The organism is Hymenobacter sp. YIM 151500-1, from assembly GCF_025979885.1.
In the GTDB taxonomy this organism is placed as follows: Bacteria; Bacteroidota; Bacteroidia; order Cytophagales; family Hymenobacteraceae; genus Hymenobacter.
Genome location: NZ_CP110139.1, coordinates 2,192,554 through 2,248,529 on the forward strand (window position 1 = coordinate 2,192,554; position 55,976 = coordinate 2,248,529).

Below are 55,976 nucleotides of genomic sequence, written 5' to 3' on the forward strand. Positions count from 1 at the left end.
GCCACGGTTACGTCATCGTCGCCGGAAGCGGCGGCGGCAATCAGCCCCACCAGCAACACAAAGCCCACCAGGGCGAATAGTACGAGGCCCGTCAGCGTGGCCAGCACGTACTTGAAAAACTGTCTCATTGGGATAAGAAAAAGGTAGTCGTTTGTCCTCGTAAACAAATGTAGAGGCTTTTCGGGTGCGGCGCCGGCTATTCAACCAACCGGCATTTTGCAGGGCTGAACAGGAGGTTATGCGTGGTGAGGTGGTGAACTGGTGAGTTCTGGTGGCCGACCTCTGGCCTGTGGCGAGGCGTCTGCCCGCTGGGGAATGGGGCAAGTCTTCGGACTGACGGCCGCGCCAGCGGCCATCAGGTGCAGGGGCCATGTGGGCCAGTCGCCTGCGCTAGAAGAATGTAACGCGAAGTTTCACTTCGCGACCTACAGAACGAAATCGTACGGTGTCTTTCTGGCGCCTCGCGAAGTATAACTTCGCGTTACATCTTCCTATCAACCGGTCACGCGGCACGGTTCCGGCTGGCCGCTTTGCGGCCGCCAATCCGGAGACTTTCCCCAGCCACCGGCGGGCAGACGCCCCGCCGGTGGCCAGAAGTCGGCCGCCAGGGTATTTACCTCCTCACCTTAATACCCGTACTTCTCGCCCCAGAGCTGGCGCAGGCGTTCCTGGGCTTTGGCTTCCTGGGGGTTGTGGCCGGGGTGGTAGAACACGGTACCGCTCAGGGCTTCGGGCAGGAACTCCTGGTAGGCGAAGTTGCCCTCGTAGTCGTGGGAGTAGAGGTACTGCTGGCCGTAACCCAGCTCCTGCATGAGCTTGGTGGGGGCATTGCGCAGCGGAATGGGCACGGGCTGCACACCGTGCTGGCGCACGTAGGCGCGGGCCTCGCGGATGGCTTTGTAGCAAGCGTTGCTCTTGGGCGAGGTGGCTAGGTACACCACCGTTTGGCCCAGGATAATGTCGCCCTCGGGCATGCCAATGACCGTAACGGCCTGGAAGCAGCTCTGGGCCAGGATGAGGGCATTGGGGTTGGCTAATCCTACATCCTCACTGGCCAGAATGAGCAAGCGGCGGGCAATGAACTTGGGGTCTTCGCCGCCTTCCAGCATCACGGCTAGGTAATACAAGGCCGCATTGGGGTCGGAGCCGCGGATGCTTTTGATGAAGGCCGAAATTACGTCGTAGTGCATCTCGCCACCTTTGTCGTAGCGGGCCAGGTGCTGCTGGGCCAGCTGCTGCACCGCCTCATCGGTGATGATGATTGCGCCGGTTTCGGGACTGGGGCGGCTGGCTTCTACTACGATTTCCAGCAGGTTGAGCAGCTTGCGCGCGTCGCCGCCCGAAATGGTGAGCAGGGCGCCGTAGTCCTGCACGCGCACCCGCTTCTGCTTCAGCACCTCGTCCTCGGCCAGGGCTTTGTCAACAAGGCCGGTCAGTACGTCTTTGCCCAGGGGTTCCAGCGTGTACACCTGGGCCCGGCTGAGCACGGCCGGAATCACCTCAAACGACGGATTTTCGGTGGTGGCCCCGATGAGCGTGACAATGCCCTGCTCTACGGCGCCCAGCAAGGCATCCTGCTGGCTTTTGCTGAAGCGGTGAATTTCGTCGATAAATAAGATGGTGCCGCGCTGCTTGCGGGCCCGTTCAATCACCTCGCGCACATCCTTCACCCCGGCATTAATGGCCGACAGGGCCACAAACGGCTTGCCTAGCTCCTGGGCCAGTAGATGGGCCAGAGTAGTTTTGCCTACGCCCGGCGGCCCCCACAAGATGAGGCTGGGCAGGCGCCCGGCGGCTAGGTAGCGCCGCAGCACGCCCTCCGGCCCGATGAGGTGCTGCTGGCCGGCGTACTGCTGGAGGGTGCGGGGCCGCATCCGCTCGGCCAGGGGCGCAGTGGTGGGTGCTGAAGAAGGTGCGGGGGTAGAGTCGAATAGGGAGCCGGTAGACATCAGGCGGAAATGTGGCGTAAGCTTTAGCTTGCGCCGTGTGCAAGCTAAGATAGTACGTATAGTGTGCCTTAGCCGTCGTTTTCCTACACCTCTGCGGCCGGTGTACGGCACAAGCTAAAGCTTAGCTGCGCTTTCCTGCGGTTACGCCACATTCTTTTTCCATGAAAAATTCCCTGCGGGTCCACGCGGCCTTGTTTTTGGTGGCGCTTATCTACGCGGCCAACTACAGCATTTCCAAGGACGTGATGCCGCGCTACATGGGGCCGTTTGGGCTGGTGCTGCTGCGGGTGGTGGGCGCGGCGGTGTTCTTCGGCGTGCTCAGCCGCCTGGTGGCGCCCCACGACCGAATCACGGGCCGCGCCGACCAGCTGCGCAGCATAGCCAGCGGCATCCTGGGCATCGGGCTGAACCAGCTGCTGTTCTTCTCGGGCCTCAATCTCACCTCGCCCATCAATGCGTCGCTTATCCAAACCATTGCTCCGGTGGTAACAGTGCTGGCCTCGGCCGTGCTGCTGGGCGAGCGGCTGACGCTGCCGCGGCTGCTGGGCATCGGGTTGGCCGGGGCCGGCGCGGCCAGCATCATTCTGAGCCGGGGCCCGGTGGCAGCGGCCGGGCAGGACGGCCTGCTCGGCAACGTGTATATTCTGCTCAACGCCACGGCGTTCGGGGTGTATCTGGTGGTGGTAATGCCGCTCATGCGCAAGTACCACCCGTTTACGGTGCTGGCCCGCATTTTTCTGGTGGGCGCCTTCCTGGCCGTGCCCGCCGGCTGGCAACAAGTGCAGCAGCCCGACTACGCCAGCTTCCCGGTGGGTGTTTGGGCGGCCATTGCCTACATGGTGGTGTGCCTGACTATCCTGGCTTACCTGCTCAACAACTGGGCTCTGAAGTACGCCTCCCCGGCCCTGTTGGGAGCCTACATCTACTTGCAACCGGCCCTGGCCGTACTCATTGCCGTGGGCCTGGGCAAAGACCACCTCACCTGGAACCGGGCCTGGCAGGCGCTGCTGATTTTCGGCGGGGTGTTTCTGGTAAGCCGTAAGCCCCGGCAGCCGGAGCCGGCACCCACGCCACTGGAGCCGGTGCAGAATTAAAGACCCGATTACAGGTATTCCAGGGCTTTAGCCTTGGGGCGTTGTCGGGTTGCGGCCCCATCCGCTAGCTGGCTCAGAGTTAAAACCCTGGGGCGTCGTTGGGTTGCCTACCCGAAACCATTTTACGGCGTGTACGGCTTTAACAGTATATTTCTTCCATATTCCATACCCTCGCCATGACTTACACCGTCGAACTCAAGAACGAACACGCTCTGCGCCTGCTGGAGGAACTGGAGCAGCTCGGGGTGCTGACTATTCAAACCCACGATAGCCAATCCACTGAAGCAGATAGTCGCGCGCTTGGCACTAAAAAATTTACTGCCGTTCAGCTCGACACCCGAGGCTTTAAATTCAATCGGGACGAGGCAAATGAGCGGTAAGGTCTTTTTTGACACCAACGTTCTGCTCTATGCCTATTCTGTAACGGAGCCACAGAAACAAGCTATAGCGGCGCAGGTAATGCAGACTCCGCTAGCCCACATTTCGACGCAGGTACTAGCAGAATTTGCTAACATCTGCCGACGGAAGTATGGGTATAACTGGACAGCGGTTGAGAACCTACTGACGGAGGTCATGGCCAACTTTTTTGTTCACACCAACACGCCGGCCACGCTGCTGCGCGCCACGCAGGTGGCGCAACGGTACGGGTTTTCGTGGTTTGACTCGCTGATTGTAGCGGCGGCGCTGGAATGCGGCTGCCAGACGCTGTACTCCGAAGACCTGCAACACGGCCAGCGGCTCGACAATGGCTTGCAGGTGCTGAACCCGTTTGTGTAGACCAGGTATTGTGAGGCATGGCCGGCGCGGCCGAACTTTGCCGCCTCTGCCCTACCCCCGTGGACGCCGCCGCTGACACCCGCAAAATCATTCACCTTGACATGGACGCGTTTTACGCCTCCGTGGAGCAGCGCGACCATCCGGTTCTGCGTGGTAAGCCCGTGGCGGTGGGTGGTTCCCGGGAGCGGGGCGTAGTAGCAGCGGCTTCCTACGAGGCGCGGCAGTTCGGCGTCCGTTCGGCCATGTCGTCGGCGGTGGCGCGGCGCAAGTGCCCGGAGTTGGTGTTCGTGAAGCCCCGGTTTGAGGTGTACAAGGACGTGTCGCGGCAGATTCGGGCCATTTTCAGCGAGTATACTCCACTCATCGAGCCGCTTTCCCTCGACGAAGCCTACCTCGATGTAACCGAAAACCACAAGGGCCTCACCTCCGCTACGCAAATAGCTCAGGAAATTCGGACTGAAATTTTTCGCCAAACTCACCTCACGGCTTCGGCGGGCATTTCCTACAATAAGTTTCTGGCCAAGCTGGCCTCCGACCACCGCAAGCCCAACGGGCAGTTCGTCATTAAGCCGGGCCAGGGCGAGGCGTTTGTAGAAGGATTGGCCGTGGGGCAGTTTCACGGCATTGGGCCGGCCACGGCCGCGCGGCTGAACCGGCTGGGCATCTTCACCGGCCTCGACTTGCGCCAGCAGACCGAAGCCTTCCTGCGCCAGCACTTCGGCAAGGCCGGCGGGCACTATTATCTCATTGCCCGCGCCCAGGACCACCGCCCCGTGCGCCCCGACCGGGTGCGCAAGTCCATCGGCTCCGAAACCACCTTCGAGCAGGACTTGACCACCTACGAGGACTTAGTAGGCGGCCTGCTGCCCTGCCTGGATTCGGTGTGGGAGTTTTGCCAGCGCACTGGCACGCAGGGGCGCACGCTTACGCTTAAAGTGAAGTACACCGATTTCCAGCAAATTACCCGCAGCCGAACCACGCTGGGGTTGCTTAGCAGCCGCGAGGTGCTGGATACGCTGAGCCGGGAGCTGCTAACTGGCCTATTGCCCCTGCCCAAGGGCGTGCGGCTGCTCGGCCTTACCCTGTCCAACCTGGCCAGCGCCGCCGATTTACAAGACCAGCAACTGGCCTTTCCGTTTTAGGGCCGCAGTTCACAGAAAAAAGCCCGGCTACTTTCGCAGCCGGGCCTTTTGCGTTGTGCAGACGACGATTACTTGTCGTCGGCCTTCATTTTGGTCTTTTTCTTCTTGCTTTTCACCTTCACGTCGCCAGCGGCGGGCTGCGTGGGGGCCGAAGAAGCCGGCGACACGCTGGTGCTCGACTGGGTTTCTACCGTCGTTGTCGTGGTTGACGAGGCGGGAGTGGTGGTCGTTGTGGGGCTTACCGTGCTTTGGGCGGGCTGGGTAGTACCCGTGGTGCTCTGCGTGGGCTGCGTGGTGGTGGTTGTCGTGGTGCTGGTTTGGGCGTTGGCAGCAGAAATTCCAGCAACCAATACAGCGGCGAGGGCAATCATCTTTTTCATAGCAGATGCTTACAGAGTGAACAAATAGAGCCAGCTGCTCAGCCGACTTTCGACACGCCTTAACGAAGCTCCTCCATCCGTGTTGTGTGCCACCTCAATTTTTTTTGTTTTTCTCTTCACTCAAATTCTGCCTGTTCTCTACCAGCACCTGCCTTATTTCAGCAGCTCGTGCAGCACCGTCTGCATGGAAAACACCCGGTTAGCCGCTTCCTGAATCACCAGCGAGTTAGGCGAGTCGAGCACCGCGTCCGACACTTCCACGTTGCGGCGCACGGGCAGGCAGTGCAAGAATTTGGCGTCGTTGGTGAGGGCCAGGTGTTCGGGCGTGAGCATCCAGGCGGGGTCGTTCTGGAGCACTTGGCCGTAGTGCTGGTAGCTGCTCCAGTTTTTGGCCTGCACGAAGTCGGCGCCGGCCAGGGCCTGGCGTTGGTTGTGCTCGATGCGGGCACCTTTGGTGAAGCGCGGGTCCAGCTCGTAGCCCTCCGGGTGGGTGATGACCAGATCTACCCAGTCGACTTCCGCAAACCAGTCGCAGAAGGAGTTGGGCACGCACTGGGGCAGGGCGCGCACGTGCGGGGCCCAGGTCAGCACCACTTTCACCCGTTCCATTTTCTTGGTTTCGGCCACCGTAATCAGGTCGGCGAAACTTTGTAGTGGGTGCAGCGTGGCGCTTTCCAGGCTGATGACGGGCACGGTGGCATACTGGAGAATCTTGTTGAAGACAACCTCCTGGTAGTCCTCGTCACGGTCTTTGAGAGTAGGAAACGTGCGCACGCCCAGCACGTCGCAGTACTGGCTCATCACGGCAATGGCTTCCTTGATGTGCTCCTGGGTGCCGCTGTTCATCACCGCGCCGTCGGCCATTTCCAAGGTCCACGAATCGGCGCCGGCGTTGAGCACCCAGGCTTGCGCGCCCAAATTGTAGGCCGCCTTGATGGAGCTAAGCCGGGTGCGCAGGCTCGGGTTGAAGAAGATCAGCCCTACGGTTTTGTTGCGCCCAACGTGCTGGTAGCCATAGGGGTTGGCCTTGATTGCCAGCGCCTGTTGCAGCAGAGCCCTGTAGTCGCCCACGTCGGCGAAGGAGGTAAAGTTTTGCATGGGTGTTCTACTGTATTTCAGCACGTCATGCCGAGCTTATTGAAGTATCTCTTCTATTTCGTTGAATGCCATAGCGGTTTCGGGAACGATGCATGCAGGTTGTAGAGACGCGACCCTTCGCGGATGGAAGAAAATGATGAGCTAGAAACTATTGTTTTAGAGCTAGTTCCCCCTCTCTTTTGGAGAGGGAGCTAGGGGGTGAGGTCTGTCATAGCGCCATCAAAAACCTATCAACCTCCGCCTTAGTGATATTCAGCGGGGGCAGCAGGCGCAGCACGGTGGGGTCGGCAGCGTTACCGACGAAAATGTGGTGCTCCGCGAGCAGTTGGTCGCGCAGGTTCTTGACAGGAAAGCCGTATTTGATGCCCACCATCAGGCCCCGGCCGCGGATTTCCTCGGCGCCGGCGTGAGCTTCCAACTCTCGGCGCAGGTAGTGGCCCAGCTCGGCGGCGTGCTCCACCAGATTTTCCTGCTCCATTACCTCCAGCACGGCCAGGGCGGCGGCGCAGGCCAGGTGGTTGCCCCCAAAGGTGGTGCCCAGCAGGCCATGTGAAGCCTTCAATTCAGGCGCAATCAGAATGCCGCCAATGGGGAAGCCGTTGCCCATGCCCTTGGCTACCGAAATGATGTCGGGGCGGATGCCGGCGTGCTGGTGGGCGAAGAACCGGCCGCTGCGGCCGTAGCCGCTCTGCACTTCATCGGCTACCAACAGGGCGCCGTGCTGCCGGCACAGCCCCGCCAGTTCCCGCAGAAACTCATCCGAGGGGCTGACGATGCCGCCCACACCCTGAATGGGTTCGATGATGACGGCGCACACGTCGCCCCCGTGCAGCACCTGCTCTACGGCGGCTAGGTCGTAGTCGAGGAAACTGATGGCGTGGCCGGCGTTGAAGGGCGCCACAATTTTCGGGTTGTCGGTGGCCGCCACGGCTCCGGAGGTGCGGCCGTGAAAGGCGCCCTTGAAGGCAATGACGCGGGTTTTGCCGGTGTGGAAGGAAGCCAGCTTCAGCGCATTCTCGTTGGCCTCGGCCCCCGAGTTGCACAGGAACAGCGCGTAATCTTCGTAGCCCGACACGCGGCCCAGCTTTTCGGCCAGCTCCCGCTGAATCGGAATCTGCACCGAGTTGGAGTAGAAGCCGATGCGCTGCACCTGCTCGGTAAGGCGCTGCACGTAGTGCGGATGGCTGTGGCCAATGGAAATAACGGCGTGCCCACCGTAGAAATCCAGATACTCCCGGCCCTGGTCGTCCCAGAGCGTCGCTCCCAGCGCCCGAACCGGCGTAATGTCAACAAGCGGGTAAACGTCGAAAAGCTCCATGAGTGTCTGTGATAGGGGCGCGTTGCACGCGTCCGCTGGCGTATGGTTTCGTTTAAAAAAATGGTGTATCGGCCGGCTAGTCGTTGGGCTAACCGTTCCCATATATTGGAATGAGTAGTCGTGCTGCCGGGCGGACGCGTGCAACGCGCCCCTACCACATACCCGCTTTCAACTCCAACCCCATCGTCTCCGGCAAGCCGAAGAGTAGGTTCATGTTTTGCACGGCCTGGCCCGAGGCGCCTTTCAGCAGGTTGTCGAGGACGGCGGTGACCAGTAGCTGGCGGCCCTGCTTCTGCACGTGCAGCAGGCATTTATTGGTGTTGACTACCTGCTTCAGGTGCAGCTCCCGCTCCGCCACCGTGGTGAAGGGCGCGTCGGCGTAGAAGTCCCGGAACAGCTGCCGCGCTTCGTCCTCGGTTAGGTCCGAGGGCGTGTACACGCTGGCGAAAATGCCGCGGGTGAAGTTGCCGCGGTACGGCACAAAGTGCACGTCCACGGCCGGGTGCGGCTGGAGCTGGCGCAGGCTCTCCCCTATCTCGCTCAGGTGCTGGTGGGTGAAAGGTTTGTAGATGGACACGTTGCCGCTGCGCCACGAGAAATGCACCGTCTCCGACAAGCTCTGCCCCGCCCCCGTCGAGCCCGTAATGGCCGATACGTGCACGTCGGCGCGGAGCTGGCCCGCAGCGGCCAGGGGCAGCAGGGCCAGCTGAATGGCCGTGGCGAAGCAGCCGGGGTTGGCCACGCTCTGCGCCGCTTGGATGGCGGCCTTGTTCAGCTCCGGCAAGCCGTACACGAAGGTGCGGCCATTGAATTCCTGGTCGGCGTGCAGGCGGAAGTCGTTGCTCAGGTCAATGACGTTGGTAGCGGCAGGCAGCGGGTTTTTCTCGAGCCACGCCTTCGAGTTGCCGTGGCCCAGGCACAGAAACACCACGTCCTCATCCCCGGCCAGCTTCGAGGCAAACTGCACCTCGGTTTCACCTACCAAGTCGTCGTGCACGCTACTTACCGCGTTGCCCGCATTCGAGGTACTGACAATGGCGCTCAGCTCCGCCCGCGGGTGGTGCAGCAGAATACGCAGCAGTTCCCCGGCCGTGTAACCGGCGCCGCCGACAAGGCCAACCTTGATTTTGTGCATAAAGGCTTCACTCCCTAGCTCCCTCTCCGAGGGAGAGGGGGAGCTAGTTTGTAGTTCGTTAGAGCTAGTCTCATCTAGAGCTAGTTCCCCTTCTCTTCTGGAGAGGGAGCTAGGAGGTGAGGCCACCGGAGACGAATCGTTGCTAGGCATCGAAAGAGGCGTGAATCCGTAGCTGGTTGCTGAAAATCTTGATAAAACCCTTGGCGTCGCGGCCGTCCCAGGCGTCGTTTTCTTCGCCGTAGGTGGCCACCGTGGAGCGCATCATGTCGTACTTCGACTCGATGCCTTGCAACTCAAACTGGTAGGGCTTTAAGGTGACGAACACCGTGCCCGACACCCGCGCCTGCGACGACTCCAAAAAGGCTTCCATGTCGCGCATCACCGGGTCGAGGTACTGGGCCTCGTGCAGCAGCGTGCCGTACCAGTTGGCGATATAGTCCTTGTGCAGCAGCTGCCAGCGCGAGGAAGTGTGCTTTTCCAGCAAGTGGTGAGCCTTGATAAGAATCAGCGGGGCCGGCGCCTCTAACCCCACGCGGCCCTTGATGCCCAGAATGGTGTCGCCCACGTGGGTGTCGCGGCCAATGGCGTAGGCGCCGGCCAGTTCATTGAGGGCCTGAATCAGGGCTACGGGCGGTATAGCCTGTCCATTCAGGGCCACCGGCTCGCCCTTTTCAAAGGTGATGCTGATGCTGGCCGGCTCGGTCTGAGTAAGCGGCGTGGGGTAAGCCGACTCCGGCAGGGCTTGGTGCGAGGTCAGCGTTTCCACGCCGCCCACGCTGGTCCCCCAGATACCTTTGTTAATGGAATATTTGGCTTTCTCCCAGCTCATCTCCACCCCGTGCCGCTGCAAATACTCGATTTCGGCTTGGCGGCTCAGCTTCTGGTCGCGGATGGGCGTAATGATTTCTGTGGCCGGCGCAATTACCGAGAAGGCCACGTCGAAACGCACCTGGTCGTTGCCGGCGCCGGTGCTGCCGTGGGCAATGTAGTCGGCTTGATGAGTGCGGGCGTATTCGGCCAAGGCCAGCGACTGAAACATGCGCTCGGCGCTGACGCTTAAGGGGTACGTGTCGTTCTTCAGCACATTGCCGAAGATGAGGTAGCGCAGGCATTGCTGGTAGAACCGCTCGGTTACGTCAAGCACCTCGTGGCGGCTGGAACCCAGCTCGTAGGCTCGCTTTTCGATGGCGGCCAACTCCTCCGGCGAGAAGCCGCCCGAGTTGACTAGTACCGTGTGCACTTCCAACCCCAGCTCGCGGGTCAGATACACCACGCAATAAGACGTATCCAAGCCGCCACTATACGCGAGAACTACCTTTTTCATGGACGAAGATGTGAGAAATGAGAGGCGAGAGAGGAGGGGTGTGGGCGTTACGCAGCTTTCCGAGCATTATCTCGCAAGAGAGTATTGTCATGCTGAGCCTGTCGAAGCATCTCTCCCGCTTCGTTACGGATGCCTGCTCCGTCCTCACGAGTAGAGTTAGCCCGCGGTAGAGATGCTTCGACTTCGCCTCCGGCTGCGCGGACGCCAGATGAAGCATGACGGTTAGCCTCTAGCGTCAGCATGAGGGCTTTCAGCAGGGCGTCTACTACTTTGCTTCGCTCAGGATTTCAATGGTTTGCTGAGCGAAACGGTCGTTGAGGTTGTCGTAAACCATGCCGGTGCACAGGCACAGGCGGCGCTGGTTGTCCTGCAGAATGCCGTAGTTTTTGCAGCTGGCGCAGCCCTTCCAGAAGTCGTCGCTTTGGGTCAGTTCCGGGAAGGTCACCGGGCGGTAGCCCAGCTCATTGTTGATTTTCATCACCGCCGCGCTGGTGGTGATGCCGAAGATGTTGGCCTGCGGGTACTTGGTGCGCGACAACTCAAACACGCGGTGCTTGATGGCCCGGCCCAAGCCCTCCTGGCGCAGCTCCGTGTTGACGATGAGGCCGGAGTTCACCACGAACTTATCGTCCTCAAACGTCTCGATGTAGCAGAAGCCGGCCAGCTGCCCATTGAGGAAGGCAATGATGGCGTCGCCGCGCTCCATCTTCTTAATCAAGTAGTTGGGCTCACGCTTGGCGATGCCTACGCCGCGTTGGCGGGCCGATTCGGCGTACCAGTGGCACAGGGTTTCCGCGTGCTGCGCGTCGGCAGCATCCGCAACTCGTAGAAACATGGCAGGGAAAAGGTAGCTGCCGATATGGCGGCAGCAGGCGCTGAAAACAACTCAGGGGCAGGCAAACAGGCTTTTCCGGGCGCAGCAGATTTCAGCTAGCGGGCCGTAGCGGCCAGCGGCGAAACACAACCAGAAAAGGGCAAGGGAACGGGCCGCAGGGGCCAAAAGGCAGCGGGGCATCTACGGCAACCCGCCCGGCAAACGCACACTAGGGCCTACACTCGTGTCAGTCAGTTAGTCGTTGATTGTTCTCTTCTTCTCTCCCGCTGCTCGGAGCGGGTGCCGCCGGTTTTGCTTGGAAAACGCAGACGGTCCTTGGCAAGCCAGCTCTTAGGCTGGCATAATTCGCACGATCAGCGTGGATCGTCGCAGAAGCGCAAGAGAAGAGAAGTGAATCATGACAAGCACCGGGGCCGCAAGGCGGCGAGTGGTAGTTTCTGCGGCTGCAAATGCGAAGTGCCGCGAAATCGTTGCAATACTAGATGTTTTTTTTCGGAAACTTTGTCGCGCTGGGACCAAAAAAAGTTACGTTGCCGGCCGCGGCCCACGGGCTGGTTGCCGTTGTCGCCTTCCACTTTCGGCGTTCTTGGGCACTCTGAGGCCCTTTCCTCCTGCTGACGTATTGATGAATCCAAGTCTAAAAATATTCAAGATTGGCGGCGGCATTCTGGACGATGAGCCGGCGCTGCGCCGCTTTGTGGCGGAGCTGGCGCGGGTGCCGGGACGCAAGCTGCTGGTGCACGGCGGCGGCAAAGGGGCCAGCCAGCTGCTTGCCGAGCGCGGCATCGAGCCGCAGCTGGTGCAGGGCCGCCGCATTACCGATGCGCCCACGCTGGAAGTGGTGACCATGTTCTACGCCGGCAAAACCAACAAGCAGCTGGTGGCCCTGCTGCAAGCGGCCGGCCTCAATGCCCTGGGCTTGTCGGGGGCCGATGGCAACGTGCTGCAAGCCACACGACGCGCCGTAGTTGACATCGACTACGGTTTTGTGGGCGACGTGCGGCCCGCGGGCGTAAACACCCACCTGCTGCACCTGCTGCTGGACGCTGGGGTGCTGCCCGTGCTGTGTGCCATTACCCACGACGGCCGGGGCCAGCTGCTCAACACCAACGCCGACACCATTGCCAGCACCGTAGCCGTGGCTCTGGCCGCGCGCTACGCTGTAGAGCTGCATTTCTGCTTCGAGAAAGACGGCGTGCTAGCCGACATGCACGATGCCACGTCGGTGATTTCCAGTCTCACCCCAGCCCGGTACCAGGCCCTGAAAGCGGCCGGCGCCGTGGCGGCCGGCATGGTGCCCAAGCTCGATAATGCCTTTGCGGCGCTAACCCAGGGCGTGGAGCGGGTGGTGATTGAACACGCCCTGCGCCTCAACGAGCCGGTGAAAACGGTGCTGACCGCCGATGAGCAGTAGCATTTCCCCCATTGCCCTCGACCAGCTCACGGCCAGCGCCACTGAGCTGCTGCGGGAGTTGATTCGCACGCCCTCTTTCTCGCGCGAAGAAGGCGGCACGGCCGAGCTACTGACTGCTTTTCTGGAGCGCCTCGGCGTGCCAGTGCAGCGTCTCGGCCACAACGTGTGGGCGCGCAACCGCCACTTCGACGCCAACAAGCCCACCATCCTGCTCAACTCCCACCACGACACCGTACAGCCCGGCAGCACTTGGACGTATAACCCGTTCGGGGCCGTGGTGGAGGGCGACCGGCTGACCGGGCTGGGCAGCAACGACGCCGGAGCTTCGGCGGTGAGTCTGCTGGCCGCGTTTCTGCATTTCCAGGGCCAGGAAAACCTGCCCTACAATTTGATTTGCGCCCTTACCGCCGAGGAGGAAATTTCGGGGGCCGGCGGCATTCGGAGCGTGCTGCCTGCGCTGGGCACCATCGACCTAGGCGTGGTGGGCGAACCAACGCAGATGGACCTGGCCGTGGCCGAAAAAGGCTTGGTGGTGCTCGACTGCGTAGCCCACGGCCGCACCGGCCACGCCGCCCGCGACGAAGGCGACAATGCCCTGTACCGGGCCCTGGCCGATATGCAGTGGTTTCGGGACTTTCGGTTTGAGCGGGTGTCGGAGCTGCTGGGGCCGGTGAAGATGACCGTGACGCAAATCCAGGCCGGCACCCAGCACAACGTGGTGCCCGACCGGTGCACGTTTGTGGTGGACGTGCGCCCCAACGAGCTGTATTCCAACGCGGAAGTAGTAGAGCTGGTGCGCCGGCACGTGCAGGCCGACGTAACGCCCCGCTCCCTCCACCTCAACTCCTCGCGCATTTCGCTGGACCACCCGCTGGTACGGCGCGGCCTGGCCCTGGGCTGCTGCCCGTTCGGCTCGGCCACCCTCTCCGACCAGAGCATGATGCCCTTCACGACAGTCAAAATCGGCCCCGGCGACTCGGCCCGCTCCCACACCCCGGACGAGTATATTCTGCTCAGCGAAATCCGCCAGGGCATTGGGGGCTACATTGCGTTGCTGGACGGGTTGCGGCTGTAGTCAGCAGTGCCCAGGCTGGCGCTACAGCGTAGCACTTCCATCGTCACCCGGCCCATCTGTTACCTCTGGCAAAAAAGAGCTGATTGCGCCGTACTCCCGGCCAATGAGCCGCTTTTGCCGGCCCTGGGTTTTGGCTACAACTATCCCGGATTCGGCTACTTTTTCGACTGGCCAAAACGGAAACTTTGCCAGCCTTACCCACTGGCTTTCAAGTTTCAGTACGCAGATGAACGTAACCCTCATAACAGGCGCCTCGGGCGGCATTGGCGAAGCATTTGCCCGTCGGCTGGCGGCCGAAAAGCATAATCTGGTGTTGGTGGCGCGGTCGGCGGAGAAGCTGCGCGCCTTGTGCGACGAGCTGACGCGCCAGCACGGCATCCGGGCGCAGTACGTGGCGCTGGACCTGGCGGCACCAGAGGCAGCCGAGCAGCTGTTTGCCGAAACCGAGCGGCGGGGACTGGAGGTAGACTGGCTGATCAATAATGCCGGCATTGGCTCTATTGGCGACTTTGCAACGCTGGACCTTGGCAGCGAGCTGGCCATGCTGGCGCTGAACCTCACCACCCTAGTGGCCCTGACGCACCGCTACCTGCACCCCATGCGGGAGCGGCGGCGCGGCACCATCGTAGAGGTAGGCTCCATGGCCGGCTTTATGTCCGTGCCGTTTATGGCGGCTTACGCGGCCTCCAAGGCTTTCGTGCGCTCCTTCACCGAAGCCCTGGCCGAAGAAAACGCTCCGCTGGGCATCCGGGTGATGCTGCTGTGTCCGGGGGCCACGGCCACCGGCTTCTTCGACGCCGCTAACGTAGGCTCGGAAAACATGGGCCTTTTCGGCGAGCTACAAACGCCCGCGCAGGTAGTGGAAGCCGCCATGAGCGGCCTGCGCGCCGGCAGGCGCACGACCATTTCCGGGGCGAAAAACGCCCTGCTGGCCCGGCTGGGCAAGATCATTCCTACCTCGCTTATTGTGCGCAGCCTGGCCGGCACGTATCGGCCTATCTACCAGAAGGTAACTGCGCCGAAGCTGTAGCTTTGCGCCTACCATGACGCAGGAAAACCCGCCGCATTTCGTCATCACCTCGGTGGCCGAGCAGCACCGGCTGCTGGCCCTGCCCGCGCCCCCGCACCCGTTGGTAAGCGTGCTGCAATTCGACGAGCTGCGGCCGCCACCAACCACAACCTGGTCGGGCTTGCTTTCGACGGGATTCTACACCGTTGCGGTCAAGAAGAACTGCCCCTGCAAAACCGCGTACGGGCAGCTCCGCTACGATTTCGACCACGGGGTGCTGTCGTTGGTGGCTCCCGGCAAGGCGGTGCTGTGGAACGCGGCCGATAGCCTGCCGCCCGCGGGCTGGCTGCTGCTCGTGCACCCCGACCTGATCCGCCGCTACGCCCTGGCTCACCGCCTGAAAAGCTACAGCTTCTGGCACTACGCCGCCCACGAAGCCCTGCACCTCTCGGCGGCCGAGGAAGCCACGCTCGACAACCTGCTACTCGGCTTGCAGCAGGAGTGCCGGGCTGCCCCCGCCGGGTTCAGTGAGGAAATGGTCGTCACGTATTTCGACCTGCTACTGCAATACGCCAACCGCTTTTACAACCGGCAGTTTGCCAGCCGCAGGCTCGCTGGCCGCGAGCTGCTGGCCCAGCTGGACGCCGCGCTGTACAGCTACCTCAACAGCGAGCAAACCACAGAAAACGGCGTGCCTACGGCGCACTACCTGGCCGGGCAGGTGCACATGTCGGCCAGCTACCTCACCGACTTGCTGAAGCGCCTAACCGGGCAAAGCACGCAGCAGTACATTCATGGCAAGCTGCTGGACAAAGCCAAGGAGCTGCTGGGCGCGTCGAAGTGGTCGGTGGCGGAAATTGCGTACTGCCTGGGCTTCGAGCACCCGCAGTCGTTTAGCAAGCTGTTCAAGCAGAAAACCGGTCTGTCGCCGCTGCAATTTCGCCAAGCCAGCCACCACGCGGCCAGTCGGGCGGCGTAATTGCCGGGCCGGCGCGGGGCCACTGACTAGGTACCCTCCTACCTTTGCGGCCATGAAAATCTGGGACAAAGGCATTGCCGTCGATAAGAAAATCGAGCAGTTCACCGTGGGGCGCGACCGGGAGCTGGATATGTATTTGGCGAAGTTTGATGTGCAGGCCAGTGCGGCCCAGGCCAACATGCTAGCGCGGGCCGGGCTGCTGACGGAACAGGAAAACCAGCAGCTACAGCAGGGCCTGACGGAGCTGGCGGCGCAGCTGGAGGCCGACACCTTTGTCATCGAAGACAGCTTCGAGGATGTGCACTCCAAAATCGAATATTACCTCACCGAGCGGTTCGGCGACGCGGGCAAGAAAATTCACACCGCCCGCTCCCGCAACGACCAGGTGCTGACGGCCATCCAGCTGTTTCTGAAGGACTACGCCCGGCGCGTGGCCGCGCAGGTGCTGGTCCTGGTGGAGGTGCTGCTGCAAAAAGCCGAGCAGCACCAAGCCGACCTGATGCCCGGCTACACTCACTTTCAGGCGGCCATGCCCAGCTCGTTTGGGCTGTGGTTTTCGGCCTACGCCGAGCATTTGCTGCTGGATTTGGCTCTGTTTGAAGCCGCCCACACCGTAGCCGACCAGAACCCGCTGGGCTCGGGCGCAGGCTTCGGCTCCTCCTTCCCCATCGACCGGCTCCAGACCACCCGCGAGCTTGGTTTCGGACAAGTTGCCGTGAGCAGCGTGGGGGCCCAGATGCTCCGTGGCAAGACGGAGCGCACTACGGCCTTTGCCGTGGCCGGGCTGGCCGCTACCCTCGCCAAAATGGCCTACGACCTGGTGCTCTACAACTCGCAGGATTTGGCCTTCGTGGAGCTACCAGCCGCGTTTACCACCGGCTCTAGCATCATGCCCCACAAGAAAAACCCCGATGTGTTCGAGCTGATTCGGGGGCGGTGCAACGCCTTGCAGGCCCTGCCCAACACCGTGCTGCTAGCCACCGCCGGCCTACCCAGCGGCTACCACCGCGACTTTCAGATTCTCAAAGAAATTCTATTTGAACCCCTCACTCAGCTGCTCGACATCCTGGACATCGTGGCCTTTGCCCTGCCCCAGCTGCGCATCAAGCCCGACTTGCTGAAGCAACCCAAATACGACGCGGTGTTTTCAGTGGAAAATATCAACCAGCTCATTCAGGCCGGCGTGCCGTTTCGGGAGGCGTACAAGCAGGTAGGCCGGGCCGTGGAAGACGGCAGCTACGTGCCGCACCGTGAGTTTCACACTACGCACCTGGGCAGCGTGCATAACCTGGGGCTGGAAGAAATCCGGGCGAAGGTGGCGCGAATGCGGGCGGGCAGTAAGTGGTTGCAATAGATGGAAAGAAAGCCTATCGGCTATAGCTGGACTCACTTCTGTCTCATTTTGCCAGCTTCGCCTTCTGATTTGTTATCCTGTTGTACAAAAAACTTGAGCAGAAGTAAAAAAGGACAAATTGCCATTACGGCAAGGCTAACGAGCCGCAGAATGCCAATCAGTTGATGAAACCAAGTCTGCTTTTCCCCTATACTTTCGACTGCCCATATGGTAGCTGCTATGTAAAACACAAACCCAGCTACTGTGAATAAAAACAGTTTAGTGAAGGAAGGAAGCAACCTCATGGACTTTTTTAATTAAAGAAAGAATAATTTAAACAAAACTATACAATAAACCCCGACCAGCACTACTGGTCGGGGTTTACTTCGTGCCGTTTGGGCACAAGCTAAAGCGTGTGCCACATTTCTACATCTACAAGTGAATCACTTCGCCGTAGGCAGCGGCGGCGGCTTCCATCACGGCTTCGCTCATGGTGGGGTGCGGGTGCACGGCTTTGATGATTTCGTGGCCGGTGGTTTCGAGCTTGCGCGCTACGACTACTTCGGCAATCATTTCCGTAACATTCGAGCCAATCATGTGGGCGCCGAGCCACTCGCCGTACTTCTTATCGAAGATGACTTTTACGAAGCCGTCTTTGTTGCCACCAGCCGAGGCTTTGCCGGAGGCGGAGAAGGGGAATTTGCCCACCAGCACGTCGTAGCCTTGCTTTTTGGCTTCCTCCTCGGTGTAGCCCACCGAGGCAATTTCGGGCTGGGCGTAGGTGCAGCCGGGAATGTTCTGGTAGTTGAGCGGCTCGGGGTGGTGGCCGGCAATTTTCTCGACGCAGATAATGCCTTCGGCCGATGCCACGTGGGCCAGGGCCGGGCCGGGCACGATGTCGCCGATGGCGTAGATGCCCGGCACGTTGGTCTGGTAGAAGTCATCGACGATGACGCGGCCCTTCTCCACCTTGATGCCCAGCTCTTCCAGGCCCAGGTTTTCGAGGTTGGTTTGCACGCCCACGGCGCTCAGCACCACGTCGCAGGCCAGCTGCTGCTCGCCTTTCTGGGTTTTGATGGTCACCTGGCAGCCCTCGCCGCTGGTGTCCACGTTCGTGACTTCGGCACTGGTCAGCACGTTGATGCCCATCTTCTTGAACGACTTCTCCATCTGCCGCGACACTTCCTCGTCCTCCACCGGCACAATGCGGGGCAGGTACTCCACGATGGTTACCTCAGAGCCCATGGAGCGGTAGAAGTAAGCAAACTCGACGCCGATGGCGCCCGAACCCACCACCACTAGGCGCTGGGGCAGCTGCTCCAGGCTCATGGCCTTGCGGTACTCGATGATTTTTTTGCCGTCGATGGGCAGGTTGGGCAGCTGGCGGGCCCGCGCGCCGGTGGCCAGGATAATGCTCTTGGCTTCGACGGTTTCCTTCGAGCCGTCGGCTTTGGTTACTTCCACCTGGCCGGGGGCTAGCAGCTTGCCCGTGCCCGACACCACGTCGATTTTATTCTTTTTGAACAGGAAGTTGATGCCCTTGCTCATGCCATCGGCCACGCCGCGGCTGCGGCCGACTACGGCCTGGAAGTCGAAGCTCACGCCCTCAGCCCGGAGGCCGTAGTCCTGGGCGTGGTTGAGGTATTCAAACACCTGGGCGCTCTTGAGCAGGGCTTTGGTGGGAATGCAGCCCCAGTTGAGGCAGATGCCGCCGAGCGACTCGCGCTCCACCACGCCTACTTTCAAGCCCAGCTGCGAGGCCCGGATGGCAGCCACATAGCCGCCGGGGCCGCTGCCGATAACGACCAGGTCGTATTGCAATGCCATGTTGTGTTCGGTTGAGAAGTTAGAAGGGAAATGCCGCCCGGCCACCTCCGGCGCCGCGCGGCTCAGCAAAGATAGGCAGGCGCCGCTTCTCCTCCGCGGCCCGCCGCAACCCAGCCCAAGCAGAACAGTAAAAGCCGCCGTGGCCCACGCAGCCCTTTGCGGCACGGGCCCGTACAAGGCCCACTGTCCAGTTTTCAGGACCTGTAGGCCGTTGTCGCCGTTTTTTCCTTGCTCATTTTCTTTGATGAAGACACCCGTACTCTCCCTGCTTGCGGCCACGCTGCTGGCCGCCGCCTGCACCCGCAGCACCGCCGACGTAGAACGCCCCGTAACCGCCGCCGTCCGCAGCCAGGCGCAGGAAGCCGCTGCCGCCCGCACCGCCGACTCACTGGCTGCTACGGGAGCCGTAGCCTCGGCCGCTACGCCTGCTGAGTCAGTTGCTCCGCCAGTTGCACCAGCGCCAGCTGCCCCGCCTCGCAAAACCACCGCCGACTACAAAGCCGACCTGCGCGCGGCCAGTACCCGCCTGCGCACCACCCCGCGCGACGCCGAAGCCCTCTTGCAACGAGCCAAGGCCCACAGTCAGCTCAAAGACTACCGCGCCGCCCTGGCCGACTACAACGCCGTACTGCGCCTGCAACCCACCCGCGCCGAGGCTTACTACAACCGCGGCCTCACCCGCCTCAAGCTCAAAGAATACAACGCCGCCATCAGCGACTTCACCAAAACCGTCAAGTACAACCCCGAGGACAAGGAGGCCTACTTCGGGCGCGGCACGGCCAAGATGCAGCTGTTCAACTTCAAAGGCGCCATTCCCGACTTCACCCGCGCCCTGGCCCTCGACCCGCACTACGCCGATGCGCTGGAGTACCGCGGCATCAGCTACGCCTCCATCAACAAACCCACCGAAGCCCGCGCCGACCTGGAGCAAGCCGCCCGCCTCAACCCCGAAGCCGCCAAAAGCCTGCGGCGGTATGGGAAATGAGGTGATGGGGTAAAGGGTGACAGGTAACACGTGACAGGTGGACCGTCCTGCTGAGCGAAGGCGTAGCCGCAGTCGAAGTATCTCTACCTCTGACTAACTCCAACCGTCAGCAACGAAGCGGGAGAGATGCTTCGACAAGCGGACGCCAGATACAGCAGGACATTCTCACCTGTCACGTGTCACCTGTTACCCTTTACCCCATCACCTCATTTCCCCAACAACAGCTTCACGTAAAACCCTGGCTGGCGGAGCCGTTCGCGCAGGTCTAGGTCGAGGAACATATTGCTGATGGTTTCGGCCAGGGTGGGGTTGTTGGCGGCGCGGTTGGCTATGAAGTTGAACAGCCAGGGGTAGTTGAGCAGGCGCTGCATGGCCCGGCTCAGGCGCAGCTCCTGCCACAGGCGGTTGTATACAGCCGCATCGTAGCCACGCAGGAAAGTGGGCGAGAAGTCCTGGGCGGCCAGGGCCCGGCCGGCCCAGTCGGCGGCGTGGCGGCCCGACACCATGGCGTGGCTGATGCCCTCTCCGCTGAACGGGTCGATGAGGGAGCCGGCGTCGCCGAGCAGCAGGTAGCCGGGCCCCGACAGCGGGCGGCGCTTGGAGCCCAGCGGCAGCCCAAAGCCCCGCACCGGCCCCAACCGCTCGGCCCCGGCAAACCGTTCTTTCAGGGCCGGGTGGGTGCGCAGCATGTCGTCGAGCCGCTCCCGCAGCTTCACCTTCTTCTTCGACACGGCTTCCGTAAGCATGCCCACGCCCACGTTGGCCTCGCCGTTGGGCAAGGGAAACACCCAGAGGTAGCCGGGCAGAAAGTCCCGGATGAAGTGCAGCTCGATGAAGTTGTGCGGATGCAAGCCCTGCACGCCCCGGTAGTAGGCCCGCAAGCCGGCGCAATGGTGAGCCGCTTCCAGCTCGTGCCCACCGATTTGGCGCGCAAAGCTGGATTGGGCCCCATTGGCGACGAGCAGCAGGCGGGCGGTGGCTATTTCCGAGCCATCGGCGGCCAGCAGGCGCCAACGGCCGTCGGGCAGGGGCTCGTGGCGGGCCACGTCGGTGTTTTCGCGGAAGTCGATTTCAGGGCGGCGGCGCACTTCCTCGATGAGGAAGTTGTCGAAGTGGACGCGCTTGCTGATGTGGCCGGCGGCGCGGTCCTGGGCCGGGTTGTAGTGGGGCTTGAAGGGCACGGCCAGGCGGCGGCCGTTGGGGGCGTAGAAGTCGATGCCCCAGCTGGGTAGTTGGATGGGTTCGGCGGCCAGGCGCTCCGGCAACTCCGCCCCAATGCGGCGCAGCTCGTTGATGACTTTGCCACTGAGGGCGTCGCCGCACACTTTGTCGCGCGGGAAGGTGGCGCGGTCCAGGAGCAGGCAGCGGTGGCCGGCGCCTGCCAGGTGCAGGGCCGCCGTGGCCCCGCCCGGCCCGGCGCCCAGAATGCAGATATCAATCATGAAAAAGCTACAAGCGTCAAGCTGCAAGCTACAAGCTGACGTTCAAACAGCAGCCTACAGCTTAGCTTGGCGCTTGAGCTACATCAGACTTACAGCTAAAAAAAGCTTGTAGCTTGCGGCTTAAAGCTTACAGCTCTATACCAAACATGACCAAACTGCTCGACGGAAAAGTGGCCCTGATTACGGGGGCTTCCAAAGGAATTGGCCGCGCCATTGCGGTGTATTTTGCCCAGCAGGGCGCTCAGGTGGCCTTCACCTACCTTTCCAGCGTGGAGAAAGGCCAGCAGCTGGAGCAGGAGCTGGCCGCCCACGGCACCAAGGTGAAAGGCTTCCGCTCCGACGCCTCCATTTACCAGGACGCCGAGAAGCTGGTGGACGACGTGGTGGCCGAGTTCGGCAAGCTGGATATCCTCGTCAACAACGCCGGCATTACCCAGGACGGGCTGCTGATGCGCATGAGTGAGCAGCAGTGGGACCAGGTGCTGGCCGTGAACCTGAAGTCGGTGTTCAACCTGACCAAAGCCGCCACCAAGCCTATGATGCGGGCCAAAGCCGGCTCCATCGTCAACATGACCTCGGTGGTGGGCATCAAAGGCAACGCCGGCCAGACCAACTACGCCGCCAGCAAGTCGGGCATCATCGGCTTCACGAAGTCGGTGGCCCTGGAGTTGGGCTCGCGCAACATCCGCTGCAACGCCATTGCCCCCGGCTTTATCGAGACGGAAATGACCGACGCCCTGGACCCCAAGCAGGTGGACGAGTGGCGCAAAGCCATTCCGCTGAAGCGCGGCGGCACCCCCGAGGACGTAGCCAAAGCCACGGCGTTTTTGGCCTCGGATGATTCGTCGTACATCACCGGCCAGGTGCTGCAAGTGGACGGCGGCATGCTGACGTAGGTTGAAAGTAGTAGCCAGGTAGGCTAGCTTTGTTAACCTGCCTGGTTTTTTCTACCGCCATATTCCGTATCTTCTGCCGTATGATTCCTGCCGAAATAACCCAGTACATCAGCCTGAACTCGGAAGTCCGTTTTGGTAAGCCTGTGGTGACAGGCACGCGCACGACTGTGGCTGAGGTGCTTGAAATGCTGGCTAACGGCATGACACCGGAACAAATCAGAGAGGATTACCCAGCCCTGGGGCCGGCGCATATCCGGGCCTGTTTGCTGTACGCGGCCTACATGGAAAGCATCATGCTTGTTGCCGCTTAACTTATGCGCCTGCTCCTTGATGAAAATATTATTGGCGGTTAGTGGCGTATCTGCGCCCCCACGTGCAAGAAGTGCGGCACGTGCGCGACATGGCCTTGACAGCAGCCCGGATACTTCTATCTCGCGGTATGCTCAGCGAGAAGGTTTCCACTTGCTCACCAAAGACGAAGACTTTACTCGGCTGGTGTTGACGCAGGGATTTCCATCCAAAGTAATTGTCGTTACCAACGCGCAGGTACCCGTGCAGCAACTAGCAGCGTTTTTGCAGACCCACTTACCTCACCTGAAAGCCTGGAGCTGGTGACGGTGGAGTAATAGTTGGCCTACTACTTTCTAGATACCCTGCAAAGCATAATCAGCGAAGCTTACTACTCCAAAGTTCTTAACAGTTTGCTGCGTTTCCAGCCCAGGGTTTGAGGTGGTATCATTGCAGGAGTACTCGAGGCGGCTGAGGCGGTGCAGAAACCAGTTGCGGCGGGCACGGTCGTAGCGAAACGTAATGAAGCCAGCAGTTTTGTCACAGGCACCATAAAGGCTCTCAAAAGTGAAGTAGTTGCCTTTCATGACAATGGCCTGATGCGGGTCGCCAACTCCGGCGCCCCCGCACTCTGAGCAGTCCACCAAGTTGTCGTTGGTGGCCGCAATGCGCAGACTACCACCTTCATTAACCACCAATAGTACCGTTCGGCACTGCGCGCCTTCTATTCCTGATTCCGCGTCGCAGGGCCGTTCGGCCACTACAATCAAGTCAGGCTTGCCATCGGTGTTAAGGTCCCCGGCTTCAAAGTCTCCCACTGTCAGCTTGGGAAAGCGTTGCTGAATTAAGGCGTTGAGCACCGCCGTCGTGTCCGTAATGGTAGCTGGCATTTCGGGTGTAACGCGGGTAGCAGGAGCACTGGCGGCCGACGGCATAGCTGCGGCGGCAGCCTTGGTAGCTTGCTCAGGCTGAGTGGAACAAGCGGTAAACCAGAACAGCAGGCTGACAGCAGCACAGCGTAACAGAGTAGGAATCATACTTATTGGATAGGTCAGCAATAATACAACATTATCTGTGTGATTGCCTATTACAGTTATTCAGCCGCCTTGCCGGTAACATATGGAAACGGCAAGTTGACACGGATTTCGTGGTCCTGGCCGGCAGAGTTGATGTAGCGGGCGGTTCGCATGACGCGCAGGGCTTCTTCGTCGCAGCCGTAGCCCAAGCCTTTTACCACGGCTACGTCCTGCGGCTTGCCGTCCTTGTCGATGAGGAACTGTAGGGTTACCTGACCGGTTATCTGCTTCTGCCGGGCGGCGGCCGGATACTGCAGGCGGGCGTACAGTGCCTCGTAGCCGCCAATCAGCTCTACTTCTGATTTCTCCTCTTTCGCAGCTGCCCGCGGCGCTACGTACAGCTCCGGCGGGTTGGGGTTGTGCGTGGCGGTGGGCACTTGGTAGGTGATGCCGAACTGCTTCAGATACTGCTCCAGCGGCTCCAGGCCACTCTTTGCCCGGCGGATGTTCACGTTAGGTTCGTCCTCGATGGGCACGACCTGGTACTTGCCCTGCACCGCCGGCCCTAGCTGCGAGCCATACAGCTGCTTCTCGCCCCGCATGTCTCGAATACGGTCAATAAACAAAGCCAACGACGACCACGGCAACTCGTCTTTTTCGGCGGCAACTGTCAGTAGCGGCAGGTATTTTTCATCGGGGGTATGCTGGATGACGAGGAACGCCGTCGTCTTCAGATACTCTCCCACCAACGACTTGCCGGGGTAGCCGTGCCGGGCCAACAGGCTATCTACCTGCCGGATCAGCCGCACGTCAATCATGCCCTGCTTGCGCATGGCAGCCTTTACTTGGGGCGAATCTGGCCCAAACTGTCTTTCAGCTCGCTTTGCTTCCACCCGGTACTTCTGGTCTTGCTGATCTATTTTCCGCAACAGCGCCACCAAGGGCTGGTTGAAGCGGGCTTCGTGCTGCTGCTGTTTGGTGCGGGCCTGGGCCAGCAGGTTGCTCCACCCCGGCTGCTTCTGCAATGCAGTCAAATCAGCATCATACTGCAAGTCTGCGGCGGAAACATACCCCAGCTTCACGGCCTGCTCCAGAAGGCGCAACGCCGTGGGGTACTCCTGCTTCTGGGCGGCGGCCTGGGCTTGCTGGTACGCGGCGCGGGCAGTGACGAGCGGCGTGGCCGACGGGGCCTGGGCGGCGGTTTGGTTTGGGCTCAGCACCGAGGCCCACAGGCCAGCCGCGCACAGGGCGGCCACCAAGCGGTAATGTCGTGACATACTATAAAAAAGTAAGGAATAAATGACAAAATACTTACGCCGCGAAGCTACTCGTTTCTGCCTTACCTCTTCTCGCCCACGAACTCCCTACCTTCGCCTGCAACCTCGGGCGGCGCGCAACTAAGCCGCTCCGGTCGGGGTTCTTGGGTTTCTAACTGATTCTGCCGGCTTTTGATCCTATCTGCTTCTCCCTGGTTTATTGGGCTATGCCTGCTGGTGGGCGCCGGGTACGCGGCCCTGCTCTACTCGGCCAAAGCGCCCTGGGGCCGCCTTCTGAACTACGCGCTGGCGGCGGTGCGCTTCGTGGTGGTCAGCTTTCTGTGCTTCCTGCTTCTGTCACCCTTCCTGAAATCAACCTCCACCACCACCGAAGCGCCCACCGTGGTGCTGGCCGTGGACGATTCGCAGTCGGTGGGGTTGTTTACGCCGCCGGCGGTGCTCACCCAGGCCACGCAAGGACTGGCGCGGCTGGCTGAGTCGCTGCGCGGCCAGGGCTTCCGGGTGGAAACCCGCACGCTCACGGCCGCGAATCGCCCAGTTCGTCCCGACTCCCTGCGGTTTCAGGGTTCAAGCACCGACCTGGATCGGCTCCTGACGGGCGTGGGCGACGAGTACGAGGGCCGCAACCTGGCCAGCGTGGTGCTGGTGTCGGATGGGCTGGTGAACCAGGGCCGCGCCCCGCAGTTTGCCGACTACCGCTTCCCCATCTACGCCGTGGGTGTGGGCGACACAGTGCCGAAGCGCGACCTGAGCTTGCCTGCTCTTATCTACAACCGGGTGGCTTTCAGCGGCAACCAGTTTCCGATTGAGGCCGAAATCGGGTACGCCGGATACGCGGGCGGCACTACGGCCACGGCGGTGCTGCGCGAAAACGGCCGGGTGTTGCAAACCAAGCGGGTGAGCTTGCCGGCCGGGCAGCGGCGCGTGCGCACCACGTTTCTGCTCACGGCCCCTGCCCCCGGCAAGCGCCGCTACGAAGTGGTGCTGGAGAGGCTGCCCGGCGAGTTTACCTTGCTCAACAACCAGAAAACGGCCGTCCTCGACATTGTGAAGGGCAAGCTGCGAGTGCTGCTGGCCGGCGCCGCCCCCCACCCCGACCTAAAAGCCTTGCGCGCGGCCATTCTGCAAAACAACAACTTCGACCTGACCACCTACCTGCCCGGCATTAGTCCGCTCAAAAGCCAAGACTTCGACGTGGCCATTCTGCACCAGCTGCCGGCCCGGGGCGGCGTGGGGCAGGAAGTGCTGGCCCAGGTGCGGGCCCGGCGCGTGCCCGCCCTCTACGTGCTGGGCGCCCAGTCCGATTTTGGAGCTTATAACAGCCTAGGCACGGGCCTGACCGTGGCGCCCCGGGGCAGCCAAACCGACGCGGTAACGCCCGTGCCTAACCCCGCCTTTTCGCGGTTTGCGTTTGAAGAAGAGGCGTTGCGCCGCTTTGCCGCCTACCCGCCCGCGCCGGTGCCCTTCGGCGAGCTGCGCCTGGGCGGCGGGGCCGAGGCCGCCTTGTGGCAACAGGTGGGCCGAATCAAGACCCAGAAGCCGCTGCTGGTATTCGGCGGCACGCCCCAGCAGCGCCAGGCTACCCTGCTCACCGATGGCAGCTGGCAGTGGCGCTTGCAGGAAGCCGTGGAGCACGACGACCAGCCCCAGGCCTACGACCGGCTCATCATCCGTACCCTGCAACTGCTCACCCAGAACGCCAACAAGAAGCGCCTCGACGTGTACCCCACCCAGGACGCCTTCACCACCCAGGACGATGTGACCTTCGGGGCCGAGACGTACAACGCCATCTTTGAGCGCATCTACGGCCAGCAAATCACCCTTACCCTCACCGACGAGCGGCAGCGCACCCGCACCTTCACCTACACTAACTCCGCCGACGGCGCTCCGCTGCACCTGGGTCCGCTGCCGGCCGGCCTCTACCGCTACGTGGCCCGCGCCACCCTGGGCGGCCAGCCCCAGCAGGACCGCGGCGAGGTGCTGGTGCAGGACCAGCAGCTGGAGGCCCTGCAAAGCCGCGCCGACCACAACCTGCTGCACCAACTGGCCCGCCACAGCGGCCAGCGTCTCTACTTCCCTCAGCAGCTCGACCAGCTGGCCCAGGACATCCGGAAAGCCAATTACAAGCCCGTGCTCTACGAACAGGAAAGCCTGCGGGAGCTGATAAACCTGAAGTGGCTGCTGCCGCTGCTGCTGGCTCTGCTGACCGTGGAGTGGGCCACTCGTAAGTATTCCGGCGGGATATGAAATGTAGCGTAAGCTTCAGCTTAGCTACGCTTTCCCGCGGTTGCGCCGTATGCTGCCTATCCATGTCATTCCGAGCAAAGCGAGGAATCTGAATCGCGGATTACGCGGATTTTTGGACTACGCGGATTTTGGTGACAAAGTAGCCGGCTTACAGTAACGTAACCGAAATCCGCGCCTTCCTAAACTCAGATTCCTCGCGCTGCTCGGAATGACAACACCCCCCAACGTCTCATCCGTGAATCTTCCTATGTTCCGCAGCCTTCTCGCCGCCACTGCCACCCTGCTCCTGCTGTCTGGCTGCCAGAAATCTACCCAGCAGCAAGCCGAAGCGGCCGTACAGGATTTCGTGAGCAACCGGGCCAGCGACCCGAAAAACTACTTTCCCGACCGGTTCCGCTTCCGTCCCTACACCCGGCGCGACTCCCTGCTCTACCTGGCCGACATGGCCCGCATCACCGGCACGGCCGCCCCACCGGCTCCCACCGCTGCCGATTCGGTGCGTATCGGGACGCTGGTGCGCCACACCTACCGCGACGAGACGCGCGACGGGGTTGGCATCAAGGACAGTGGTGAGTATGTGGTGCGCCTTAACGGCGAGGTGCGGGAGCTGATGGCCGAACGGGTGCGAAAGAGCCGTTTGCCCAAGTAGCACGAGCATCCCGAAGCTGTGCTCCGGCCCCAGAGCGAATTACACGTGAGTCGTTCTGACAGGGCAAAGCGTAGCTTCGGGGTACTCGCGCTGTAATCTCACGTTCTGCACTCTCACGGCCCAAGCTAAAGCTTAGGCCACATTTTCGCCCTATGCGCTACATCCTGCTCAATAAGCCCTACGAAGTTCTGACCCAGTTCACCGACGAAACCGGCCGGCAGACGCTCAAGGACTTCGTGGATGTGCCGAACATCTACCCCGTTGGCCGCCTCGACTACGACTCCGAAGGGCTGGTACTGCTCACCGACGACAAGCAGCTCCAGCACCGCTTGTCGGAGCCGCGCTTCAAGGTACCCAAAACTTACTGGGTGCAGGTGGAAGGCGTGCCCACGCCCGAGGTCCTGGAACAGCTGCGCCGGGGCGTGGACCTGAAAACCGGCTTCACTAGTCCGGCCGAGGTGGAGCTGCTGCCCGAAGCCCCGGCTTTGTGGGAACGAAGCAAGCCGGTGCGCTTCCGGGCTACTATCCCCACCTCGTGGGTGCAGATTCGGATTTCGCAGGGCATGAACCGGCAGGTGCGCAAGATGACGGCCGCCGTGGGCTTCCCTACCCTGCGCCTGGTGCGCGTGGGCATTGCCAATTTGCGCGTGGAAGGCCTGGAACCAGGCCAGTGGCGGGAGCTAACCCCAGCCGAAGTACAAGCTCTGCGTGACGACATGGCCGCCCAGACCGCCGCGGCCGGCACCTTCAAGCCGGCCAGCAAATCGGCGGAGTTTTGGCCCGGTGGCGTGCGGCCCGGTACCAAACCGACTGCCCCCAAAGCCACTGATCCGGCGGGCAAGGCTCCCGCTACCGGTAAAGCCATCCGCTCCACCGGCGACCCATCCCGCGCCAAGGGCAAGCCCGCCCACAACTCCAACCGCGGCAGCACCGGCCGCAAGTCCGGCTCCGACCGCCACCCCAGCGGCGGCCGTAACGGTGGGCGACGGTAGCAGTTCAGGGTAGTGCCGCGGCTTTGAGCCGTGTCAGCGTACCCAAGCCAGGTTCTACAGACACAATAGTGTAGGCGAATAAGAGGTGAAACCCATCTACAAACGACTGGCCCTCCTGCTCGGGCTGCTGCTCGTGGCTGTCAACACAGTGGCGTTTCTGCACGCTTGGCGCTTCACCCATTTTTCCGCGGAGGCCACTGCCCGTACGGGCCGCCCCGAGCAGCTCACGCTGCCGCAGAAGCTGTGGGTGCTGCTCACGGGCGTCACCATTCCCAAGCCCCGCAACCACGCCGCTCCCGGCTTTCCGTACGCCACCGTGCACCTGCCGAGCCCTAACGGCCGGCTGGAGGCCTGGTACGGCCCGGTGCCGCACCCGCGGGGCACGGTGGCGTTGTTTCACGGCTACACCAGCTCCAAAAGCAAGCTGCTGACCGAAGCCAACTACTTCCGCCGCCTCGGTTACGCCGTGCTGCTCACCGATTTTGCCGGCAACGGCGGCTCCCAGGGCTCGGCGTGCACCGTCGGCCACCACGAAGCCGCCGACGTAGCCACGGTGGTGCGCTGGCTCCAGCGGCGTCCGGGACCAGTCATCGTGTACGCCAACTCCATGGGTGCCGTAGCCACGCTGCGAGCCGAGGCTGAACTGGGCGTGCGGCCCGCGGCCAACATCCTCGAATGCCCCTACGGCTCCATGCTCCAGACGGCCCAGAGCCGCTTCCGGTCTATGCGCGTGCCCCCGTTTCCGCTGGCCAACCTGCTGGTATTTTGGGGCGGACTACAGCACGGCTTCTGGGCCTCCGACTTGGATGCCACCCGCTACGCCGCCCGCATCACCACACCTACCTTACTGCTGTGGGGCGCCGCCGACCCGCGCGTAACCCGCTCCGAAACCGATGCCATCTACGCCGCCCTGCGTGGCCCCAAGTGGCGCCAGGATTTCCCACGCTCCGGCCACGAGCCGTACTGGTGGAAGCACAACGTGTTGTGGAAGCAGACAGTGGCCCAGTGGTGCGACGAGTTGCCGCCGGCTTCGTCGTACCTATATCGATGAACAAGCCGGCGCCAAACCGAGCCACGTTAGCTGTACGACGAAGCCGGCGGCAACTCGTCGCACCCCGTCTGTTTTGGCCGGTTCTGCCCCACTGGCAGCATATCCCCGGTTGCGGGATTCCGTAAAAGTCAGACCGTCGGAGAAAAAGCGCGTGCTGTATTCAAAAATGACAATCTGTCACGAAAAACGGCCTTTGCAGGGGCTGGTACGGCGCTTGTAACTCCCCCGGCGTGTGCGACCCGCACGCATCCCAACCAGATACCTCAACTCCTTAAACGATAACCATTCCAATGGGAAAGATAATTGGTATTGACCTTGGCACCACCAACTCGTGCGTGGCCGTGATGGAAGGCAACGAGCCGGTGGTGATTCCGAACAGCGAAGGCCGCCGCACTACCCCTTCTATCGTGGCGTTCCTCGACAACGGTAAAGGCGAGCGGAAAGTCGGTGACCCGGCCAAACGGCAAGCCATTACCAACCCGAAGAATACGATTCAGTCGATTAAGCGCTTCATGGGCCGCCGCTTCGACGAAGTAACTGAGGAAACCAAGCACGTATCCTACGAGTTGGTGCGCGGCTCCAACAGCACGGTGGCCGTGCAAATCGGTGACCGGCAGTATACGCCCCAGGAGATTTCGGCCATGGTGCTGCAAAAGATGAAGCAGACCGCCGAAGACTACCTCGGCCAGCCCGTAACCGAAGCCGTTATTACGGTACCGGCATACTTCAACGACGCCCAGCGCCAGGCTACCAAAGAAGCTGGCGCCATTGCTGGCCTCGACGTGAAGCGCATCATCAACGAGCCCACGGCCGCTGCCCTGGCCTACGGCCTCGACAAAAAGCATAAAGACCAAAAGATTGCCGTGTACGACCTCGGCGGTGGTACCTTCGACATCTCCATCCTCGAGCTGGGTGATGGCGTGTTTGAGGTGCTGAGCACCAACGGTGACACCCACCTTGGCGGCGACGACTTCGACCAGGTTATCATCAACTTCCTGGCCGACCAGTTTGCTTCCGAAAACGAAGGCCTCGACCTGCGCAAAGACGCCATGGCCTTGCAGCGCCTGAAGGAAGCCGCTGAGAAGGCCAAGATTGAGCTGTCCAGCTCCAACGAAACCGAAATCAACCTGCCCTACATCACGGCTACGGCCTCGGGCCCCAAGCACTTGGTGGTGAAGCTAAGCCGGGCTAAGTTCGAGCAGCTGGCCGACAATCTTGTGCGCCGCTCGATGGAGCCCTGCCGCAAGGCCCTGCAAGACGCCGGTCTATCGGCCTCCGACATCGACGAGGTAATCCTCGTGGGTGGCTCGACGCGCATTCCGCGCATTCAGGAAGAGGTAGAGAAGTTCTTCGGTAAGAAGCCCAGCAAGGGTGTGAACCCCGACGAGGTGGTAGCCGTGGGCGCCGCCATCCAGGGTGGCGTGCTGACGGGTGAGGTGAAAGACGTGCTCCTGCTCGACGTAACCCCGCTGAGCCTGGGTATCGAAACGATGGGCGGCGTGATGACCAAGCTCATCGAGTCGAACACCACCATTCCCACCAAGAAGTCCGAGACTTTCTCGACGGCTTCCGACAACCAGCCCAGTGTAGAGATTCACGTGTTGCAGGGCGAGCGTCCGTTGGCGTCGCAGAACCGCACCATCGGCCGCTTCCACCTCGACGCCATTCCGCCGGCACCCCGTGGCGTACCGCAGATTGAAGTGACCTTCGACATCGACGCTAACGGTATTCTGCACGTGACGGCCAAAGACAAAGGCACCGGCAAAGAGCAGAAAATCCGCATCGAAGCCAGCAGCGGCCTCTCCGACGCCGACATTGAGCGGATGCGCCAGGAAGCCCAGGCCAACGCCGAAGCCGACAAGGTGGAAAAGGAGCGCATTGAGAAGGTAAACCAGGCCGACTCGATGATCTTCCAGACTGAGAAGCAGCTGAAAGAGTATGGCGACAAGCTGAGCGCCGGCAACAAAACCGCCGTGGAAAATGCCCTGGCCGACCTCAAGAAGGCCCACGAAAGCAAAGACCTTGGCGCCATCGACTCGGCCATGACTGCCATCAACGCCGCGTGGCAGGCAGCCTCCACGGAGATGTACAACGCCACCCAAGGCGCCGGCCAGCCCGGCGCCGACGGAGCCGGCAACCCCTTCGGCGGTGGCCAGCCCAACGGCAATGGCCAGCAAACCCAAAGCGCCGACAACGTAACCGACGTGGACTACGAAGAAGTAGGCAAGTAAATCACGGATTACCGCTGATTTTAGCAGATTTTGCTGATGTCAGCTTTCAGATAATGAAAGGCCCGGAGCAGGTTGCTCCGGGCCTTTTTGTGCTTGTTGGGCATGGTTGGCTAGGGAAAATCAGGTGGCTTCAGGCTTGAAGCGCGCGTATACTTTCCACTCATCAGTACCCCGTTACGGATCAAGCGCGACAGTAACTTACTGATAACTAGATCGTAATATAGAAAGCAGTTATACTTTTAACCTTCCAACCTGCGCACCTCATGGAAACTTCTTATACCGACGCCAACCGAGTTACCACTACCACTACGGCGACGACGGCGGCCACGCCAGCCGTCATGCCCGCGCTCCGACGGATTTCCTGGGGCGCCGTTTTTGCGGGGGCTGTGCTGGCCCTCGTGCTGCAACTGGCGTTGAGCTTGCTGGGCCTGGGCATTGGTTTGGGCACCATTGACCCCTTGGAAGAGCAAAACCCCATGGCCGGCATTGGCATTGGGGCAGCTATCTGGTGGGTGGTGAGCATGCTGATTTCGCTTTACATCGGCGGCTCGGTGGCGGGCCGCCTGGCCGGGATGCCGCGCCGCACCGACGGGCTGCTTCACGGCCTGCTCACTTGGTCGCTGGTGACGCTGCTTACGTTTTACTTGCTGAGCACGGCCGTGGGCCGCATCATTGGGGGCGTAAGTGGCGTGGCTGGCCGGGCCCTGGGCGCTGCCGGCCGCGGCATAGCCGCCGTAGCTCCCGAAGCTGCCGACGCCGTTAAAAGCGAGCTGCAAGAGCGCGGCATCGACCTGAATGACCTGAAGCGCGAAGCCCGCACGATTTTGCGCCAAACTGGCAAGGCTGAGTTGCAGCCCGAAAACCTGGAGCGCCAGGCCCAGGCTGCCGGCAACGCTGCCAAGTCGGAGGCGCAGCAATCAGCAGTTAATCCACAGGCTGCCGACGACAACTTCGACGATGTAATCGACCAGCTGTTCAGCCGCGGTGAAAACGTGGTAAACGCCGCTGACCGCGACGCCGCGGTAAACGTGGTGATGCAGCGCACCGGCAAGAGCCGCGCCGAGGCGGAGCAGATTGTTTCAAACTGGCAGCAAACGTACGAGCAGGCCCGCGTAAAGTGGCAGCAAACCAAGCAGCAGGTTTCGGCCCAGGCCCGCCAAACGGGTGATGCCGCAGCCGAAGGCTTGTCGAAAGCCGCTCTGCTGGCTGCGCTGGGCTTAGGCCTCGGGGCTGCCGCCGCGGCCTTCGGGGGCCGGCAGGCCGTCCCGCACGATGCAGCCGTACCAGCTGTCGGCACTGTGGCCTAAGGGTCTTCGCTTTACTTGCCCTCATCACCCACAAAAAACGCCCTGCCTTCGGTAGGGCGTTTTTCGTGGGTGATGAGGGCTGGGCTATGGCTTACCGGCTAGGGGGTGTACTCCGCCGCTAGTACCTTCGTGCGGTATGGCGCATTTTCTGGTTATCGGGGCAGGCATTGGCGGGCTCACTACTGCGTTGGCGTTGCGGCAAGCTGGGCATGAGGCAGCCGTGTACGAGGCGGCCCCCAAGCTGCGCGAAATGGGCGCCGGCCTGGTACTGGGGGCCAATACCATGCAGGCCTTGCAGCGCTTGGGATTGGCCGAAGCCGTAGCCAGCCTGGGTGAGCCGCTACACGGCCTTACCATTTTCGACGAAGCCGGCCGCGTGCTGCTCGACGTGAATGCGGCGCCCTTCGCGGCCCGGCAGTTTGGCCAGCTTACCAACATTGCCCTCCGCCACGCTGCGCTCCAGCACTTTCTGCTGCGGCAGCTGCGGGCCGGTACGGTACACACCGGCAAGCAGTTCACCCACTTCACCCTCGACCCGGCCGGCGTTACGGCCCACTTCGCCGATGGCAGCACGGCCACGGCTGATGCCCTGGTAGCCGCCGACGGCCTTCACTCGCGGGTGCGCCGTCAGCTGCTGCCGGAAGCCCGGCCCCGCTACGCCGGCTACACCTGCTGGCGCGCCGTAGTGGATGCCTCTGGCCTGAACCTGCCCCGCACGGGCCGCTTCCAGGAAACCTGGGGCCGCGCCGGGCGCTTCGGCTACGTGCCCGTGGGCGAGGGGCTGGTGTACTGGTTTGGCACGCTCAACTCGCCCCAGCCTCAGCAACCGGACCTGGCCTGCTACACCACCGCCGACCTGCGCCGGCTTTTTGCCGGCTACCACGCGCCCGTGGCCGACCTGCTCCACCTCACGCCCGAGGCCCGGCTGCTGTGGCACGACATCGTGGATTTGCCGCCGCTGCGGCGCTACGCCCACGGCCGCGTGCTCCTGCTCGGTGACGCGGCCCACGCCACTACCCCCAACCTGGGCCAGGGCGCCGGCCAGGCCGTAGAGGACGCCGTAGTGCTGGGCCAGTGCGTGACGAATGGCGCCGCCCCAGAGGCAGCATTCCGGGAGTTTGAGCGGCGCCGCCGGCACCGCACCCACCGCATCGTCAGCCGCTCGTGGCGGGTGGGGCAAGTGGCGCAGTGGCAGCACCCGGCCCTGATAGCAGCCCGCAATGCCCTGCTGCGCCTCACGCCCCGCTTCGTCACCGACTGGCAAACGCAGTTTATCTACCGCACGCGCTTTTAGGGTGAAACGTTTGTTTATGAGTGGGCATTTGACTGCTTATACTGCGCTGCAAATTTCTCCTCTATCTTCTCTATGGCAGACTTCCTTATTATCGGGGGTGGTATTGGCGGATTGGCTACGGCGCGGGCCTTGCTGAGCCAGGGCCACACGGTGCAGGTGCACGAAGCCGCGCCGGAGCTGCGCGAGGTAGGCGCGGGCGTGGTGCTGGGTGCCAATGCCATGCGGGCCTTGCACGCGCTGGGCCTCCACGACGCCGTGCGCCCCCACGGCACGCCCGTTACCCGCCTCGACCTGCGCGACCAGCAAGGCCGCCTGCTGCAGTCGGCCGATACCACCCCATTTACCCGGCGCCTGGGCTTCGACAACCTGGGTATTCACCGGGCCGCTTTGCAACGGGCGCTGTTGAGCAGCTTGCCGGCGGGCACTGTGCGGCTGGGCTCCGCGCTGGAACAGTTCACGGAGTCGGCGCGGGAGGTTACGGCTACCTTCGCCGATGGCAGCACGGCCAGGGCCGATGCCCTGATTGGAGCCGATGGCATTCGCTCGCGGGTACGCCGCCAGCTGCTGCCGGAGGCCCAGCCGCGCTACGCTGGCTACACCTGCTGGCGCGCCGTGGTGGAGGCGCAGCACTTGCACTTGCCGGCCGGTGAATCGTGCGAGACGTGGGGCCAGCGGGGCCGGCGCTTCGGCTACGTGCCCGTGGGCCAGGGGCTGGTGTACTGGTTTGCCTGCCTCAACAGCCCGGAGCCCCGCCACCCGCGCTTCCGCGACTTCCGCCTCACCGACGTGCAGGCCGCTTTCGCCGACTTCCACGCCCCCGTGCCTGCGCTGCTGGCCCTGACCCGGCCCGAGCAGCTACTCTGGAACGACATTCTCGACCTGCCGCCCCTCTCCCACCTCGCCTACGGCCGCGTGCTGCTGCTCGGCGACGCCGGCCACGCCACTACCCCCAACCTGGGCCAGGGCGCCGGCATGGCCGTGGAGGACGCCGCCACGCTGGCCCGCTGCCTGGCCGAAGCTGCCGACCTGGCAACTGCCTTTAGCCGCTTCGAGCAGCGCCGCCTGCCCCGCACTACGCGCGTGGTGCGCACGTCCTGGCAAGTGGGCAACATAGGACAGCTGGAAAACCCCTTGCTAGTGCAGCTACGCAATGCCGCCATGCGCCTGCTGCCCGCCGCCGTCAGCCGCCAGCAAATGGCGTGGCTGTATGAGGTGAATGAGTAAGCGTCCTGGCGCCAGGACGCTTACGCTTTCTTACGTGGTTAGCTCCTTTTTCTTGCCGGGGCCGGCAAGTTCTTCCAACTCCTCGTCGTCTTCCTCCTCAAAGCCTTCCCGAATCTTCTCGTTGGCTTCCTGATGGTCTTCGGCATCGGCTTGCTCGGCGTTTTCCTCCTGCTCGGCTTTGTCCTGGGGCTCGTAGCTGAGCTTGATGTAAATGGGGAAATGGTCGGAGCCGACGTAGGGCAGGCGCGCCATGTCATCGACCTTGAAGTGCGCCGACACGAACACGTGGTCGAGAGGCCAGCGCAGAAGCTGATAGTCGGCGTGGAAGGTGGGCAGCAGGCCGCGGCCCACGCGCGGGTCGAGCAGGCCGCTTACCCGCCGAAACAGCTCGGAGGTATGGGACCAAGCCACGTCGTTCATGTCGCCGAACACGATGGTGGGCTCGTCGTTGCGGTTGATTTCCTTGCCCACTAGCAGCAGCTCGGCGTCGCGCTTGGTGCTGGTTTTGGATTCCTGCGGGGCCGGGGGCTTGGGGTGCAGGCCGTAGAGCCGCACCCAGGTACGGCCGTCGGGCAGCTGCACGTGCGTGTGCAGGCTGGGCACGTCATCATCGAGCAGGTACTTTACCTCGCAGTTGCGCAGGGGCAGGCGCGAGAAGAACAGCAGGCCGTAGGTGTTGTCGAGGGGCTCGTGGCACACGTGCGGGTGGGTGGCTTCCAGCGGTTTCAGCTGCTCATACCACCACGCATCGGTTTCCACGGCCATAATCACGTCGGGGTCAGCCTCACGCAGGGCAGCCAGGGCCCGGGCGCCCTGCTTGTTGAACTGGAGCACGTTCATGACGGCTAGGCTCAGGTGGCGGCGCTTGTCCGGCGCGGCGCTGTCGCCTACCTGCTTGCCCACCAGGCGCGTGTAGGGCAAAATGCGGAGCAGCTGGTACACGACGGCGGCCCCCAGGAGCAGCAACAGCCCCAAACCGGCGTAACCCGGCCGCTGGTGCCAGCCCAGGGCCAGGCCGCCCGCTCCGGTCAGCAGCAGCACTCCTACAATTTGCAGGCGCGGGAAGTCAAACACCCGAATCCACCAGGCCGTGGCGCGCCACAGCGGCAGCAACGTGGCAACCAGCGCCGCCAGCGCCAGTCCCAGCGTCAGGCCCTGGGCTAGCAGCAACCAAAAAGGGAGAGAGTCGAAGTCGGGCAACTAGGTAAAATGTGGGAAATGTGAGGGATAAGCTTGACTGCGGGAAAAGTTGGGATGTGGCGGGCGTACTCAATAATTAGGCCCAATTGACATGCTACGCCTCAAAGCTTGAGAGGCAGCAAATTTTCACATTTTCCACATTCATCCTCATTTTCACATTCGCCTCTAGTCATCATTCAGGCCGCCTTTGCGCAGCTCGTCGATGGTGCGCATCACCTTGTCTTTGAGCGAGGTGCGGTACTTTTCCAGCACATCCTGCAAGCGGGCGTTGCCGAGGGCCAGCATCTGGGTGGCCAGCACGGCGGCGTTGGCGGCGCCGTCGAGGGCTACGGTGGCTACGGGCACCCCGGCCGGCATTTGCAGCATGGACAGGATGGAGTCGAGGCCGTGGATGGAAGTGGCGGCGTTGATGGGCACTCCGATGACGGGCAAAGTGGTGAAGGCCGCTACCATACCGGGCAAATGGGCCGCTCCGCCCCCGCCGGCAATGATAACGCGCAGGCCGCGCTTACGGGCCGTTTCAGCGTACTCCACCAAGCGGTGTGGGGTGCGGTGCGCCGACACCAGGGTGATTTCGTAGGGCACCTGGAACTGGCGCAGCAGCTCGGCGGCGTTTTCCATGATTTTCAGGTCCGACTGGGAACCCATGATAATGCCCACCAGGGGCGTGTCGGCCGCGGCGTCGGGGCCGGAAGAAGGGGGAAGGGTAGTCATGCAACAGGTGAAAACAGGCAGCCAGAACGGCACCGGCCGCGCCCCGCTTCTACGCGGCAGCCCGACAGTGGTTGGCGCTTAAACATAGCACTTTTCCGGTTTGAAGCCCGGCAAAGGCTCGTACCTTTGGCCGCCCGTTTCTGCTGCGCCGCTTATGGAAATCTTGCTTGCCACGTTTACCACGCTGTTTTCGGTGGTGAATCCCTTTAGCGCCATGCCCGTGTTTCTGACGCTAACCGAGGACGACAGCCCGGCCACGCGCGCCAACATCGGCCTGAAAGCCTGCGTGTACATGGTGGGGGTGCTGGCGGTGTCGTTTTTCGCCGGGCAGTACGTGCTCAACTTCTTCGGCATCAACATCCACCACCTGCGCATTGCAGGCGGCATCCTGCTCATGCGCTCGTCCTTCGACCTGCTCACGCCCGGCGGCAACCGCACCAAGGTATCAGACGCAACCCTGGACGAAAGCCGCCACAAAGACGATATCAGCTTCACGCCCCTGGCCATGCCCATGCTGTCGGGGCCGGGCTCCATGGCCGTGTGCATCGGCCTGTTCACCGAAAAGCTGACCTACCTGGATATGGCCCTGATTTTCCTGGGCTTTGTGCTGGTAGCTCTGGCGGCCTATATCATCCTGATGTCCTCGCTCCGGCTGACGCGCTTTCTGGGCCGGCCGGGGATGGCCGCCTTGGCCCGCATCATGGGCTTTATTACGCTGGCCATTGGGGTAAATTTCCTGGCTACGGCCATTAAGGCCCTGTTTCAGGAGTAAGCAGGTAGGGCCCCAGCCCAGCCCAGCCCAGCAGGAGAGGCTCTAGCTCTAGTCGCCTCACCCCCAACCCCCTCTCCGGAGAAGGAGAGGGGACTCTAGCTCTAGAACTAGTTTTTTAGAAAGCTAGAGCCCCTTCCTACCGGGGAGGGGTTGGGGTGGGGTTGCGTTGCGTACCTTTGCGGCTCCATTCAGCGGCTTCGCATCTGTGAAATCCGCGAAAATCAGCCTACTCTGTGCTAAAGAACGACCTCCTCCTCCGCGCCGCCTGTGGCGAAGATACCGAGCGCACCCCCGTGTGGCTGATGCGCCAGGCCGGCCGCATCCTGCCCGAATACCGCGCCCTGCGCGCCCGCCTTTCCGGCTTCAAGGAGCTGGTCGAAACCCCCGAACTGGCCGCCGAAGTCACCATTCAGCCCGTGGATGCCCTGGACGTGGATGCCGCTATCATCTTCTCCGACATTCTGGTGGTACCCGAGGCCATGGGCCTCACCTACGAAATGGTGGAAGCCCGTGGCCCCCTGTTCCCCGAAACTGTGCGCACCGCCCAGGACGTGCAGCGCCTGCGTGTAGCCGACCCCGAGGAGCACCTGGGCTACGTGCTGGAAGCCATTCGCGTCACTAAGCGCGCCCTCAATGGCCGCGTGCCGCTCATCGGGTTTGCCGGCGCACCCTGGACCATCCTGGCTTACATGGTGGAAGGCCACGGCTCCAAAACCTTCAGCAAGGCCCGCCGCCTGCTCTACGCCCAGCCGGAGCTGGCCCACGAGCTGCTGCGCAAAATCACCGACACTACCATTGCCTACCTGCGGGCCCAGGTGACAGCCGGTGCCAACCTGGTGCAGGTGTTCGACTCCTGGGCCGGCATCCTGCCGCCCGCTCACTACCAGGAGTTCAGCACCCGCTACATTGCCGAAATCTGCCGGGCCATTCCCGAGGTACCCGTGACGGTGTTTGCCAAAGGGGCCTTCTGGGCCGTGGAAGACTTTGCCCAGCTGCCCTGCCGCACCATCGGCCTCGACTGGAACCAGGACGCCCGCGCCGTGCGCCCTCTCGTGGGAGACAAAACCCTGCAAGGCAACCTCGACCCCTGCGCCCTCTACGGCACACCCGAGCAGGTGCGCCAAGCCACCCGGCAAATGCTTGACCAGTTTGGCTCGCACCGCCACATTGCCAACTTAGGCCACGGCGTCTACCCCGACACTAACCCGGATAATGTGCGCGTATTCATTGAAACGGTGAAGGAGTACAGCACCCGAATGCGGGGGTAAACCTCACCCCCTAGCCCCCTCTCCACAAGAGAGGGGGAACTAGCAACCCCACCCCAACCCCTCCCCAAAAGGGAGGGGCTCTAATCCTAACTTTTTAGTCTAGAGCTAGAAACTAGTCCCCCTCTCTTGTGGAGAGGGGGCTAGGGGGTGAGGTTCCAGCAGCCCCACCCGCTCCGCTTCCTGCAGCAGCAGTTGCTTTTCAATCGGCACCACGCCTACTTGTTCGCACACGAGGCCGCCGCCGAGGTTGGCCAGGGCGGCAGTGCTGGCGGCGGGCAGGCCCAGGGCCACGCATAAGGCCGCAATGCTGATTACTGTGTCGCCGGCCCCCGACACGTCGGAGATGGTGCGCACGTGGGCGGGAATGTAGGTGCGCCGGAGCTGGCCGTTTTCCACGAATACGCCCCGCTCCGACAGCGTGACCAGCACCATGTCGGGTTGCAGCAGCTGCCGCAGCCGGGCCACGGCCGCCTCGAAGTGCGGGCGGTCGGCGTCGGTGTCACCGAACTCCTGCTTCAGGCCTTCGCGCAGCTCTTTGAGGTTGGGCTTGAACAGGGTGCAGTGGCGGTAGGCCAGGAAGTTCTTTTTCTTGGGGTCCACGACCGTAGGCACGCCCCGCTGCCGGGCCAGGCTGATAAAGTGCTGAATGTTGGCTTCCTGGAGCACCCCCTTGTCGTAGTCCTCGAAAATTACCACGTCGGCGCGGCCCAGCAGCTGCTCGAAGCGGGCGGTGAGCTGGGCGTTTTCGTCGGCGTTGAGGTCAGTTTCTACCTCCGAGTCGATACGCAGCAGCTGCTGGCCGTGGGCCAGCACGCGCTGCTTTACGGTGGTGGGCCGGTGCCCGGAGCGCACAATGCCCTCGGCCGACAGCCCGGTGGTGCGCAGCAGCTCCAGCAGCTGGTCGCCGCCCTGGTCCTCGCCCACCACGGCGCAGAGCAGGGGCGTGGCGCCCAGGGCCTGCACGTTCAGGGCCACGTTGGCGGCCCCGCCCAGGCGCTGCTCCTGGCGGCTCACATTCACTATCGGCACGGGGGCTTCGGGCGAGAGGCGCACGGCTTTGCCCCACACGTAGGCGTCGAGCATCACGTCGCCCACAATCAGGACGGTGAGGCGGTTGAAAGCGGCAAACAGGTCGGGCAGAGAAGCCGGAGGAGCAGCGGCAGCGGGCATTCGGTAGGGGTCAGCAATGAAGCCGCAAAAGTAGGCCGTAGCGCGAACTTTAGCTGCGCTGACCTGTGGTTGCAGTTCGCGCTACGGCGGGCCGTTAGAACGACAATCGTTGTAGTGGCCCCGCCGATACGGGATCTGCACAGGTAGCTTCGCTGCCCTACGGTTCACGCTACGGCCTGTTAGACCAGCTTGGCCAGGCTATCCTTTATCCGCACAAAGGCTTCGCGCAGCTTCTCATCGGCGGCGGCGGTGCTGAAGCGGATGCAATTGGGTGCCCCGAAGGCGCCGCCGTCTACGGCGGCCACGTAAGCGTCGTTCAGCAGGTACATGGCTAGGTCGCAGGCCGTGTCGATGGTGTGGCCGTGCGGGGTGGTCTTGCCGAAGTAGCCCGTCACGTCCGGGAAAACATAGAAGGCGCCGCTGGGCGTGGGCGTTTTCAGGCCCGGAATGTCGCGCGCCAGGTCCAGCACCAGGTCACGGCGGCGGCGGTAAGCTTCCACCATGACGTCGGCGGAGGTGCGGCCGCCTTGCAGGGCCGCCAGGGCTGCGCGCTGGGCAATGGAACAGGTGCCGGAGGTTATCTGGCTCTGTATCTTTTCGCAGGCCGCAGCTATTTCCTTGCGGGCGGCCAGGTAGCCCACGCGCCAGCCCGTCATGGCGTAGCCCTTCGAGAAGCCATTCACGGTAATTACCCGGTCTTTGATTTCCGCGAACTGAGCCAGGCTCACGTGCTCCTCCGTGAAATTGATGTACTCGTAAATCTCGTCGGCCAGCACGTACACCTGCGGATGGCGGGCCACCACCTCGGCAATGGCCGCCAGCTCTTCCCGCGAAAACACTGCTCCGGTAGGGTTGCAGGGCGAGGAGTACATGATGAGCTTGGTGCGGGGCGTAATGGCGGTTTCCAGCTCCTGGGCCGTTACTTTGAAGTCGTTTTCCAGGCTGCCCATCAGCTGCACGGTGGTGCCCTCAGCCAGCTTCACCATCTCCTCGTAGCTCACCCAATACGGCGCAAACACAATCACCTCGTCGCCGGGGTTGACGAGGCTGAGCACGGCGTTGGCCAGGGCCTGCTTGGCCCCGGTGCTCACCACAATGTTTTCCCGGTCATAGTGCAGCTGGTTGTCGCGCAGCAGCTTGTCGCAGATGGCTTGGCGCAGCTCCGGGATACCGGGCACGGGCGTGTAGAACGTGTGGCCGTCGTCGAGGGCCTTTTTGGCGGCATCCTTGATGTACTGCGGGGTCTGAAAGTCGGGCTCCCCGAAGCTCAGGCTAATAACATCTGCCCCCTGGGCAGCCAGCTCCCGGGCCTTTTTGGCCATGGAAATGGTCTGCGACTCCTGCATGGCGTGGATGCGGTCAGAGAGAAACGCGGTGGGCAGCGAGGCGAGGGTAGCGGCTTCGGACATGGGAGCAACAAGGATAGGTGAGGTGAGCAATACAGGTGGGGTGAGCAATACAAAAATACGGCGAAGCAGCGGATTCAGCCCGGCTCCGGGTGCCCCCTTTCCTACTGCTCCTGCCCCAGCTCCCGGAAGCAGCGCAGCAGAATGCTCAAATCGGTGCCGGGCTCGTAGTTTTTGGCGTAGAGCAGTTCCAGCCGCCGCCGGGTAGCCTCGCTGAGCGGCAGCGTGGTTTGGGCCGCATCGGCCGGCGACAGAATGGCGCGGGCCACGCGGCCGGGCGCGGTGGCGTAGCGCAGCCCCACCCACGTGCGCACCCCACTCAGCACGCGCAGACAGTTGCGTAGAAAGCCGGCCTTGTGCGGCTGGGCCCATACCACCACGGGCGCCGCCAGCAGCAGACCCAGGCTGGTGAGGATGTCGAGCAGGCGTTTGAGGCGCATCTGCTGGGGCCGGAACAGGTTCAGGGTAATGTCGAGGGCGTAGTAGTCGCCGGGCGCGTCTTTGGAGGAGCTGCCGATGATGTAGGCGCTGTCCTGGGGCAGAATCTTGTAGGCCACGGGCGGCTGCTGGGGCAGGCTCACCATGAGCGAAATAATCTGGCTGGCCGACAAGTCGCGGCCGCAGAAAATCAGCTCTTCCACTTCGTAGATGCGGATACTGTCGGCCAGTTGCCGCACCGTGCCCAGCAGGTCGTCGGGGGGCGAGGAAGCGGCCGGTTCGGGCAGGGGCTCCGGTACGATGTAGCCCACCACCCGGGCCTGCACCCCGGCCTGCTCCAGCAGGCGGCGCACCCGGCGGCTTTCTTCTTCCGAGCCCACAATGGCAATGTTCTTGGCCGCTGGCTCGGCAAAGTCGAACTCCCGGTAGCGCAGGAAATGGGCCAGGCGGCGGCGCAGCACCAGGGCCGCCACGCTCCACCCACCGCCCAGCACAATCAGGGCCTTGGAGAAGCGCCAGGCATCCAGGAAGTTGCTCACGGCCGAAATCAGCACCGTGCCCACGAGGATGCCCCGCGCAATGGCCCAGGTTTTAACCGGCTTGTCGTACGCCCCGCTCAGGTAGGCGGCCGTCAGCCACACGCCGATGTACACGGGCACGGCCACCAGCATAAACTGGGGCGGATACGGCGTGGGCACGTACTTGTGGTTCTGCTCCCAGTAGGTTTTCAGAAAGTACATGCCCCCGTAGATCAGGCCTGCATCCAGCAGCACCGGGGCTACGCGCTCCAGCAGGCGCTGGCCCACGGCCAGAGAAGCCCGCAGCCAGATGGCCAGGTTGATGAGCAGGCTAAAGGCGCCAGCCTGGCCCGGCGCGAAGTGCTTGCGGGCAAAGACGACCATAGCCCGGTAAAACACGAACACGTAGCTGACGCTGGCCCGCTTGGTGCTTTCGCCCTTGTAGTGGATGATGCGGGTGCCGGGGAAGTAGTAGTTTTTCCAGCCCCCGCGCGTGAGGCGGTACGAGAGGTCAATGTCCTCGCCGTACATGAAGTAGTCTTCATCGAGCAGGCCCACCTGCTCCAGGGCCGCCGCCCGCAAAAACATGAAGGCCCCACTCAGTACTTCTATCTCATGAGTTTGGTCTTTGTCGAGGAAACCCAGGTGGTAGCGCCCAAACCGTTCGGACCTCGGAAACAGCCGGGCCAGGCCGAATACTTTGTAAAAGGCCACCCAGGGCGTGGGCAGGCTGCGCTTGCTCTCGGGCAGAAAGTGGCCCTGCCCATCAAGCATCTTCACGCCCAGCCCGCCGGCCGCGGGGTGCTGGTCCATGAAGTTGCAGCACTGCCGAAAAGTGTCTTCTTCGATAACCGTGTCGGGGTTGAGCAGCAGCACGTACTGGCCGCGGGCCTGGCCCAGGGCCTGGTTGTTGGCCCGGCTGAAGCCGCAGTTTTCCTGGTTTTCCAGCAGCAACACCTCCGGGAACCGGGCCTTCACCATAGCCACCGACCCATCCACGGAGTTGTTGTCGACTACGAACACCTCCACCGGCTCACCCAGCTTCTCCACCGCCCGCCGCACCGACAGCAGCGCCTGCTCCAGAAAGTAGCAGACATTGTAGTTGACAACGACAACGGAAAGCTTGACGGCAGGCGGCACTGGTGGCAGCAGATAAACGGCTGCGTAAGGTACGGAGAGTTGCGCTAGCTGCGGCAGGGCACCCCAAAGGCTGCTAACTAATGGCGCGGGACTGCTCCCCGTGCTGCCTATGTGGGACGCTCCAGCCTCCCCCGCCAGAACGACACTCACCTGCTTCGTCCTGACAGCGCGGACGAGTGCAGTGCGGGCCAGAGGCCCGCCAATAATCGGCACGGGGCGCAGCCCTGCGCCATCATTCCCTTCAAAAACACAAGCCGCTGCTGAGTAGCAACGGCTCGCATAATTTCACCTATCAGTAAGTAGCGGTTATTTCACCTGGCGCTGGCGCTCCACAATGCTGCGGCCCAGGGTGATTTCGTCGGCGTACTCCAGCTCCCCACCCATCGGGATGCCACGGGCAATGGTGCTGACGTGCACGTTGGGCAGGTCGCGGAGCTTGCGCGAGAGGTAAAAGGCCGTGGTGTCGCCTTCCATGGTGGGGCTGATAGCCAGGATGACCTCCCGGATTTCCGAGCCGTCGCGCGTCACGCGGTCCACCAGCGAATCGATGGTGAGGTCGGCCGGGCCGATGCCTTCAATGGGCGAGATGACACCGCCCAGCACGTGGTACGTGCCCTGGTATTGGGCTGTGTTTTCGATGGCAATAACGTCGCGGATGTCCGACACCACGCACACCGTGCTTTGGTCGCGGAGCTTGTTGGCGCAGATGCTGCACTCGGCCGTGTCGGAAATGTTGTGGCAGGTGTCGCAGTAGCGAATCTCAAAGCGCATCTTGGCCAACGCCTCAGCCAGGGAGGCCGTGGTTTCGGTTTCGGCTTTGAGCAGGTGCAAGGCCAGACGCAGGGCGGTTTTCTTGCCCACGCCCGGCAGCTTGGCTAGCTCACTCACCGCGTTTTCTATCAGTTTAGAAGGAAACTCCATCTAGTGAATGTGGGAGAATGTGAGAATGCGAGCAATGTGAGGAATGAGGGTCCGGCAACTCCGCCAGGGCATTTGCCACATCTTCCATATTCCTCACATTCTCCACATTTTTAAAGTACGTCCGCCGAAATGCCCCGGTCGTGGATGGCGGTACACATGCTGGCCAGCTCCTCGTAAGCACCGTGCTTTACGGTGCACTGGCCTTTGTAATGAATAAGCAACGTGCATTGCTCGGCTTGCTCCGGCTCGTGGCCGCACACGTCGATAAGGGTTCGGATAACGTGGTCGAAGGTGTTTACATCGTCGTTGTACACGACCAGGTCGCGCACGTCGATGGTTTCTTCCAGGAGCAGAACGTCCTCGTCGTATTCAATCTGCGGGTTGGTAGGCATACGGCAAAAATACAGAATAACGGGCGGAAGACCGACTGGCAGCCGGCCTTGTATAACCCCTCCCCGGCGTGAATCGTTTCCGGGTTTCGGCGGAAAATGGGTGCTTCGGGCGCGAGTGGTTGACGGAAACTGCCGAACTTGCCGGCTCGTATGCTGGGCGCTTGCTCCTTGCCTATCCAGTCCTGCTCCGGTCCATTTATGCCCGTTCCGTCCGCCGAGTTTAAGCGTGCCCTCCAGCGCCTCACCGAAAAAGAAAAGGAAGCCCTGCTGCTGCGCGCCGCCCGCCGCGACGCCGAGCTGTACGACACGCTTAGCTTCGAGCTGCTGCCCGACGTGACCGTGGAAACCGTGTTCGAGCAGGCCTCCGATCAGATTCACGAGCTATTTGCCGTGGGTGCCACCGGCCGTTTGCTCAACCGCAGCCTCACCAAAGCCCTGCAAAAAGCTACCAAGGAAGTGGCCCGTGCCCGCCGCATCACCAAGGACAAGCGCCTGGAAATCGACTTGAACTTGTACACGCTGCGCCACATTTTCGACAACTATACCGGGCAGTTTGAGAGCGTATACGCCGGCTTCTACACGGCTACGGCCCGCCTAGCTGCCCGCACCGCCCAGCTGGTGTTGCACAACCTGCACGAAGACCTCTGGCTGGAGTACAAGCCCGAGCTGGATGAGTTCTTGCAGCAGCTGCACAGCCGCTCGAAAAGCCGCAGCCTCAAGTTTGAGCTGCCGCGGGAGCTGGTGCTGCCAGAATAAACTACGTGAGTTGTTGCGACACGCGGCAGTTCCTGCACAGCCAGCAAGTAGGTAACGCGAAGCTTTACTTCACGAAGCGTAAGCACGATGTCATTAGGAAGTTGCCCTTAACGGTACGGACGCCTCGCAAAGTGAAACTTTGCGCTACAAGTAAAAGCCCCGCCAGCACATGCTGGCGGGGCTTTTACTTGTCGCTCGACCAGAAATTACTTCTGGGCAATAACGTTGAAGCTCAGCGTGAAGTCGTCCATGATGGCTTTGTCGCCGATGCTTTCAAAGAAGGACTTGGAGCCGTACTTGATGTCGAACTTGGTGCGGTCGATGGTGGCGGTGCCGCTGGCGGCGGCGCGGCCGTTTTTTACGCCTACTTTGGCCGGGAAGCTCACTTTCTGGGTGATGCCCTTGATGGTCAGGTCGCCGGTGACGGTGGCGTTGTTGCCGTTGGCGTCGCCTTTCAGCGGGGCCAGGCTGGTGATTTTGAACGTGGCCGTGGGGTTCTTCTCGATGCTGAAGAAGTCGTCGGAGCGCAGGTGGCCGACGAGCTTGCCGTTAGCATCCTGGTCTTTGATGTCGGTAACCTTCAGCGAGGTCATATCGACGGTGAACGTGCCGCCCACAATCTGGTTGCCGCGCACCTGTACCTCACCGTCCTTGAACTGCACGGTACCGTCGTGCTGGCCGGTTACCTTCTTGCCCGTCCAGCCCAGGGTGCTCAGCTGGGGCTGCACTTTGTAGGCGGTAGAAGCGGCGTTGTCGGTGCCGGGAGTGGTTTTCTTAACGCCGGGCTGCTGAGCAAAAGCGGGAGCGGCCAACAGGGAAGCGGCCAGCAGGGCCGGGAAAAACAGCTTTTTCATGAGAAAATGATTGAGTAAGGGAGAGAAAAAAGGAATGTCGTTAGTCACGGATTTTGTCGAGCAGGGCGCTGAGCTGGGCGGCCTCCTCGGCAGTTAGGTTTTCCAGGCCCAGACGCTGGTGCTCCATCACATCGTCGAGGCGGCGCAGCAGGTCCAGGCCGGCTTCGGTGATGCGAATGTCCACGGCGCGGCGGTTGCTGGGGCACACGGTGCGCGTCACGAGGGCCTTGGCTTCTAGCTTGTCCACGATGCGGGAGGCGTTGCTGGTTTTGTCCAGCATCCGCTCAATCAGCAGGTTAACCGTGGCTGGCTTGGGGTGCTGGCCCCGCAGAATGCGCAGGATGTTGAACTGGGGCAGCGTCAGGCCGAATTCTTTGAAGGCCGCCCCTTGCCGAAGCTGGAGCCAGCCAGCCGTGTACACCACGTTGATGTAGGCCTTCTGAAACTCGTCCTTGAATGTGCGCTGCTTAATCTCGTCTTCTATTCTCATGCCGCTAACAAACTGCATTCTGAATCAACGCTGCAAATATATGTACCTACATTTAATGTCGCAACATATTTGCCGACTTTTTTAGTTCAGCTTGGTGCGTATCTCTCGGGCCAAGGTGGCGTACAACGCGCATTGTTCACCTTACCCTACTTCTCTGTGATGCGCCACCTAGCTTTTGCCGCCTGTGCCGCCCTGGCACTTTTGGCCGCCGTGCCGGCCGCCAGCGCCCAATCCACGACCTCACCCGCCCAGCCCGCCGGGGCCGTGGCCACCTCCCCCACCAGCCGGTTTGTGATGCAGAACGGCGAGGTGGTGTTGGTGCAGGAAGGCCGGCCTACGCCCCTGACGAAGAACGTGCTGCTGGCCGACGGCACCAAGATAAACTATAAGAGCGGCATTGTGGAGCTGCCCGGCGGCAAGAAAACCACGCTCAAAGAGGGCGACTACGTGCGCCCCGACGGCGGCATCGTGTTTGCCACGCCGGCCAGCGCCGCCGCGGCCCGCAACGAACCCGCCGCGGCCGGCCCGGCCCGCTTCGAGCCCTACGTAGACCCGCGCCCCGACCCCACCTCGCCCGCCGCCCTGCGCACCCGCCTCAATGAGCTGGACACCAAAATCAGCCTGATGGCCGAGAAGATTCAGCTTCTGAATCAGAAAATCAGCCTGCTCAGCACCAACGCCCAGCGTCCCACCGACACCTCCGCCCTCGACCAGCAGATTCAGAAGCTGGACGAAAAGCTGAAGTGATGGGGTGAGAGGGTAAAGGGTAACAGGTGAGAAGTGACAGGTGACAGGCGACAGGTGACAGGTAAACGGTCCTGCTCCATCTGGCGTCCGCTTGTCGAAGCATCTCTCCCGCTGGCTAACTCAATCGTGAGAACGAAGCGGTAAAGATGCTTCGACAAGCGGACGCCAGATGGAGCAGGACCGTTTACCTGTCGCCTGTCACCTGTCACTTCTCACCTCATCACTCCATCACCAACCGCCCCTCCTCCTCCTGCACCAACCCAAACGGCTCATTCTGCACGACGAGGAAGCCGTCCAGGTCGCACACGTCGGCTAGGGCGCTGACTTGCAGGGCGGACCAGATGCCCAGGGAGGTTTCGACCATGCAGCCGAGCATGGTCTGGAGGCCGTGGGCGCGGGTGTGGCGCAGGATGCGCAGGCCGTTCAGGTAGCCGCCGGCCTTCATCAGCTTCATGTTTACGCCGTCGAACTGCCGGGCAATGTCCTGGAAGTCGGCCGCGTCGGTTACGGATTCGTCGGCGAAGACGGGGCAGCCCAGCTGGCCTTTGAGGGCGCGGTAGTCGGTGGCGCAGGCGGCGGGCAGGGGCTGCTCCAGCAGGCGCACCCGCAGGCCCGGCAGCTGCCGAAGCTGCTCCCAGTCGCGGCGCAGGGAGTCGGCGTCGGGCCAGGCCTCGTTGCCGTCGATGATGAGCGGGTGCCCCGGCAGCAGGCGCGTTACTTCGGCCAGCAAGTCCAGAGCAGCGTCGCGGTTTACCTTAATTTTCAGGGGCGAAAAGCGGCTGAGCTGGTGGGCCTGCACGAACTCGGCCACGGCGCCGGGCTCCATAATGGGCACGGTCATGGCCGTGGGCACACCGGCACGGGGCGGGGCCGGGACGCCTAGCCACTGCCACACCGCCTGCCCGGCCCGCGCCGCCTCCCGGTGCACCCACGCCGACTCCAGCGCGAAGCGCAGAGCGTGGGCCGGGGCGTGGGCGTCGAGCAGCTCGGCGAGGCCTTCCAGGGTGGTGCAGCGGCCCAGACCGGCTTCTTGCAAAGCCCTAAACTGCTGCTGCAACAGCTCGGGTGTTTCGTCGTAGCGCACGTTGGGGGCGGCTTCGCCCCGGCCGCTAGGGCCGCTTTCGTCGGCTACTTCCACCAGCAGGTTGGTTTTGGTGGTGGAAGCGTTGCGCGAGATTTTCCAGGTGTAGCGCAGGGGTAGCAGCAGGGGCGTCAGCGTCCAGGTAGGCATGGGCAGGCAGCAGGTTGGGCAAAAGCGGCACGGTACCGCGGCCGGCGAAAGTTGGGAGGAAAGAATCGAAATCACGAAACCCGCGGGCAGAAACCTATCTTTGCCCTGTTCCCGTCCTTGATTTTCTCTCTCCGAATTTGCCGCGCATGAAGGTTTCGCGTCTCGCTCCGCTTGTTCTCGTTTTGCTGCTGCTGGCGGCCGTGCTCACGGCCGTGGCCGCCTACAACCTGGTGGCCTTACCTCCCATCGTGCCCCAGGCGGCCCGCTGGCTGGCATTGCTGGCGCTGGTGGTGCTGGCCGTGCAGCGCCGCTCCATCACGTTCTGGATTGTGGTGAGCATGCTGGTAGGCGCCGAAATCGGCCACGATTTCCCAGACCAGGCCGTGCAGCTCAAGGTACTAAGCGACGTATTCTTGCGGCTGGTGAAAACCATTATTGCGCCGCTGGTTTTTGCCACGCTGGTAGTCGGCATTGCCGGCCACGCCGACCTGAAGCAGGTGGGTAAAATGGGCCTGAAGGCGCTGATTTACTTTGAAGTCGTCACCACGTTTGCCCTGTTCATCGGGCTGGCGGCTATCAACCTCACCCGTGCCGGCGAGGGCGTGGACCGCAGCGGCATTCAGGCCGACACCGAGCAGCTGCAAACCGTCAAGCAAAGCACCTCCGACATCATCCTGCACATCTTCCCCGAAAATATTGCCAAGTCGGTGGCCGAGGGGCAGGTGCTGCAAGTGGTGGTGTTTGCCATCATCTTCGCCATTGGCCTGGCCATGGTGCACCAGCGCCACCGCCAGCCCATGCTGCAATGGTCGGAAAGCCTGTCGGAGGTGATGTTCAAATTCACCAATGTGGTTATGTTCTTCGCGCCCCTGGGCGTGGGTGGGGCCCTGGCTTACACCGTGGGCAAAATGGGTTTTGGGCCGCTGGTCAATGCCTTCAAGCTGCTGCTGACCCTGTACGGGGCCCTGGCCGTTTTCGTGCTGCTGATTCTGTTGCCCATTGCCCTGCTGGCCCGCATTCCGCTGAAGCGGTTCGTGCAGGCCATTGCCGAGCCGGTGAGCATTGCCTTTGCCACCACGTCGTCGGAGGCGGCGCTGCCGCGGGCCATGGAGGCCATGGAAAGCATCGGGGTGCCGCGCCGCATTGTGGCCTTCGTCATGCCCACGGGCTACTCTTTCAACCTCGACGGCACCACGCTGTATTTGTCGCTGGCGGCGGTGTTTGTGGCCCAGGCCGCCGGCATCGAGCTGAGCTGGGGGCAGCAGCTGGTCATGGTATTTACCTTGATGCTCACCAGCAAGGGCGTGGCCGGCGTGCCCCGCGCCTCGCTGGTGATTTTGCTGGCGACGGTGGCCTCATTTAACCTGCCGGCTTGGCCCGTGTTCATCATCCTGGGCATCGACGCGCTGATGGACATGGCCCGCACGGCCGTCAACGTAATGGGCAACTGTCTGGCTACCGCCGTAGTAGCCCGCTGGGAAGGCGAGTTCGTAGACAACTACGTGGCCCCCGACCCCGTGCAGGAGCTAGCCGAGCCCGACAGCGCCCTGGCGCATCATTAATGTCTAGTGCCTGGTGACAGGTGAGAGGTGACAGGTGATGAGGTGAGAGGTGAGAGGTGAGAGGTGAGAGGTGAGAGGTGGTAAGCCAGATAGCCCCAGCGGGGCGGCATGTCGGTAGAACACACCAAGGTAAAAAGGATGAAAGCCCCAGCGGGGCGACACCTACCGTCCGCAGATGGTAGTGTCGCCCCGCTGGGGCTTTGTTCTAATAGGCGGCTCGTTTTCTATCAACATGCCGCCCCGCTGGGGCTATCTGGCTTACCACCTGTCACCTCTCACCTCTCACCTCTCACCTCTCACCTCATCACCTGTCACTTGTCACTTCACCACCTAACTCTGAATTGTTTAGCTTATCGATTTGTTGTGGTTGTCTTACATTCGGTACATTTGTTTTTTCTGCTTTTTCAGGTTGCTTAATCAATTGACTTACTGAGCGAAATGGCACGGGCCTTGTTACGGCGGGCCATGCTGATGCTTGGTTGGTTTCGTTTCGTTTCCTATGCCCCACTGCTTCTCTCGTCCCGTTGCTGTGCTGTTGGGTTTGCTGCTGCTGAGCGGCTGCAAGTCAGTTGAAAAAGCGGTGTTCCATACAATTCGGTCCAATAAGTCGGTGGCCGTGGGCAAGCTTCCCCGCCTGGAAAGCATGGTGGAGCCCGGTCCGCTGATGGCCACCGATGGCGCCAGCCCCGACGATGCCAGCAAGGTATTCCGGCAGGAGCTGGCCTACCACTTTGCCGAGCCCCAGCCCGATACGGTGCAGTACGGCTACGCCCGGCTGACCATTGTGCAGGCCGACGTGAAGCGCACCGGCCGGGCCCTGCAAGCCTTTCAGCTGCTGACGCTGATGACGCCCAGCCTGGTGGGCGTGCCGCTGGAGTGGTACCGCACCACCCTCGCCGCCGAAGTGCAAATCATCAATTCGCAGGGCGACGTTATTGCAACCTACACCGGCATCGGGCACAGCAAAGTGCGCGTAGCCATGTACCACGGCTACGGCCAACTCCAGGCCGCCCGCCTCGCCGACGTGCAGGCCCTGCGCCTGGCCCTCGACCAAATCCGCCCCCAGCTGGAAGCCGACGCCGACACGCTACGCCAGAAACTGGCCACTTCTGGCCCCATCGAGGGCATTGTGAGCCGCCCGCTAGGTGTGAACTAGAAGGGTAATACGTTTGGTTTGAGGTAGTACCCGCGCGTCATTCCGACCGTAGGGAGGAATCTGGGTGTTGACGTTGTTACGGTAACGGTCCTGCTGAACCTGTTGAGGCAGGACGCGGCTGCCCGCTACTAGCTGCCCGCAGGTTATCTGTACTTCAAGCATCAAAACCAGCAAGTAACGCTTGCCGGCTGGCAACCGCGGAAGCCGGAAACGTATCTTTGTTCTGATGATGCGTTTCCCTCTTATCTGGATGGTGCTGGCCCTGACCTCGGGGCTGCTGGCGGGCTGTTGCGGCTCGGTGGAGTGTGATTGTGGCGACGAGCAGGCCGATGCCGTCATCTTCCGGTTCAACCCCGATTCCCTGGCTACACAGTCGCCGCGGGGGTACCGGTCGGCGGACGTGGACACGGTGCTGCTGGTGCGCTACCCGCTGGACACGGCCCAGCGCCCCCGCCTCGACTCGGCGCTGTTTGCGCGCCCGCGCCGACTGGCGCTGGATAGCACTTCGGTTATTGCCCTGAACAACGCCCGGCCGTTTACGCAGACCGGCCGGCGCAAGCTCAACGCCTACCGCTACGAAATTTACCTAGGCCGGAGCCGTTACGAAATCTACCAGGGCCGCAGCCGCCGGCGCCAGCCCGCTTACACCATCACCAATGTGCAGTTGGAAGGCCGCCTGGAGGCCGATGGCTGCTGTACGTGTTACCGCAACACCCGGAAAGCCCTGACCCTGAACGGCCAGGAAATTACGCTCACCGACCAGAGCAGCCAAAACCGGCCCGGCCGGATTCTGCTCAGCCGTTAGCCGGCGCCGCAACGTCCGCTGCGGCTGAGCATTCGTATAACCGCTGCCCCTCTTCCGTGGCTGATGCCCGGTGCTGCGGGCGCTGCCTTCGCCTTTCTGTATGCTACACGAACCTGCCGCCCGGACCGTTTCGCCCACGTTTCCGTTTGTTACCACGCTCAGCCTGGAGCCGCTGATTGCGTACTGGCACGCCCGGGAGCAGGACCCCAACCCCGGTGTGGCCCTGCTGGCCCGCGCCATCGGCGAGCAGGTGGCCGCCGCCGGCTGGTGCCGCGGCCCCATCACCGACCTGAAGGTGCTGGAATGCAACTGCGACCTGGTGGAGACGCTGATGATAGCCGTGCTGCCGCCCGCGTCTTTCGCCACCGACATCAGCGGGGCCATTCCGCCGTTTCAGCGCCACAGCTTCTACCACACGCTCCGCTTTGCCGAGGTGCTGCTGAACGCTGCCAAGAGCATCAAGCAGCCGCTCAACATTGATATGCACACGCTGGAGGTGTACACAACCCGCATGGCGTATCAGCTGATTTTGGAAAAGGTGTACGGGGTACAGCTGCCCCTGCAAGGGCACGTCATCTTCACCGTGCCCGACTACAGCATTGGGCTGTACCGGCATTATAGCGTCGATTTCAACTCCACGTTTCTGGAGGTGCGGGTGCACGGCGCCAAGCCCGAGCTGACGCCCGAGCAGCTCGACCACCTGGCCCGCAACCCCCACCGCACCGACCTGTGGCAGGAGCTGCTGCCGCCGGAGCGCTTCGAGCTGGAAGGCTTCAACATCCTACACCTCGTGGACGTGACCGAACAGGAAATCCTGTCGGAGCTGAAGTACGACCTGCTGGAGCGCGACGTGCTGCAAGCCTCCGACCGGCTGGAGCAGATTCAGGAAAAGCTGCGGGTGCTGTTTGGGCGGCCATTTTTGCAGCTCGGCATTGCAGCCTACGACGAGAAGAAGAAGGCCTTCGTGGACTTCGGCCGCAAAATCAACCACAGCTTCCTGACCAAGCAGCTCAACAACCAGGACGCCAGCTCGGGCTTTCACCAGATTTACCGGCGCCTGCTTCAGGACCGGCAGCCGCTGGTGCTGGAAGATGTGGAAAAGGCCGACATCCCCGCCGACCTGCGCCAGCAAATCCTAAGCCTGGGCATCCGCTCGGCCATCCTGGCTTTGCTGCCCTACGGCGACGACACCGTGGGCCTGCTGGAGCTGGGCTCGCCCAACGTGGGCGACCTGAACGAGTTCAGCTTGGAAAACGTGAACCAGTTTGTGCCCCTGTTTGCGGTGGCGGTGAAGCGCAACGCCGAGGAAATCCAGACCCGCGTGCAGGCTATCATCAAGGAGAAGTTCACGGCCATTCACCCGGCCCTGGAGTGGCGCTTTACGGATGCCGCCCAGAACCTGCTCCAAAAGCTGGAGGACGGCAATAAAAACGCTGAGATGGAGGACATTGTCTTCCACGACGTGTACCCGCTGCACGGTTCCACCGACATCCGGGGCAGCAGTACGGCCCGCAACGAAGCCATTCAGGGCGACCTGGTGGAGCACCTCACCCTGGCCGGCAAGGTGCTGCGCAAGGCCTCGGAGCTTCAGCAGCTGCCCATCCTGGACGAGCTGAAGTTCTACGTCAACAAAAACCTGCGCCGCCTGCGCCAGGGCATTTTGTCGGGCGACGAGGTGAGCATCTTTGAGTCGCTGAAGACGGAGGTGGAGCCGCTGTTCGGGTACCTGGCGCAGAACACGCCCGAGCTGCGGCCCGTCATCAGCCACTACTGGTCCAACATCGACCCCGAGCTGGGCATCCTGTACAAGCGGCGCAAGGCCTTCGAGGAAAGCACCACCCGCCTCAACGACGCCGTGAGCGACTACCTCGACGAGGAGGAAGCCAAGGCCCAGCAGATGTACCCGCACTACTTCCAGCGGTTCAAAACCGACGGCGTGGAGTACAACATCTACGTGGGCGCGGCGCTGGTTGAGCACAAGCCCTTCGACCTGGTATTCCTGAAAAACCTGCGCCTGTGGCAGCTGCTGGTGATGGTGGAAATTACCCGCCGCACGGCCGCCCTTACCCCCACCCTGCCCGTGCCGCTGGAAACCACCCAGCTCATCCTCATCCACAGCCAGCCCCTGAGCATCCGCTTCCGGCAGGATGAGCGGCAGTTCGACGTGGACGGGGCTTATAATATTCGCTACGAGATTATCAAGAAGCGCATCGACAAGGCCACCGTGGAAGGTAGCGGCGAGCGGCTCACCCAGCCCCACAAAATTGCCCTGGTGTACTCCCAGCAGCGCGAAGCCGACGAGTACTACGAGTACATCGACTACCTCCAGGACCGCGGCCTGCTGGAGCCCGAGATAGAAGAGCTGGAGCTGGAAGAGTTGCAAGGCGTAAAAGGCCTGCTAGCCCTGCGGGTGAAAGTGAAGATTTAGATTTAGACCTGAGACAGTGAGAGGTGAGAAGTGAGATTCTCGTTCTACGACCCAGCTGGGCCATCAGAACAAAAGTCTCACTTCTCACCTCTCACTGTCTCAGGTCTAAACATTTTCAACCCTGCCCGCAGCAGCCCCAGCCACAGCACGGCCCCGGCGAAGCCGGCCAGTACGTCGGTGGCGTAGTGCACGTGCAGGTACACGCGGGTGAGGCCGATGAGCAAGGCCCACCCGACCAGGGCCGCGGCCCAGGCGGGGTGGTGGCCCCGGCGCCAGACGAGCCAGGCCAGGCAGCCGTACAGGCTCAGGCCAATCATGGCGTGGCCGCTGGGGAAGCTCAGGCCCAGCTGCTGCACAAGAGCCGAGCTGGGGCGCAGGCGGTGGAAGTAGGTTTTGAGCAGTTGGTTGAGCAGGGCCGCC

At 62.2% G+C, this 55,976-nt stretch carries 52 protein-coding genes (2 of these 52 only partly in view); 29 read left to right on the top strand and 23 right to left on the bottom strand.

Annotated elements, in window-relative coordinates; all coding sequences use genetic code 11:
* Nucleotides 1–128, bottom strand: partial view of a signal peptide peptidase SppA gene (gene sppA / locus OIS53_RS09110; protein ID WP_264682087.1) — the beginning only. 1,630 nt of this gene lie to the left of the window's left edge; the window shows 128 of its 1,758 coding nt (coding positions 1–128); the start codon lies at nucleotides 126–128; the stop codon falls past the left edge of the window.
* A 498-nt stretch (nucleotides 129–626) separates the two neighbouring features.
* The gene (locus OIS53_RS09115; protein WP_264682088.1) at nucleotides 627–1,949 is read right to left on the bottom strand and encodes a replication-associated recombination protein A; all 1,323 of its coding nucleotides are present in this window, start codon (nucleotides 1,947–1,949) and stop codon (nucleotides 627–629) included.
* 161 nt (nucleotides 1,950–2,110) lie between these two features.
* On the opposite strand from OIS53_RS09115, the gene OIS53_RS09120 reads away from it, so the two are divergent.
* The 4 genes from OIS53_RS09120 (at nucleotide 2,111) to dinB (ending at nucleotide 4,962) form a co-directional block, all read left to right on the top strand.
* Nucleotides 2,111–3,043, top strand: coding sequence for a DMT family transporter (locus OIS53_RS09120; RefSeq protein WP_264682089.1), 933 nt, complete (start codon nucleotides 2,111–2,113; stop codon nucleotides 3,041–3,043).
* A gap of 176 nt (nucleotides 3,044–3,219) precedes the next feature.
* Nucleotides 3,220–3,423, top strand: coding sequence for a hypothetical protein (locus OIS53_RS09125; RefSeq protein ID WP_264682090.1), 204 nt, complete (start codon nucleotides 3,220–3,222; stop codon nucleotides 3,421–3,423).
* On the top strand, nucleotides 3,413–3,820 hold the full coding sequence (locus OIS53_RS09130) for a PIN domain-containing protein (protein WP_264682091.1): 408 nt from the start codon (nucleotides 3,413–3,415) through the stop codon (nucleotides 3,818–3,820). Before OIS53_RS09125 ends, OIS53_RS09130 begins: the two co-directional genes overlap by 11 nt.
* Before the next feature lie 101 nt (nucleotides 3,821–3,921).
* Nucleotides 3,922–4,962, top strand: a complete 1,041-nt coding sequence (gene dinB, locus OIS53_RS09135) for a DNA polymerase IV (protein ID WP_413775192.1) — start codon at nucleotides 3,922–3,924, stop codon at nucleotides 4,960–4,962.
* Between the two features lie 68 nt (nucleotides 4,963–5,030).
* Here the strand turns inward: dinB and OIS53_RS09140 are convergent, their stop codons facing one another.
* The 6 genes from OIS53_RS09140 to OIS53_RS09165 form a co-directional block, all read right to left on the bottom strand.
* Nucleotides 5,031–5,342: a hypothetical protein gene (locus OIS53_RS09140; RefSeq protein ID WP_264682093.1), complete on the bottom strand. Its 312-nt coding sequence runs from the start codon at nucleotides 5,340–5,342 to the stop codon at nucleotides 5,031–5,033.
* A 153-nt stretch (nucleotides 5,343–5,495) separates the two neighbouring features.
* On the bottom strand, nucleotides 5,496–6,440 hold the full coding sequence (locus OIS53_RS09145; protein WP_264682094.1) for an N-acetylornithine carbamoyltransferase: 945 nt from the start codon (nucleotides 6,438–6,440) through the stop codon (nucleotides 5,496–5,498).
* A 208-nt stretch (nucleotides 6,441–6,648) separates the two neighbouring features.
* Nucleotides 6,649–7,758, bottom strand: coding sequence for an aspartate aminotransferase family protein (locus tag OIS53_RS09150; protein WP_264682095.1), 1,110 nt, complete (start codon nucleotides 7,756–7,758; stop codon nucleotides 6,649–6,651).
* Nucleotides 7,759–7,909: 151 nt separating this feature from the next.
* Complete coding sequence (gene argC, locus OIS53_RS09155; RefSeq protein WP_264682096.1) at nucleotides 7,910–8,893, bottom strand: N-acetyl-gamma-glutamyl-phosphate reductase; 984 nt, start codon at nucleotides 8,891–8,893, stop codon at nucleotides 7,910–7,912.
* 142 nt (nucleotides 8,894–9,035) lie between these two features.
* A complete protein-coding gene (gene argG, locus OIS53_RS09160; protein WP_264682097.1) occupies nucleotides 9,036–10,217 on the bottom strand; it encodes an argininosuccinate synthase in 1,182 nt (393 codons plus the stop codon).
* A 265-nt stretch (nucleotides 10,218–10,482) separates the two neighbouring features.
* On the bottom strand, nucleotides 10,483–11,052 hold the full coding sequence (locus OIS53_RS09165; RefSeq protein ID WP_264682098.1) for a GNAT family N-acetyltransferase: 570 nt from the start codon (nucleotides 11,050–11,052) through the stop codon (nucleotides 10,483–10,485).
* A gap of 625 nt (nucleotides 11,053–11,677) precedes the next feature.
* Between OIS53_RS09165 and argB the strand changes: the two genes are divergently transcribed.
* The 5 genes from argB (at nucleotide 11,678) to argH (ending at nucleotide 16,883) form a co-directional block, all read left to right on the top strand.
* Nucleotides 11,678–12,466, top strand: a complete 789-nt coding sequence (argB, locus tag OIS53_RS09170) for an acetylglutamate kinase (protein ID WP_264682099.1) — start codon at nucleotides 11,678–11,680, stop codon at nucleotides 12,464–12,466.
* Entirely contained in the window at nucleotides 12,456–13,541 is a 1,086-nt protein-coding gene (locus OIS53_RS09175; protein WP_264682100.1) for a M20 family metallo-hydrolase, read from the top strand. The genes argB and OIS53_RS09175 overlap by 11 nt, the downstream gene beginning before the upstream one ends.
* Before the next feature lie 226 nt (nucleotides 13,542–13,767).
* Nucleotides 13,768–14,571 carry an SDR family NAD(P)-dependent oxidoreductase gene (locus OIS53_RS09180; RefSeq protein WP_264682101.1) on the top strand — a complete coding sequence of 268 codons (804 nt, stop codon included), beginning with the start codon at nucleotides 13,768–13,770 and terminating at the stop codon, nucleotides 14,569–14,571.
* A 13-nt stretch (nucleotides 14,572–14,584) separates the two neighbouring features.
* Complete coding sequence (locus tag OIS53_RS09185) at nucleotides 14,585–15,529, top strand: helix-turn-helix domain-containing protein (RefSeq protein WP_264682102.1); 945 nt, start codon at nucleotides 14,585–14,587, stop codon at nucleotides 15,527–15,529.
* A gap of 52 nt (nucleotides 15,530–15,581) precedes the next feature.
* A complete protein-coding gene (gene argH / locus OIS53_RS09190; RefSeq protein ID WP_264682103.1) occupies nucleotides 15,582–16,883 on the top strand; it encodes an argininosuccinate lyase in 1,302 nt (433 codons plus the stop codon).
* A gap of 411 nt (nucleotides 16,884–17,294) precedes the next feature.
* Here the strand turns inward: argH and lpdA are convergent, their stop codons facing one another.
* A complete protein-coding gene (lpdA, locus tag OIS53_RS09195) occupies nucleotides 17,295–18,689 on the bottom strand; it encodes a dihydrolipoyl dehydrogenase (protein ID WP_264682104.1) in 1,395 nt (464 codons plus the stop codon).
* A gap of 244 nt (nucleotides 18,690–18,933) precedes the next feature.
* Between lpdA and OIS53_RS09200 the strand changes: the two genes are divergently transcribed.
* The gene (locus OIS53_RS09200; protein WP_264682105.1) at nucleotides 18,934–19,674 is read left to right on the top strand and encodes a tetratricopeptide repeat protein; all 741 of its coding nucleotides are present in this window, start codon (nucleotides 18,934–18,936) and stop codon (nucleotides 19,672–19,674) included.
* Nucleotides 19,675–19,880: 206 nt separating this feature from the next.
* Here the strand turns inward: OIS53_RS09200 and OIS53_RS09205 are convergent, their stop codons facing one another.
* Nucleotides 19,881–21,116: an NAD(P)/FAD-dependent oxidoreductase gene (locus OIS53_RS09205; protein ID WP_264682106.1), complete on the bottom strand. Its 1,236-nt coding sequence runs from the start codon at nucleotides 21,114–21,116 to the stop codon at nucleotides 19,881–19,883.
* Nucleotides 21,117–21,262: 146 nt separating this feature from the next.
* On the opposite strand from OIS53_RS09205, the gene fabG reads away from it, so the two are divergent.
* The 3 genes from fabG to OIS53_RS20470 all read left to right on the top strand — a co-directional run bounded on the left by fabG (nucleotide 21,263) and on the right by OIS53_RS20470 (nucleotide 22,627).
* Entirely contained in the window at nucleotides 21,263–22,012 is a 750-nt protein-coding gene (gene fabG, locus OIS53_RS09210) for a 3-oxoacyl-[acyl-carrier-protein] reductase (protein WP_264682107.1), read from the top strand.
* An 80-nt stretch (nucleotides 22,013–22,092) separates the two neighbouring features.
* Nucleotides 22,093–22,323, top strand: coding sequence for a DUF433 domain-containing protein (locus OIS53_RS09215; protein ID WP_264682108.1), 231 nt, complete (start codon nucleotides 22,093–22,095; stop codon nucleotides 22,321–22,323).
* 19 nt (nucleotides 22,324–22,342) lie between these two features.
* Complete coding sequence (locus OIS53_RS20470) at nucleotides 22,343–22,627, top strand: DUF5615 family PIN-like protein (RefSeq protein ID WP_413775193.1); 285 nt, start codon at nucleotides 22,343–22,345, stop codon at nucleotides 22,625–22,627.
* Between the two features lie 29 nt (nucleotides 22,628–22,656).
* Here OIS53_RS20470 and OIS53_RS09220 read toward each other — a convergent pair whose 3' ends face one another.
* Both OIS53_RS09220 and OIS53_RS09225 read right to left on the bottom strand, forming a co-directional pair.
* Nucleotides 22,657–23,337: a hypothetical protein gene (locus OIS53_RS09220; RefSeq protein ID WP_264682109.1), complete on the bottom strand. Its 681-nt coding sequence runs from the start codon at nucleotides 23,335–23,337 to the stop codon at nucleotides 22,657–22,659.
* 56 nt (nucleotides 23,338–23,393) lie between these two features.
* A complete protein-coding gene (locus OIS53_RS09225; protein ID WP_264682110.1) occupies nucleotides 23,394–24,593 on the bottom strand; it encodes an energy transducer TonB in 1,200 nt (399 codons plus the stop codon).
* A 171-nt stretch (nucleotides 24,594–24,764) separates the two neighbouring features.
* Between OIS53_RS09225 and OIS53_RS09230 the strand changes: the two genes are divergently transcribed.
* The 8 genes from OIS53_RS09230 (at nucleotide 24,765) to OIS53_RS09265 (ending at nucleotide 35,588) form a co-directional block, all read left to right on the top strand.
* Nucleotides 24,765–26,840 (top strand): VWA domain-containing protein, encoded by a 2,076-nt coding sequence (locus OIS53_RS09230; protein WP_264682111.1) that lies wholly within the window; start codon nucleotides 24,765–24,767, stop codon nucleotides 26,838–26,840.
* A gap of 247 nt (nucleotides 26,841–27,087) precedes the next feature.
* Complete coding sequence (locus OIS53_RS09235; protein WP_264682112.1) at nucleotides 27,088–27,489, top strand: hypothetical protein; 402 nt, start codon at nucleotides 27,088–27,090, stop codon at nucleotides 27,487–27,489.
* 152 nt (nucleotides 27,490–27,641) lie between these two features.
* Nucleotides 27,642–28,481 (top strand): pseudouridine synthase, encoded by an 840-nt coding sequence (locus tag OIS53_RS09240; protein WP_264682113.1) that lies wholly within the window; start codon nucleotides 27,642–27,644, stop codon nucleotides 28,479–28,481.
* An 85-nt stretch (nucleotides 28,482–28,566) separates the two neighbouring features.
* Nucleotides 28,567–29,532 (top strand): alpha/beta hydrolase, encoded by a 966-nt coding sequence (locus OIS53_RS09245; protein WP_264682114.1) that lies wholly within the window; start codon nucleotides 28,567–28,569, stop codon nucleotides 29,530–29,532.
* Nucleotides 29,533–29,822: 290 nt separating this feature from the next.
* Nucleotides 29,823–31,763: a molecular chaperone DnaK gene (dnaK, locus tag OIS53_RS09250; protein WP_264682115.1), complete on the top strand. Its 1,941-nt coding sequence runs from the start codon at nucleotides 29,823–29,825 to the stop codon at nucleotides 31,761–31,763.
* Between the two features lie 263 nt (nucleotides 31,764–32,026).
* Entirely contained in the window at nucleotides 32,027–33,070 is a 1,044-nt protein-coding gene (locus tag OIS53_RS09255) for a phage holin family protein (RefSeq protein ID WP_264682116.1), read from the top strand.
* Between the two features lie 136 nt (nucleotides 33,071–33,206).
* Nucleotides 33,207–34,364: an FAD-dependent monooxygenase gene (locus OIS53_RS09260; RefSeq protein ID WP_264682117.1), complete on the top strand. Its 1,158-nt coding sequence runs from the start codon at nucleotides 33,207–33,209 to the stop codon at nucleotides 34,362–34,364.
* A gap of 72 nt (nucleotides 34,365–34,436) precedes the next feature.
* A complete protein-coding gene (locus OIS53_RS09265; protein WP_264682118.1) occupies nucleotides 34,437–35,588 on the top strand; it encodes an FAD-dependent monooxygenase in 1,152 nt (383 codons plus the stop codon).
* A 30-nt stretch (nucleotides 35,589–35,618) separates the two neighbouring features.
* On the opposite strand, the gene OIS53_RS09270 is transcribed toward OIS53_RS09265, so the two are convergent.
* Together OIS53_RS09270 and purE are read right to left on the bottom strand one after the other, a co-directional pair.
* Nucleotides 35,619–36,788: an endonuclease/exonuclease/phosphatase family protein gene (locus OIS53_RS09270; protein WP_264682119.1), complete on the bottom strand. Its 1,170-nt coding sequence runs from the start codon at nucleotides 36,786–36,788 to the stop codon at nucleotides 35,619–35,621.
* A gap of 165 nt (nucleotides 36,789–36,953) precedes the next feature.
* Nucleotides 36,954–37,502, bottom strand: coding sequence for a 5-(carboxyamino)imidazole ribonucleotide mutase (purE, locus tag OIS53_RS09275; protein WP_264682120.1), 549 nt, complete (start codon nucleotides 37,500–37,502; stop codon nucleotides 36,954–36,956).
* Nucleotides 37,503–37,656: 154 nt separating this feature from the next.
* Between purE and OIS53_RS09280 the strand changes: the two genes are divergently transcribed.
* Nucleotides 37,657–38,274, top strand: coding sequence for a MarC family protein (locus OIS53_RS09280; protein ID WP_264682121.1), 618 nt, complete (start codon nucleotides 37,657–37,659; stop codon nucleotides 38,272–38,274).
* Between the two features lie 233 nt (nucleotides 38,275–38,507).
* A complete protein-coding gene (hemE, locus tag OIS53_RS09285) occupies nucleotides 38,508–39,542 on the top strand; it encodes a uroporphyrinogen decarboxylase (protein ID WP_264682122.1) in 1,035 nt (344 codons plus the stop codon).
* Between the two features lie 105 nt (nucleotides 39,543–39,647).
* Here hemE and OIS53_RS09290 read toward each other — a convergent pair whose 3' ends face one another.
* The 5 genes from OIS53_RS09290 to OIS53_RS09310 form a co-directional block, all read right to left on the bottom strand.
* A complete protein-coding gene (locus tag OIS53_RS09290) occupies nucleotides 39,648–40,712 on the bottom strand; it encodes a bifunctional heptose 7-phosphate kinase/heptose 1-phosphate adenyltransferase (RefSeq protein WP_264682123.1) in 1,065 nt (354 codons plus the stop codon).
* 179 nt (nucleotides 40,713–40,891) lie between these two features.
* Nucleotides 40,892–42,121 carry a pyridoxal phosphate-dependent aminotransferase gene (locus OIS53_RS09295; protein WP_264682124.1) on the bottom strand — a complete coding sequence of 410 codons (1,230 nt, stop codon included), beginning with the start codon at nucleotides 42,119–42,121 and terminating at the stop codon, nucleotides 40,892–40,894.
* Nucleotides 42,122–42,222: 101 nt separating this feature from the next.
* Nucleotides 42,223–44,214, bottom strand: coding sequence for a glycosyltransferase family 2 protein (locus OIS53_RS09300; RefSeq protein ID WP_264682125.1), 1,992 nt, complete (start codon nucleotides 44,212–44,214; stop codon nucleotides 42,223–42,225).
* Between the two features lie 306 nt (nucleotides 44,215–44,520).
* The gene (recR, locus tag OIS53_RS09305) at nucleotides 44,521–45,135 is read right to left on the bottom strand and encodes a recombination mediator RecR (protein WP_264682126.1); all 615 of its coding nucleotides are present in this window, start codon (nucleotides 45,133–45,135) and stop codon (nucleotides 44,521–44,523) included.
* A 110-nt stretch (nucleotides 45,136–45,245) separates the two neighbouring features.
* Nucleotides 45,246–45,527, bottom strand: a complete 282-nt coding sequence (locus OIS53_RS09310; protein WP_264682127.1) for an ATP-dependent Clp protease adaptor ClpS — start codon at nucleotides 45,525–45,527, stop codon at nucleotides 45,246–45,248.
* Between the two features lie 198 nt (nucleotides 45,528–45,725).
* On the opposite strand from OIS53_RS09310, the gene OIS53_RS09315 reads away from it, so the two are divergent.
* The gene (locus OIS53_RS09315; protein ID WP_264682128.1) at nucleotides 45,726–46,283 is read left to right on the top strand and encodes a hypothetical protein; all 558 of its coding nucleotides are present in this window, start codon (nucleotides 45,726–45,728) and stop codon (nucleotides 46,281–46,283) included.
* A 206-nt stretch (nucleotides 46,284–46,489) separates the two neighbouring features.
* Here OIS53_RS09315 and OIS53_RS09320 read toward each other — a convergent pair whose 3' ends face one another.
* Entirely contained in the window at nucleotides 46,490–47,137 is a 648-nt protein-coding gene (locus OIS53_RS09320; RefSeq protein ID WP_264682129.1) for a YceI family protein, read from the bottom strand.
* 40 nt (nucleotides 47,138–47,177) lie between these two features.
* Nucleotides 47,178–47,627, bottom strand: coding sequence for a MarR family winged helix-turn-helix transcriptional regulator (locus OIS53_RS09325; protein WP_264682130.1), 450 nt, complete (start codon nucleotides 47,625–47,627; stop codon nucleotides 47,178–47,180).
* 159 nt (nucleotides 47,628–47,786) lie between these two features.
* Here OIS53_RS09325 and OIS53_RS09330 point away from each other — a divergent pair, with 159 nt between their 5' ends.
* Nucleotides 47,787–48,374: a DUF6799 domain-containing protein gene (locus tag OIS53_RS09330; protein ID WP_264682131.1), complete on the top strand. Its 588-nt coding sequence runs from the start codon at nucleotides 47,787–47,789 to the stop codon at nucleotides 48,372–48,374.
* 220 nt (nucleotides 48,375–48,594) lie between these two features.
* On the opposite strand, the gene OIS53_RS09335 is transcribed toward OIS53_RS09330, so the two are convergent.
* Nucleotides 48,595–49,605, bottom strand: coding sequence for a dipeptide epimerase (locus OIS53_RS09335; protein WP_264682132.1), 1,011 nt, complete (start codon nucleotides 49,603–49,605; stop codon nucleotides 48,595–48,597).
* A 146-nt stretch (nucleotides 49,606–49,751) separates the two neighbouring features.
* Between OIS53_RS09335 and OIS53_RS09340 the strand changes: the two genes are divergently transcribed.
* The 4 genes from OIS53_RS09340 (at nucleotide 49,752) to OIS53_RS09355 (ending at nucleotide 55,556) form a co-directional block, all read left to right on the top strand.
* Nucleotides 49,752–51,167, top strand: a complete 1,416-nt coding sequence (locus OIS53_RS09340) for a dicarboxylate/amino acid:cation symporter (protein ID WP_264682133.1) — start codon at nucleotides 49,752–49,754, stop codon at nucleotides 51,165–51,167.
* A gap of 499 nt (nucleotides 51,168–51,666) precedes the next feature.
* Complete coding sequence (locus OIS53_RS09345) at nucleotides 51,667–52,323, top strand: hypothetical protein (RefSeq protein WP_264682134.1); 657 nt, start codon at nucleotides 51,667–51,669, stop codon at nucleotides 52,321–52,323.
* A gap of 226 nt (nucleotides 52,324–52,549) precedes the next feature.
* Complete coding sequence (locus OIS53_RS09350; protein ID WP_264682135.1) at nucleotides 52,550–53,128, top strand: hypothetical protein; 579 nt, start codon at nucleotides 52,550–52,552, stop codon at nucleotides 53,126–53,128.
* 100 nt (nucleotides 53,129–53,228) lie between these two features.
* On the top strand, nucleotides 53,229–55,556 hold the full coding sequence (locus OIS53_RS09355) for a GAF domain-containing protein (protein ID WP_264682136.1): 2,328 nt from the start codon (nucleotides 53,229–53,231) through the stop codon (nucleotides 55,554–55,556).
* Between the two features lie 77 nt (nucleotides 55,557–55,633).
* Here OIS53_RS09355 and OIS53_RS09360 read toward each other — a convergent pair whose 3' ends face one another.
* A protein-coding gene (locus OIS53_RS09360; protein WP_264682137.1) for a phosphatase PAP2 family protein crosses the window boundary here: on the bottom strand, nucleotides 55,634–55,976 show its 3' portion. The gene runs 332 nt beyond the window's last position; 343 of the gene's 675 nt are visible here — the last part of the coding sequence; its start codon lies off the right edge, out of view — the gene reads right to left on this strand; its stop codon occupies nucleotides 55,634–55,636.

Excerpts from the sequence above, each read along its gene's own strand:
- OIS53_RS09115 (WP_264682088.1), bottom strand. The coding sequence starts at position 1,949 with ATGTCTACCGGCTCCCTATTCGACTCTACCCCCGCACCTTCTTCAGCA.
- OIS53_RS09120 (WP_264682089.1), top strand. The coding sequence starts at position 2,111 with ATGAAAAATTCCCTGCGGGTCCACGCGGCCTTGTTTTTGGTGGCGCTT.
- OIS53_RS09125 (WP_264682090.1), top strand. The coding sequence starts at position 3,220 with ATGACTTACACCGTCGAACTCAAGAACGAACACGCTCTGCGCCTGCTG.
- OIS53_RS09130 (WP_264682091.1), top strand. The coding sequence starts at position 3,413 with ATGAGCGGTAAGGTCTTTTTTGACACCAACGTTCTGCTCTATGCCTAT.
- dinB (WP_413775192.1), top strand. The coding sequence starts at position 3,922 with ATGGACGCGTTTTACGCCTCCGTGGAGCAGCGCGACCATCCGGTTCTG.
- OIS53_RS09140 (WP_264682093.1), bottom strand. The coding sequence starts at position 5,342 with ATGAAAAAGATGATTGCCCTCGCCGCTGTATTGGTTGCTGGAATTTCT.
- OIS53_RS09145 (WP_264682094.1), bottom strand. The coding sequence starts at position 6,440 with ATGCAAAACTTTACCTCCTTCGCCGACGTGGGCGACTACAGGGCTCTG.
- OIS53_RS09150 (WP_264682095.1), bottom strand. The coding sequence starts at position 7,758 with ATGGAGCTTTTCGACGTTTACCCGCTTGTTGACATTACGCCGGTTCGG.
- argC (WP_264682096.1), bottom strand. The coding sequence starts at position 8,893 with ATGCACAAAATCAAGGTTGGCCTTGTCGGCGGCGCCGGTTACACGGCC.
- argG (WP_264682097.1), bottom strand. The coding sequence starts at position 10,217 with ATGAAAAAGGTAGTTCTCGCGTATAGTGGCGGCTTGGATACGTCTTAT.
- OIS53_RS09165 (WP_264682098.1), bottom strand. The coding sequence starts at position 11,052 with ATGTTTCTACGAGTTGCGGATGCTGCCGACGCGCAGCACGCGGAAACC.
- argB (WP_264682099.1), top strand. The coding sequence starts at position 11,678 with ATGAATCCAAGTCTAAAAATATTCAAGATTGGCGGCGGCATTCTGGAC.
- OIS53_RS09175 (WP_264682100.1), top strand. The coding sequence starts at position 12,456 with ATGAGCAGTAGCATTTCCCCCATTGCCCTCGACCAGCTCACGGCCAGC.
- OIS53_RS09180 (WP_264682101.1), top strand. The coding sequence starts at position 13,768 with ATGAACGTAACCCTCATAACAGGCGCCTCGGGCGGCATTGGCGAAGCA.
- OIS53_RS09185 (WP_264682102.1), top strand. The coding sequence starts at position 14,585 with ATGACGCAGGAAAACCCGCCGCATTTCGTCATCACCTCGGTGGCCGAG.
- argH (WP_264682103.1), top strand. The coding sequence starts at position 15,582 with ATGAAAATCTGGGACAAAGGCATTGCCGTCGATAAGAAAATCGAGCAG.
- lpdA (WP_264682104.1), bottom strand. The coding sequence starts at position 18,689 with ATGGCATTGCAATACGACCTGGTCGTTATCGGCAGCGGCCCCGGCGGC.
- OIS53_RS09200 (WP_264682105.1), top strand. The coding sequence starts at position 18,934 with ATGAAGACACCCGTACTCTCCCTGCTTGCGGCCACGCTGCTGGCCGCC.
- OIS53_RS09205 (WP_264682106.1), bottom strand. The coding sequence starts at position 21,116 with ATGATTGATATCTGCATTCTGGGCGCCGGGCCGGGCGGGGCCACGGCG.
- fabG (WP_264682107.1), top strand. The coding sequence starts at position 21,263 with ATGACCAAACTGCTCGACGGAAAAGTGGCCCTGATTACGGGGGCTTCC.
- OIS53_RS09215 (WP_264682108.1), top strand. The coding sequence starts at position 22,093 with ATGATTCCTGCCGAAATAACCCAGTACATCAGCCTGAACTCGGAAGTC.
- OIS53_RS20470 (WP_413775193.1), top strand. The coding sequence starts at position 22,343 with ATGAAAATATTATTGGCGGTTAGTGGCGTATCTGCGCCCCCACGTGCA.
- OIS53_RS09220 (WP_264682109.1), bottom strand. The coding sequence starts at position 23,337 with ATGATTCCTACTCTGTTACGCTGTGCTGCTGTCAGCCTGCTGTTCTGG.
- OIS53_RS09225 (WP_264682110.1), bottom strand. The coding sequence starts at position 24,593 with ATGTCACGACATTACCGCTTGGTGGCCGCCCTGTGCGCGGCTGGCCTG.
- OIS53_RS09235 (WP_264682112.1), top strand. The coding sequence starts at position 27,088 with ATGTTCCGCAGCCTTCTCGCCGCCACTGCCACCCTGCTCCTGCTGTCT.
- OIS53_RS09240 (WP_264682113.1), top strand. The coding sequence starts at position 27,642 with ATGCGCTACATCCTGCTCAATAAGCCCTACGAAGTTCTGACCCAGTTC.
- dnaK (WP_264682115.1), top strand. The coding sequence starts at position 29,823 with ATGGGAAAGATAATTGGTATTGACCTTGGCACCACCAACTCGTGCGTG.
- OIS53_RS09255 (WP_264682116.1), top strand. The coding sequence starts at position 32,027 with ATGGAAACTTCTTATACCGACGCCAACCGAGTTACCACTACCACTACG.
- OIS53_RS09260 (WP_264682117.1), top strand. The coding sequence starts at position 33,207 with ATGGCGCATTTTCTGGTTATCGGGGCAGGCATTGGCGGGCTCACTACT.
- OIS53_RS09265 (WP_264682118.1), top strand. The coding sequence starts at position 34,437 with ATGGCAGACTTCCTTATTATCGGGGGTGGTATTGGCGGATTGGCTACG.
- purE (WP_264682120.1), bottom strand. The coding sequence starts at position 37,502 with ATGACTACCCTTCCCCCTTCTTCCGGCCCCGACGCCGCGGCCGACACG.
- OIS53_RS09280 (WP_264682121.1), top strand. The coding sequence starts at position 37,657 with ATGGAAATCTTGCTTGCCACGTTTACCACGCTGTTTTCGGTGGTGAAT.
- OIS53_RS09290 (WP_264682123.1), bottom strand. The coding sequence starts at position 40,712 with ATGCCCGCTGCCGCTGCTCCTCCGGCTTCTCTGCCCGACCTGTTTGCC.
- OIS53_RS09295 (WP_264682124.1), bottom strand. The coding sequence starts at position 42,121 with ATGTCCGAAGCCGCTACCCTCGCCTCGCTGCCCACCGCGTTTCTCTCT.
- recR (WP_264682126.1), bottom strand. The coding sequence starts at position 45,135 with ATGGAGTTTCCTTCTAAACTGATAGAAAACGCGGTGAGTGAGCTAGCC.
- OIS53_RS09310 (WP_264682127.1), bottom strand. The coding sequence starts at position 45,527 with ATGCCTACCAACCCGCAGATTGAATACGACGAGGACGTTCTGCTCCTG.
- OIS53_RS09315 (WP_264682128.1), top strand. The coding sequence starts at position 45,726 with ATGCCCGTTCCGTCCGCCGAGTTTAAGCGTGCCCTCCAGCGCCTCACC.
- OIS53_RS09320 (WP_264682129.1), bottom strand. The coding sequence starts at position 47,137 with ATGAAAAAGCTGTTTTTCCCGGCCCTGCTGGCCGCTTCCCTGTTGGCC.
- OIS53_RS09325 (WP_264682130.1), bottom strand. The coding sequence starts at position 47,627 with ATGAGAATAGAAGACGAGATTAAGCAGCGCACATTCAAGGACGAGTTT.
- OIS53_RS09330 (WP_264682131.1), top strand. The coding sequence starts at position 47,787 with ATGCGCCACCTAGCTTTTGCCGCCTGTGCCGCCCTGGCACTTTTGGCC.
- OIS53_RS09335 (WP_264682132.1), bottom strand. The coding sequence starts at position 49,605 with ATGCCTACCTGGACGCTGACGCCCCTGCTGCTACCCCTGCGCTACACC.
- OIS53_RS09340 (WP_264682133.1), top strand. The coding sequence starts at position 49,752 with ATGAAGGTTTCGCGTCTCGCTCCGCTTGTTCTCGTTTTGCTGCTGCTG.
- OIS53_RS09345 (WP_264682134.1), top strand. The coding sequence starts at position 51,667 with ATGCCCCACTGCTTCTCTCGTCCCGTTGCTGTGCTGTTGGGTTTGCTG.
- OIS53_RS09350 (WP_264682135.1), top strand. The coding sequence starts at position 52,550 with ATGATGCGTTTCCCTCTTATCTGGATGGTGCTGGCCCTGACCTCGGGG.
- OIS53_RS09355 (WP_264682136.1), top strand. The coding sequence starts at position 53,229 with ATGCTACACGAACCTGCCGCCCGGACCGTTTCGCCCACGTTTCCGTTT.